This is a genomic window from Streptomyces sp. PH10-H1, from assembly GCF_030063355.1.
In the GTDB taxonomy this organism is placed as follows: domain Bacteria; phylum Actinomycetota; class Actinomycetes; order Streptomycetales; family Streptomycetaceae; genus Actinacidiphila.
In genome coordinates, this window is record NZ_JASISZ010000066.1 from 1 (window position 1) to 46,278 (window position 46,278).

The following is a 46,278-nucleotide window of genomic DNA, read 5'->3' on the forward strand; positions in this document are numbered from 1 at the left end:
CTCATCAAGCTCGAAGCCCGCAACGCCTTCGGCTTCCGCAACCGAGAGAACCAACGCCTCCGCTCACGCTGCGCAACCACTCGACGCAGCCGACGACAGGCGTTGCCCGGATAAATTCGAAGACCCGCATACATGAGGGCAGGGGCGGCCAGTGAACCGTCACGGATGAGCTCGCCGCCGTCGACCTGCTCGTGCGTCAGAAGCTCTTCCCATTACGTCAGTTGGAGATACCTTGGTACGCGCGGTGACCTACACCGCCGTGGTGGCCAAGCACCATGCGAGTAACGATCTCCACTGTTGAGGAGACGACTTGGCGCGAGGACCCCCGGTAGTGGCGGGTGGCTACTGATCTCGCTCCTTGCCCGGGAGTGACAGCCACCTACTGACAGCCAATCCGGAGACCTGATGAGACAACTGAATACCGATAACTAAATATCGAGTATGAGGGCCAGGTCTCCCAAGTCCTCCAGGAAAGGAGGTTTCGAGCTAGCTAGGGAGATTCCCGAATGAGCACCAGCACCAGCACCAGCACCAGCACCAGCACCAGCACCAATGCATACCCTCACAAGTGGTGGGCCATTGCAATCTGTTTCGTCCTGTCGGTAGTGGCCGGTCTTGGCGCTGTGGCACTACTTCTTGGACTGCATTCGGCGGCAAATGTCGTGATTGTCGGCGCCTTCACTGCTTTCGCTGCTGGGCTCCATGGCACCCTCGCGGTTGCGAAGGCTGCCGGGCTAGTCCACTGACGAAGGGGCCCCGGAGCAACCAGCTCCGGGGTCGACTTTTGGCCGCTTCCGTTGTCGCCGGCGTCGACCGAGGTAGCTGAGCTGCAGTGGCGATGGGTCGGTGATAGTTGGCACTGATTGCCGGTGAGGGGTGGCACCGTACGCAGGTTTCAGGCTTGATGGCACCTCTTTGATCAATTTTCTCCGTCCCCTCTGCTTGCACTTGTGTGCTGGGCTCATGGAACAGAGCAGTGTGGAGAGCTCAGTCGGCTCGCGTGTGCTTGAGGGCAGGGTGGCCAGTCCGCTCTGGTCGGATGCGTGCGGCTGGGAGGACCTGGCTCTCATCTGCGGTGAGACGGATTTGGCCGTGGGCCGGGGGATGCTGAACCTCGATCCGGGCTGGTCAGCGAGATGGTCGGCGACGTGGAAGTTCGGCAAGGTGAAGCGGGCCGGCCCGGTCGACGGGTTGAACTCGGTGCCGCTGGCCGGCTGCGTTCCCTGGCGGGGTTTCACCTGGCGCACACGACAGTTCCACCGCCCAGGGCTGGAACCGATGGTGTCGACCGGGCGCCAGCATGCCTTCGAGTCCCATCGTGAGGACCAGTTCGTCGTGATGGCGGACTTCGCCGGCGAAACGCAGGAAACGCTGTCACAGCCGTTCCTGCTGAACTTCGAGGGAGAAGGCGGCCGGCGGGAACACATCCCCGATTTCCTTCTGCTCTCCGATCGCGGGCGGTGGCTGGTGGATATCCGTCCCGCGGGGCGGATGGACGACGATGACCTGATGAAGTTCGCGGCCACGTCCGAGGTCGCGCTCATGCTGGGGTGGGGCTACGCCGTGGTCACGGGCTGGAGGCCGTTGACCTGGAGAAACGTCGACCTGCTCTACTCCCGGCGCCGTCCGATGCAGGACCGGCTGGGTCTGAAGCCGATGCTGTTGCAGGCGGCCCGGGCCGCCCAGGCCGTTTCGGAGCCGATCACGTTCCGCGAGCTGGCGGACACCTTCGAGTTCCCGGCCCTGGCACGGCCGGTGATCCTGCATCTGCTCTGGCACCGGCAGTTCGGCGTCGACCTGACGGCCCCCTTCCGGGACAGCAGTGTCCTTCGCGTCGCGAAGGGGGCGGTTCGATGAGCGGGCAGGCGGCAGGGCTGCTGGAACTGGCGGTCGGCGAGAGCCTGATCCTGGACGACGAGCAGTGGCAAGTGGATCTCGTCGAACCGCAGTACGGCCGGGTGCTGTTGACGTCCCCGACGGGGACGCGGCAGACGGTGTCGTTCCGGATGCTCGCCCACCACCCTCGGTGCCGGCGCTCGACGGTGGCGACGGCGTCCGGACAGCATCTGCAGCCGAAGACCGAAGACGACCTCACCGACCAGCAGCGGACGTTGCTGAAGATCCGGCGAGGCCACCTGCTGGAGGTCGAGACGGGATACCGCGGCGGTGATCCGCTTCACCCCGGGCCGGGTGAGCCGCGGCCTGAGTACGACCCGGACCGCACCAACGTGACCCAGCGGCGCCGGGCGAAGGTCGCCGAACTTCAGGCCCTTGATCCCGAACACGCGAAGGTGCTGGGCCTGTCGCAGGTGAGCTACCGGACGCTGACCCGGTGGGAGTCCAAGCGGCGGATCGACGTCGCTATGGGAGGCGCCGACGACCGCTGGACCCCGGCTTCGCGCGGGCACCCGAGCATCACCGACGAGGTCCGCAAGGCGATCCTCGCCGTCCGGCAGGAGACGCTGCACCGGTCGAAGATCAACATGCGGACCCGGGTCGGGCTCATCCACCAGTACGTCTCGGAGACGTTCGGCGAGGAGGCCGCCGAGAAGATCCCGAGCTACGGGACCCTGCGGGTGGTCTGGCAGGAGTGGTTCGGCACGGGCCGCGCACGTCAGCGCTATGCCCGCTCCGCACTGCTGGAGACCACGGGCGAGCACGTGATCGTCGAACGGCCGGGACAGGTCGTCGCTCTGGACACCACGGTGCTGCCGGTGATGCTGCGCGAGACGGTGTTCGACGACCCGGTCACCGTCTATCTCACCTTGGCCATCTGTGTTTACACGCACTCACTGGTCGGGTTCCGCCTCACGCTGGTCTCGGACACCTCGACCGACGTCGCGATGCTGCTGCGGGACGTGACGATGCCGTTGCCCATGCGGGCCGACTGGGGCGAGGACATGGAATGGCCCTACCCCGGCGTCCCCGCGGCCCTGGTCGCGGAGTTCGCCGGGCACCCGGTGGCCGGGCTGCCGTTCTTCCCCCCGGAGACGGTCACCACCGATCACGGCAGCGTCTACCGCAACCATCACCTCGTCCAGGCCCAGCACATTCTGGGAGTGAAGGTGCTGCCGGCCCGGGTCCTGCGGCCGACCGACAAACAGGCCGTCGAGCGGGCCTTCGGGGCCGCCCGATCGATGCTGTTCGAGTACCTCCCCGGCTACACCGGCGTCGACACCGCCGACCGCGGCGCCGACGTCGAGGGCGACGCGGTCCTCACCATCGATCAGATGGAGCACCTGCTGGCGACCTGGATCGTCAAAGTGTGGCAAAACCGGCGAATGGGCGAATACGCCCCCTGCTGGGACCCGGTCGGCGATCACAGCCCGAACACGCTGTTCGCCGCTTCCATGGCCCAGGGGGGATGGGCCCTGGAGATCCCCTCGCCGAGCCTCTACTACCAGCTGCTGCCCCGGCACCAGGCCCTGATCCAGGGCAAGCGCGGAGTGAAGATCCGCGGACTTTGGTACGACGGCAGGGCCTTGGACCCCTACCGCGACGAGCAGGGATCCGGGCGGGGCGGACGGCACAAGGACCGCTGGACCGTGCACCGCGATCCGCGGGATGCCCGGTTCACGTTCTTCCAGGACCCGCGCACGCACGACTGGCACGAGCTGCGGTGGACGGGCATGCTGCCCGAGGGCGAGATCCCCGCGTTCACCGACGCACGAGTACGCGAACTGCTGACCGCGGCCAGACAGGCTGGCCTCAAGCCCCGCACGGACAGCGAACTGCTGCCGCTGCTGCTGGAGTTGATCGCCGCCCATGCCACGGCCGAACAGTGGCCGGGGCAGCTGACCAAGGCCCAGCGCAGCGAACGGGCCCGCGAGGCCGCCCAGGTGAAAGCGGCAGCGGCCGACCGGCCCGCCGCCGGCACGGTCGGCGCCGCCATCGGCAGCCGGCCCCTCCGGCCGGTCCCGGTGGACGAGGCCGTGGACACCGAGCGCCGCACCCGCCGCGAGGCCGCCGTCGCTCAGCCGCCCCGCGCACCGCGCCGGCTGGGCGACGGCTCCCGCCGCAGGGCCCACGCTCTGCTGGCCGCCGGCGATCCCGCCGAGGCGGCCGCAGATTCGGTACGCGATGACGACGCAGATCACGAGGGAGCCCAGTGAGTGTCGAGACCAGGCTGTCGCAGACGAGGTTCATCCTGCCGGGCGAGGTCCCGGACCGGGAGAGCGCCGAGGGATGGACGACTTGGAGGCTGACGCGGCACTCCTTCGTCCCCGCCCCCCGCATCTCCCGCGCCGTCTATGCCAGCAAGAGCAAGCGGGACCAGGCCATCCACGATCTGCACCGCCGGGCCACCCACGCCAACCTGCCGCTGCTGGACACCCCGATGAGCCTGGCCGTCTCCGATCTGATGCAGTCCCGGCTGCTGAACAACGCGCTGAAGAAGAAGCCGACGACCCGGCCCGGAATCATGATCAACGGCGGTGGAAACCAGGGCAAGACGGAGACTGCCGCCGAGGCGGCAGCCGCCTTCGAGGACCTGTGGCTGGGGCTTGAGGCGTTCGTGGACGTCCCCGAACTGCCCGGGGCCCGCGACCTGCGTGCCACCATCGCCTACGTCCAGACCCCGGTCACCGCGACACCGAAGTCGACCTGCCAGGCCATCCTCGACTTCTTCGGCACCAGCGGCCACAACATGACCCTGACCCAGCTCGTCCGGCAGGTCCGCGCTTCCTTGCGTGATCACCGCACCCGCGTCCTGATCCTGGACGACATCACCCGGCTCCGCATGCACCGCAAGGACGACCAGGACACCCTCGACCTCATCAGGGCCCTGATGAGCATGCGCGTCACCCTGGTCCTGATCGGTGTTGGCATCCCCGACTCTGGCCTGCTCAGCGGAGGCTGGCAGAACCCCAAGACCGGTCAGTGGGAGTTTCCCGAACCCGGACACCAGGACTGGAAGGACGAAGCCGCCACCCAGACCGCCCGGCGGTTCGACCTCGTCGACCTGCGGCCGTTCAGCTACGACACAGCCGACAACATCGCCTCCTTCGTCGACCACCTCACCGGGCTGGAGAACGAGCTCAGGCTCTTCAACGCCCGCGACGGCATGCTCACCGGAGGCGGCATGCCCGAGTACATCTATCGCCGCACCGGCGGCGTCGTCGGACTGATCGAGCGGCTGATCGAGGACGGCGCCTCCCTGGCCATGGACACCGGCATCGAAGAGATCACCGAGGAACTGCTGGACAGCGTGATCATCCGCACCCAGCACCCCAAGCGCGACCGGGCCGCCGGCGAAGAGGGCGACGTCCCGCCCGCCCTCCCGGCGAAGAAGGCGGTGCAGGCCCGACGGGCACGCAACACCGTCTTCGACGACAAGGGCATCCCCGAGATCACCGCCGCCCGGAAGTGAGCCGACCGCATGCCCGCGCTGCGTCCCTTGGCCCGAAGCCTTCCACCTCTGCCGGACGAGTCCCTGCCCGGATTCCTTCTCCGGCTCGCCTTCCGGCTGGACACCTCACCAGCAGAACTGGCCGTCCGCACCGGCCTCGCCGACCGCGCACATCTCGCCGTGCTGCCGGCGCCGCTTCTGATCCGACTCCCCGACACACAACGGCACACCTTCGCCCGGATGATCAAGGCCACAGATGCCGAAATGGACGCCATGCTGCTGGACACCTACAGCAGCCGCTACCCACCCGCGCAGTCCTTTCCGAACGGCCGCAACGGCATGGTGACCCACCAGCACCGCTGGCTGTTCCTGCACGCCACCCGATACTGCCCCCAATGCCTGGCTGGCCGCGGAAATCCGATGGAAAAAGCCTTCGGAGGAGCCTGGAAGAACTCCTGGCGCCTGCCACCGGTATTCGCCTGCCTTGAGCACCGCCGCTTCCTGGAACACCTCTGCCCGGCATGCAATTCGCTCGTCCTCCACACCGCGACCCGCAACACCGCCCGTCACATGCCCCGCTGGCGCGTGAACACTCTCCACCCCACGCAATGCCGAGAGTTCATCGGCGGGAAGTGCGGACACCGCCTTGATGGAGACACAGCCACCGCTCAGCAACTACCCTCCGAATACCGGAAATTCCAGAGATTCCTGCTGGAGCTCTTGAATCCAAGCGGGCCGGGGGCCGTTGACGTCCTCGGACACCCAACGTCCCCAGCTCACTACTTCACCGACCTCAGAACGACCTGCCATATCCTGCGCACGTCGTGGCCCAACTCCCGCCACCTCCTGCGCGGCCGGCAACTGATCTCCCTCCTCGCCCAGGGCACAGACGACAGCGAAACTCTCACCCGGTCAACGTTCGTCCGCGCCGTCAGCGACATGCCCTACCTTGCAGCACAGCCACACGCAGCCCTCCTCCTGGCAGCAGACCGCCTGCTGCGGACGGACACCCCGGACACCCTCGCCGGCCACCTGCGAACCCTGATCAACGAGCCAGAACTCCGGCCATCCAAGGTCAGCTGGGCCCGCGCCTTCCTGGACACGCGCCCCGAGTGCTCGGAAGGATTTCTCCAAGCAGTCTCGTCAGTCGTGCACACCTATGCCAGGCCAAACCTTGCACGCAACCTGAAGCAACCGGTCCGCAAGACCCGTTTCCGCCCGGAACACATCCCTCAGTTCCTCGAAGATGACTGGTATCAAAAATACTTCGCCCACATGGAAGGCATCGCGACAGTCCATCTCCGACGCACTGTCGCACTCCGGCTCTGCCAAGCGGCCTCCGGCGGCTCGATCCAGAAAGCCGCGGACCGATTGAGTGTCTTCCTGAGCAATCCAGCCGTCACCGCCCGGATCGCAGACAGCCCCAAGCGCGTTCACCGATGGGCCCGAAACCGCCCTGACCCGCTGGAGCTTGAAACCGCAATTCGTGACCTCGCAGCCGAACTCGACGCCCGGAACAACCTCATCGACTACGAACAGCGCCGAAGAGTCCTGTCATCGTGGTGCATCGGTCCGAGGCCATGGAAAGAGATCGCCAGCCGCATTGCTGTCCCTGCCGGTGGCTACGCTCCGGGCGGAGGCTTCGCAATCGACCTCAGCGACCGGAAGCGGAACATCGCATCCGTCATCCTCTGGACCCTCATCACGCAAGGCGAGCACATCTTCGCGCCGACACCCATCTGCGACCAGCAAGACCCCGAAACCCAGAGGAAATGGCGGATGAGCGTCGACGCGGTCTGGGCGCGCATGCAGCACCGCACCACAAGGCCCACCGACACGCAGATGATCACGGCGCTCGAAGAGTACGCTGCCTACCTACTTCCGATCGTCGACCGCGGTGACACACCGCTCCTCGACGCCAGCCCCTGGACCTGAACGCACGGCACGGAACCAGTGCCAAGTCCCGCTGAAAAGTGCCAGGTCTCGCTGAAATTCTCAGTTGCTGGCAGCGGTTCCCGAGCTGCCCCGGGTAGATGTCCTGAAGGTCGCCCACCATGGGTCGGCGTATCAGGACCCGGCGCTGCTCGCACGGCTCCGGCCGCGCCTCGCGCTCATCTCCGTGGGTGCCGACAACCCCTATGGCCACCCGGCCCCGCGCACGGTCTCGGCCCTGCGCGCACAGGGTGCGACGGTGCTGTGCACGGCCTCCGACGGACCGGTCGCGGTGGTGGGCGACCGCCCGGAAGAACTCCGGGCCGCGCTGGTGGGGAGGCTCTTGTAAAGACTTCCTTGTAATGAGTTCTGTCAGGTTGCTGCCCTCACCGGTGCCCCGGATATGCGAACTCCCGGACCAGGAGGAGATCCCGGCCCGGGAGGCCACAGCGATGGAGACGGCGTAGCGCGGCTCAGCCGCCCGGTTCAGACGCCGGAGACGAACGGAGCAGCGGCGGGCACGGAAGCGGGCTCGTCCAGGCCGTGCTGGTCCTCCGGCACCGAGATCACCCAGCGGGTGTCCTGGTGGGGCCGCAGGTAGAACAGCCAGTACAGACAGGCGACGGCCACGATGGCGCCGGTGATCAGCAGGTCCTTGACCTGCTGCACGTACAGGACGTAGGCCATCACCGCGATCAGGACCGCGGGGACCACGGGCCACAGTGGCATCCGCCACGCGGGCCGCGACTTGTGGCTGCCGCGCCGGGAGGCGAGCGCGCCGACCGCCACCACCAGGTACATCCCGGCGACCGAGACCCCGGTGACGTTGGTGAGCGTGTCCAGCGGCGCGAAGCACAGCGCCGCGCCCGGCACACCGACCGCGAGGGTGGCCACCCACGGGGCGCCGAACCGGCCGCTCAGAGTCCCGAACGCCTTGTTGACCGGTCGCGGCCAGGCCCGGTCGCGGGCCGAGGCGTAGAGGACCCGGGAGTTCTGGATGACCATGACGATGCCCGCGTTGATGATCGCCAGCGCGATGCACAGGCTGACGAACGTGCCGACGGCGGAGTTGCTCCAGGCCGTCACCATCGCCGAGATGTTGCCCTCGGTCAGGGTGTGCATGTCCGGCGCGCCCAGCGTGATCGCGATGGTGGGGACGATGACGACCACGGCACCGATGCCCAGCGTCCACAGCACGGTCCGCGAGACGTTGCGGCGCGGGTTCTCCATCTCCTCCGACAGGTACACCGCCGTACTGAAGCCCTGCAGCACGAAGAGCGCGACGGCCAGTCCCGCGACGATCGCGCCCCCGGTGAGGGCGGCGGTCGCCGGGCTCCCGGCGGCGCCGCCGGTCGCCTCGACGACCGGGTGGATGAGTGTGGACACCGGGCGGGAGGAGTGCGAGAAGCCGAGGACGGCGACGACTCCGGCCGCGATGACCTCCAGGACCAGGAAGATGCCGGTGATCCAGGCGTTGGCCCGCAGATCGAGCAGCCCCATGACGGTGGCGAGCAGCATGACGCCCGCGCCCGCCAGCTGACCGTTGATGTGCATGATCGGTTCGAGGTATTCACCGGTGCCGAGCGCGATGATCGGCGGCACGATCATCACCACGATCAGCGACAGGATGAAGACGATCCAGCCGGCCAGCCGTCCGATCAGCGTTCCGACCATGGCGTACTCGCCGCCCGCGCTGGGGATGAGCGTTCCCAGCTCCGAGTAGCAGAAGGCCACCGCGATGCAGAGGACCGCCGCGATCACGATGGTCAGCGCCGTCCCGGTGCCCAGATCCCCGAAGAGGCCCGGCACGATGACGAAGAGCGACGAGGCGGGCGTCAGGCAGGAGAGCGTCAGCAGGGTGCCGCCCACCACTCCGATGGACCGGGTGAGGGCCTTCGGGGGGGTGACGGGCGGCGCGATGGGGGAGTGCGGAGGACGCAGCGTGTCAGTCATGCGGGGTCCGATCGGATCGTGCTGAGGGGGGCTTATCGCCTCCGGTCCAGGGAAATCGAAGCGGACCTGCCGCTTCATCCCCGGCATCAAACCCCGGGTGCCAAGAACGCGTCAATAGATTCAGAACAACGAAATCCGTCGTCAGTTTCGACGTTTCATGGTGTATGCGAAGCAATGATTCGCCTGAGCTATCGACCTCGGCAGATTCTCCCTAGAGAATCCACTGCCCCTCACGCATCAGGTCGCGCTCCTTCAACTCGGCCACGGTGCCCCACGCCTGGATCGTGTGCGGCTGGATCCGGAACCACAGATAGGACGGGCCGTCCTCGCGCGGATCCCAGCCGCCCTTCGCGGCGAAGGCGTCACCGATCGCGGTCGGCAGCTCCTGCGCGGTCAGTGTCCGCGCGGTGCCGTCGATCTGGACGACGTCACGGGTGTGCCCCAGACAGGCCCGCAGCAGGCCGGTGGCGCGCAGATTGCGTCCGGTGGGATTCGTGCCGCGCGTGGACAGCCACAGGGCCTCGCCGTCCCACAGGAAGAACAGCGGCACCAGGCAGGGCGTCCCCTGCGCGTCGGCTGTGGCGACCCATACGTCCCCGTCGTGTTCGAGCCGGTGCAGGGCCTCGTCCTTGCGCTGCCGCAGGGACCGCGGCCCGGCCGGAGCGGGTGATGCGGGCGTGGGCGATGCGGGCGCGGGCGCCGAGGGTGCGGCCTGTGCGGGTGCCGGTGCGGGTGGTGTGGCTGGTGTCGTCATGCCACGTGACGCTACCCAGCGGCCGCGAGCGCCGCCTCGGTCCGTGGGACTAATTCTCCGGGCCTAGGCCGGCCTGGGCCCCGGTATCCCCCCGGTCCCACCGCGTTTCTGCTCGTCTACTCGCGGGTCTGCTCGCGCCAGCCGTCGAACTCCTCCGCGAGGGCGTGCAGGGCCGCGCTTTCGAGCCTGCCCTCCTCGTCCTCCACCACGACCAGCCACTGGGCGTCCTCCGCGTCGTCCTCGCCGGCCAGGGCGTCGCGGACGAGCTGCGGCTCGAAGGCGAGGCCGAACCGCTCCATGGCCTCCTCGGCGGCCTCCTCGGCGGCATCGCGGTCGGGCAGCACCAGGACATGTCGTACGTCGCTCACGGGACCATTCTCCGCCATGGCCGCCGCTGGACAGCCCAGCAGGGCGTCAGTCAGTGCCCGAGCCACAACCACCGGAACCCGGCTACGAGTATCAATGTCAGTGCCCCATGGGATGCTGGTCCGCGATGGCCAGGAAGAGTTCCCCAGACGATCTGCTCGCTCCGCTCACGCTCGCCGTGGGCCAGGAGGACCTGCTGCTCGACCGCGCCGTGCGGGAGGTGATCGTGGCGGCACGCGCCGCCGACGCCGACACCGATGTGCGCGACCTCGCCTCCGAAGCGCTGCAGCCCGGCACGCTCGCCGAGCTGACCAGCCCCTCGCTCTTCGCCGAGCGCAAGGTCGTCATCGTGCGCGACTCGCAGGACCTCTCCGCGGACACGGTCAAGGACGTCAAGGCGTATCTGGACTCGCCCGCCGAGGAGATCACCCTGGTGCTGCTGCACGCCGGCGGCGCCAAGGGCAAGGCTCTGCTGGACGCGGCCCGCAAGGCGGGGGCCCGCGAGGTGGCCTGCCCGAAGATGACCAAGCCGGCCGACCGGCTGGCGTTCGTGAGGGGCGAATTCCGCGCCCTGGGCCGCTCCGCGACCTCCGACGCCACCCAGGCGCTGGTCGATGCCATCGGCAGCGACCTGCGCGAGCTGGCCAGCGCCGCCGCCCAGCTCGTCGCCGATGTCGAGGGCACGATCGACGAGGCCGTCGTCGCCCGGTACTACACCGGCCGTGCCGAGGCCACCGGCTTCGAGGTCGCCGACTTCGCCGTCACCGGCCGCACCGCGGAGGCGCTGGAGCGGCTGCGCTGGGCCCTTTCGGTGGGCCAGCCGCTGCCCGGTATCACCTTCGCCCTCGCCTCCGGCGTCCGCGCCATCGGCAAGCTCGCCTCCGCCCCGCGCGGGGCCAATCCCGGCCAGCTCGCCCGTGAGCTGGGCATGCCGCCGTGGAAGATCGACAGGGTGCGCCAGCAGATGCGCGGCTGGACCGGCGACGGGGTCTCCGCCGCGCTGCGCGCCGTCGCCGAGGCGGACGCCGCGGTCAAGGGCGGCAGCGCGGACCCCGCGTACGCCCTGGAGAAGGCCGTCGTGGCGGTGGCGCGCGCCGCCCGCGACCGGTCCTGACCGCCGGCCGGACAGCCCCGGGGCCCCGAGAGCCCCATAGACCCCTCAGCCCCCGAGCCCCGAGCTAAGCCTTCAGCTTCGGCAGGCTCGCGGTCGTGGAGCTCTTCACCCAGCCGGTGACCTCGCTCACCGAAGGCGGGTTCTTGTCCTTGTCCAGCGAGGACAGATACATGCTCCAGCGCATCTGGTAGGTCATCCAGCCGTCCCGCACCGCCAGCGTCACCGAACGTGATCCGCTGGTGTCCGAGCCGCCGATCGTGTCCTCGGTGATCAGATAGGCCGCGTCGCCGAAGCCGGTGACCTTCTCGACCTTGTAGTTGCCCTTGCGCTGCGAGTAGCCCTCCCACTGCGCCGCGAACTCGGCCGTCGGGTCGGACTTCTTGTGCAGCTCCATCGAGGTGGACAGATAGGCGTCCGAGTACGTCGACCCGGTCATCTTCAGACCCTGGTCGCAGTACATGTCGTCGAGCGCCTCGTGCTTGATCGTGTACGTCGTCGGGGAGCTGTCGCTCTGCGGGTATTTGGTCTTGAACGCCGAGATGTCGGACGAGGTGCACAGATCGGTCTGGGCCGTGTAGCCCTTGAGGTCGGCGGCAGCGCTGTCCGCCTTCCCGCCGAGCAGGAGCACCCCGCCGCCCCAGAACGCGGACGCGACCACCGCACCGACGGCCGCCCACAGCACGGCCCGCCCCGCGCCGCCGCCACCGGGAGGCGGCGGCATCTGCGGTATCGGCGGGCCCTGCGGCCCGTAGTACTGCCCCGGCTGACCTATCGGCTGACCCATCGGCCGGCCCGGCTGTTGCGGTACGGGCTGCGGCAGCGGCTGGGCGTACGGGTTCTGCTGGGCCGGGACGGGCGGCCCGAACCCGGGAGGGGACCCGGCGGGGGACTGGGGGTTCGGATACGGATAGGCGCTCGGGTCAGGCGGCGGCGTCGACATGCCCGTGAGGATAGTGGGTACGCCAAAGGCCCCGCAGCCGTCCCGTGAGGACGGCTGCGGGGCCTTCGGATCATGAGGTGCGCCGCACCCGCGTGGCGAACGCAGGCCGTGTGCGGCGCGATGTCATCGGTTGCCGGTCCGGGCGGTAGAGGGGCCGCTGGTTCCGTGCCGGCGAGATGGGGCCGGGGCCCCGGTCAAGCGGTTCAGGCCTTGATGGAGGCGACCTTCTGAGCCAGCGCGGACTTCTTGTTCGCGGCCTGGTTCTTGTGGATAACGCCCTTGCTGACGGCCTTGTCGAGCTTCTGCGCGGCCTCGCGGTTGGCGATGGTGGCCTTCTCGAGGTCACCGGTCGCCGCGGCCTCACGGGCCTTGCGGACCGCGGTCTTGAGCGAGGACTTGACCGCCTTGTTGCGCAGGCGCGCCTTCTCGTTGGTCTTGTTCCGCTTGATCTGGGACTTGATGTTCGCCACGAAAGAGCCTTCTCAGGTTCGGGTACTTTTCATTGAGCGCCTCGGGTCAGAGGGCACGAGGCACAGTGCTCCAGGCTACCAGCCGCCCCCACGACCTCCCAAACCGGTCCCAGGCCTCAAGCCATGGGACGATGGGAGTCAACGTATCGATCCGCCTACAGACGTCAGACGTCAAGCGTCGAGAAACAGGACCCTGCGTGCCCGCGACCCCGACCAATGTTCCGCAGCCGAGCCGTACCGACCCGGCGCTGATCCGTAACTTCTGCATCATCGCGCACATCGACCATGGCAAGTCGACGCTCGCCGACCGGATGCTCCAGCTGACCGGCGTGGTCGATCAGCGGCAGATGCGCGCCCAGTACCTCGACCGCATGGACATCGAGCGTGAGCGTGGCATCACGATCAAGTCTCAGGCGGTCCGGTTGCCCTGGGCGCCCACCGACGGCGACGCCACGGCCCCGACCCACATCCTGAACATGATCGACACCCCGGGCCACGTGGACTTCACGTACGAGGTCTCGCGGTCGCTCGCCGCCTGCGAGGGCACGGTCCTCCTCGTCGACGCGGCCCAGGGCATCGAGGCCCAGACCCTCGCCAACCTCTACCTGGCGCTGGAGAACGACCTCACGATCATCCCGGTGCTCAACAAGATCGACCTGCCGGCCGCCCAGCCCGAGAAGTTCGCCAAGGAACTGGCGCACATCATCGGCTGCGAACCGGAAGAGGTCCTCAGGGTCTCCGCGAAGACCGGCGTGGGCGTGGCCGAGCTGCTCAACGAGGTCGTCCAGAAGGTACCGGCCCCGGTCGGCGCCGACATCTCGGTGGCCCCGGCCCGCGCGATGATCTTCGACTCGGTCTATGACTCCTACCGTGGCGTGGTCACGTATGTGCGAGTCGTGGACGGTGAGCTCAAGAAGCGCGAGCGCATCCAGATGATGTCCACCGGCGCGACCCACGAGCTGCTGGAGATCGGGATCTCGGGGCCGGAGATGACGCCGTCCGACGGCCTCGGCGTCGGTGAGGTCGGCTACATCATCACCGGCGTGAAGGACGTCCGGCAGTCCAGGGTCGGTGACACGATCACGTCGCAGTCCAAGGGCGCCACCGTGGCCCTGGGTGGCTACAAGGATCCCAAGCCGATGGTGTTCTCCGGCCTGTACCCGCTGGACGGCTCGGACTATCCGGAGCTGCGCGAGGCGCTGGACAAGCTCCAGCTCAACGATGCCGCGCTGGTCTACGAGCCCGAGACCTCGGCCGCGCTCGGCTTCGGCTTCCGCGTCGGCTTCCTCGGCCTGCTGCACCTGGACGTGGTCCGTGAGCGGCTCGAGCGCGAATTCGGCCTCGAGCTGATCGCCACCGCACCCAACGTGGTCTACCGCGTGGTGATGGAGGACCGCTCCGAGCACATCGTCACCAACCCGAGTGAGTTCCCCGAGGGCAAGATCACCGCGGTGTACGAGCCGATGGTGAAGTCCACGATTCTGGCGCCCAACGAGTTCGTCGGCGCGATCATGGAGCTGTGCCAGTCCCGCCGCGGTTCGCTGCTCGGCATGGACTACCTCTCCGAGGACCGCGTCGAGCTGCGCTACGACCTGCCGATGGCCGAGATCGTCTTCGACTTCTTCGACAACCTGAAGTCCAAGACCCGCGGCTACGCGTCGCTGGACTACGAGCCCAAGGGCGAGCAGACCGCCGACCTCGTCAAGGTCGACATCCTGCTGCACCACGACAAGGTGGACGCGTTCTCCGCCATCCTGCACAAGGACAAGGCGTACGCGTACGGCGTGCGGATGGTCGACAAGCTGCGCAAGCTCATCCCGCGGCAGAACTTCGAGATCCCGATCCAGGCCGCTGTCGGCAGCCGCGTCATCGCCCGTGAGACGGTCCGCGCGATCCGCAAGGACGTGCTCGCCAAGTGCTACGGCGGCGACATCTCCCGTAAGCGCAAGCTGCTGGAGAAGCAGAAGGAAGGCAAGAAGCGGATGAAGATGGTCGGCAGCGTGGAGGTCCCGCAGGAGGCCTTCATCGCGGTGCTGTCCACCGACTCCGACGGCGGCGGCAGCGAGAGCAAGGGCAAGAAGTAGTTTCCGGCTCCCGCTCGGTCCGGCACCGGTCCCGCCCCGGTCCGGCACCGGGCGAGCCAGCCGGTGCCGCCCGCCGCACCAGCGCCCAGGGCGCCCGTCCGGAAACGGACGGGCGCCCTCCGCACATCCGGCAAGGATCCGGCTTGAATCGGGAGCACCGGCTGGACGCGAACCCCCACCTGCGGCGGGCCCGACGCATGTACCGGGCATCTACCTCATTGGTTACGGTTGCAACGAGCGACCCGAAGCCCCTTACGCGGCGGGCGATGGCCCTCTACTCTGATCGCGACACAGAGGTTACTGGTGAGTTAACAGCACAGGCGCGGGCCCGGAGGATGTCGTGACCGACACACAGACGCTGATCGAAACCCGACCGCCCTCCGTGGCGACGCTCTTCCTCGAAAGAGTGGAAGCCACCCCCGACGCGGAGGCGTACCGCTACCCGGTGATCGACGCGGGCGGGGGTCCCGACACCTGGCGTTCGCTGACCTGGGGCCAGGCGTCGAGCCGGGTCTTCGCCATCGCGGCCGGCCTGATGGATCTGGGGATCCGTCCCGAGGAGCGGGTCGCCATCGCCTCCGCGACGCGGGTCGAGTGGATCCTCGCCGACCTCGGCGTGCTGTGCGCGGGTGCGGCCACCACCACGATCTACCCCAGCACCAACACCGACGAGACGGCGTTCGTCCTCGCGGACTCCGGCAGCCGGCTGCTGATCGCGGAGGATGCCGTACAGCTCGCCAAGGCCCGCGAGCGGCGGGCGGAGCTGCCGGAGCTGGCTCATGTGATCGTCATCGACGGCACCGGTATCGACGGCACCGGCGGCGCGGACGACGACGGCTGGGCGCTGTCGCTCGACGAGCTGGAGCGGCGCGGCGCGGCGTATCTGGAGAAGCACCCCGCGGTGGTCAAGGACGCCGTCGGCGCCATCACCAGGGACCAGCTCGCGACCCTCATCTACACCTCCGGCACCACCGGCCGCCCCAAGGGCGTACGGCTGCCGCACGACTGCTGGGCCTATATGGCCCGCGCGATCCAGGCGGTCGGCCTGCTCGACAAGGACGACGTCCAGTACCTGTGGCTGCCGCTGGCGCACGTCTTCGGCAAGGTGCTGACCGCCGGGCACATCACGGTGGGACATGTCACAGCCGTCGACGGCCGGGTCGACAAGATCATCACGAATCTGCCGGTGGTCCAGCCGACGTACATGGCGGCAGTACCGCGCATCTTCGAGAAGGTCTACAACGGTGTGGCGGCCAAGGCCCGGGCGGGCGGCGGCGCCAAGTACAAGATCTTCAAGTGGGCGTCGGAAGTGGCCCGCGAGTACGCCAAGGTCACCCAGAACAATCTGCGCCTCACCGGCAAGGCGACCGCCCCCTTCGGGCTCGCCACCCAGCACGCCGTGGCCGACAAGCTCGTCTACGCCAAGATCCGCGAGGCGTTCGGCGGCCGGCTGCGGGCCTGTGTCTCCGGCTCCGCCGCGCTGTCGCCCGAGATCGGCTACTTCTTCTCCGGCGTCGGCATCCACATCCTGGAGGGCTACGGGCTCACCGAGTCCAGCGCTGCCAGCTTCATCAACCCCGGTGAGTCGTACCGCACCGGCACCGTCGGCAAGCCGCTGCCCGGACTCGAGGTCCGGATCGCGGAGGACGGCGAGATCATGCTGCGCGGCCCCGGCATCATGGAGGGCTACCACGGGCTGCCGGAGAAGACAGCCGAAGTCCTGGAGCCGGACGGCTGGTTCCACACCGGCGACATCGGTGAGCTGTCCGCCGACGGCTTCCTCAAGATCACCGACCGCAAGAAGGACCTGATCAAGACCTCCGGCGGCAAGTACATCTCGCCGGCCGAGGTCGAGGGCGAGTTCAAGGCGGTCTGTCCGTTCGTCAGCAACGTCCTGGTGATCGGCGCGGACCGGAACTTCTGCACCGCGCTGCTCGCCCTCGACGAGCCGACGATCCTCAACTGGGCCGCCGAGCAAGGGATCGAAGCCAAGGGATACGCCGACATCGTCGCCTCCCCGCAGGCCCGCGAGCTGATCGACGGCTATGTCACCCGGGTCAACGAGGGGCTGCAGCGCTGGCAGCAGATCAAGCAGTTCCGGCTGCTGCCCCGGGACCTCGACGTCGAGCACGGCGATCTGACCCCCAGCCTCAAGCTCAAGCGGCCGGTGGTCGAGCGGGAGTTCCAGTCGCTGATCGACGACATGTACGCCGGGTCGCGCGAGGCCTGAGAAACCGGGCCCTGAGAAACCGGGACCCGGGAAACCGAGCCCTGAGAAACCGGGCGGGGGCCGTCAGGCCGGTCCCCGCCCGATGACGACCTGGCGATGCTCGTCCTGCAGGTCCGCTGACGACCCCCCGCGGGCGGGTGGCCTAACGACCTGCCCCGCGGGAGGGAGCGGGCTCGCGACGCCCTGCGACTCCGCTTGCGGCGTTGTCGTCGGTCGCCGATGCTCCGCATTGACTCCCTCCTCCGCCTTGCAATCGAAGCCCCATGCCGCCGCTCCCTGATCCGCCCCCTACCGCGGGGCAGGTCGTAACCACCGCCGTCGGGGGCGGACAATGGGGGGTATGCCTTCCGTACTGCCTGATGGTGAGCCGATGCCCGAGGACGGGGCGCTGCCTGCGAGCGCGCTCGCAGGGGCGGCGGACCGGCCGCTGGGGTTCTATCTGCATGTGCCGTACTGCGCGACGCGCTGCGGCTACTGCGATTTCAACACCTACACCGCCAGCGAGCTGCGCGGTTCCGGCGGGGCGCTCGCCTCGCGGGAGAACTACGCGGACTATCTGATCGATGAGGTCCGGCTCGCCCGCAAGGTGCTCGGGGACGATCCGCGCCAGGTCGAGACCGTCTTCGTGGGCGGCGGGACACCGACCCTGCTCCCGGCGGCCGACCTGGTACGGATGCTGGCCGCGATCGGCGATGAGTTCGGCCTCGCGTCGGGCGCGGAGATCTCCACGGAGGCCAATCCGGAGTCGGTCGACCCGGCGTATCTGGCGGAACTGCGCGCGGGCGGCTTCAACCGGGTCTCGTTCGGCATGCAGAGCGCGAAGCAGCACGTTCTGCGGATCCTGGACCGTAAACACACCCCGGGCCGGCCGGAGGCCTGCGTCGCGGAGGCGCGCGACGCCGGGTTCGAGCACGTCAACCTGGATCTGATCTACGGGACGCCGGGGGAGTCGGACGACGACTGGCGGGCCTCACTCGACGCGGCGATCGGCGCCGGACCCGACCATGTGTCCGCGTACGCCCTGATCGTCGAGGAGGGTACGCAGCTGGCGCGGCGGATCCGCCGCGGCGAGGTGCCGATGACCGACGACGACGTGCACGCCGACCGGTATCTGATCGCCGACGAGCGGTTCGCCGCGGCCGGTTTCGACTGGTATGAGGTGTCGAACTGGGCGACGACCGAGGCGGGGCGCTGCCGCCACAACGAGCTGTACTGGACCGGCGCCGACTGGTGGGGCGCGGGACCGGGCGCGCACAGTCACGTCGGCGGTGTGCGCTGGTGGAACGTCAAGCATCCGGGCGCGTACGCGCAGGCGCTGGCGGAGGGCCACAGCCCTGGTGCGGGACGGGAACGTCTCGCCGACGAGGACCGGCGCGTCGAGCGGATCCTGCTGGAGCTGCGGCTCTCCGCGGGGTGTCCGCTGAGCCTTCTCGCCCCTGCCGGGGCCGGCGCCGCGGCGAAGGCGGTAACGGACGGCCTCCTGGAGGCCGGTCCTTACGCCGAGGGGCGTGCGGTCCTGACGCTGCGCGGCCGGCTGCTGGCCGACGCGGTCGTGCGGGACCTGGTGGACTGACGGCCCGCCTGCGGCGGGCCGGGCTTCTCTCACCCGCCCAGCCGTGCGGATTGGTGGGCACGTGCACGTCTTCGTGCGGGGGTCCCCGCCATCGGCGGCCGCGGGTGCGTGGTGGGTGTCCGCCGACGGGCTATTCCGGCGCCGTCACGAAGTCGATCAGTTCCTCGACGCGTCCCAGCAGCTCGGGCTGGAGGTCCTTGTAGCTGTGGACCGAGGACAGGATCCGCTGCCAGGCGGCGCCCGTGTTGTCGTCCCAGCCCAGCTCCCGGCAGACGCCCGTCTTCCAGTCCTGGCCGCGCGGAATCACCGGCCAGGCGCGGATGCCGACCGAGGACGGCTTCACGGCCTCCCACACGTCGATGTAGGGATGGCCGACGACCAGGACGTCATCGCCCGTGACCTGGCCCGCGATCCTCGACTCCTTGGAACCCGGCACCAGGTGGTCGACGAGGACCCCGAGCCGGGCGTCCGGGCCGGGGGAGAACGCGTCGACGATCGCCGGAAGGTCGTCGACACCCTCCAGGTATTCGACGACAACGCCCTCGATGCGCAGGTCATGGCCCCACACCCGTTCAACCAGCTCCGCGTCGTGCCGGCCCTCCACGTAGATCCGGCCGGCCCGCGCCACCCGGGCGCGGGCGCCCCGCACGGCGATCGAGCCCGACGCGGACAGCAGCGGTCCGCGCGGCGCCCCCGGCCCGCCGGACGCGCTCCCGCGCGGGCGGACGAGAGTGACGGTCCTGCCGTCGAGCAGGAAGCCGCGCGGCTCCATCGGGAAGACCCGGTGCTTGCCGAAGCGGTCCTCCAGCGTGACGGTCAGCCCTTCCGCCGTCTTCTCGCAGCGGACCACCGCCCCGCAGAACCCGGTCGCGACCTCCTCCACCACCAGATCCGGCTCCGCCGCCACTTCGGGGGCGGGCACGCTCTTCTTCCAGGGAGGGGTGAGATCCGGGCCGTACTCTCTGCTGCGCATAGCGCGGATCGTATCTAGGACGGGGCGAACCGGGCCGTCAGGGCGTCGCGTTGGGCCCGGACGAAACGGGCGTCCACCACGGCGCCGTGGCCGGGGACGTAGAGGGCGGTCTCGCCGCCCAGGGCGAGCAGCCGGTCCAGGGTGGCGGGCCAGGCGGCCGGGGCGGCGTCGGTGCCCGCGAGGGGCTCTCCCGACTCCTCGACGAGGTCGCCGCAGAAGAGGACACCGGGGGTGCCCGGCACGAATACGGCCAGGTCATGGGTGGTGTGGCCCGCACCGGGGTGGAAGAGCAGCGCGGTACGGCCGCCGCCGAGGTCGAGCTCGCACGCGTCGTCGACGAGCTGATCCGGGCGGACCAGGACGTCGGCGGCCTCGGAGGCGGGTCCAGGATCGACGCCCTGCTTCACCGCGTCCTCCCCGAGCGCGTGCTGTTCGCGCTCCAGATAGCCGTCCAGCGATCTCTCGCCGTACACCCGCACCCCGGCGAAGGCGGCGGTGCCGAAGACATGGTCGAAGTGCCCGTGGGTGAGCGCGATGTGTGTGACGGGGCGCCCGGTGAGCTCCAGCACCTGCAGCCGCAATTGAGCGCCCTCGGCGATGGTGGAGCCGGTGTCGATGAGCAGGACGCCATCGTCGCCCACGACGAGGCCGATGGTGACGTCGAGAAAGGGGAGACGGCGGCGGGCCACGCCGGGAGCCAGCTGCTCCCATCCGTCGGCATTGAACTGTGCGGTATCCACACAGTGACGCTATCGCCGCGAGGGGTCCTCCCGCGCGCTACCGTTACGACCCTTGCCGGGGCCTTGCTACTGCGCCGTACACTGACTGCGGGGAGAGCTGGCACTCGTATCTGATGAGTGCCAGGCCAGGGCAGTGCTGGTCCGGGATCTACGGCTGGAGGTGTGCGCGATGCTCAGCGAACGCAGACTCGAAGTACTGCGCGCCATCGTCCAGGACTATGTGGGCACGGAGGAGCCGGTCGGCTCCAAGGCGCTCACCGAGCGCCATGGCCTCGGCGTCTCGCCGGCCACGGTGCGCAACGACATGGCGGCGCTGGAGGACGAGGGCTATATCCACCAGCCCCACACCAGCGCGGGCCGGATTCCCACCGACAAGGGCTACCGGCTCTTCGTCGACAAGCTGGCGGGAGTGAAGCCGCTCACGTCCGCCGAGCGGCGGGCGATCCAGAACTTCCTGGACGGCGCGGTGGATCTCGATGACGTGGTCGGCCGTACCGTGCGGCTGCTCGCGCAGCTCACCCGGCAGGTCGCCGTCGTCCAGTACCCGTCGCTGACCCGCTCCTCGGTGCGGCACGTCGAGGTGCTGGCCCTGGCGCCGGCCCGGATCATGCTGGTGCTGATCACCGACACCGGACGCGTCGAGCAGCGGCTCATCGACTGCCCGGCGCCGGTGAGTGAGACGCTGCTCGCGGATCTGCGCGCCCGGTTGAACGCCCGGGTGGTGGGCCGTCGGTTCGCGGATGTCCCGCCGCTGCTGCAGGACCTGCCGGACAGCTTCGAGTACGACGACCGTCCGTCGGTCTCGATCGTGCTGGCCTCGCTGCTGGAGACGCTCGTCGAGGAGACCGAGGAGCGGATCATGCTCGGCGGCGCGGCGAACCTGACCCGCTTCAACCACGACTTCCCGTTGACGATCCGGCCGGTGATGGAGGCCCTCGAGGAGCAGATGGTGCTCCTCAAACTCCTCGGCGAGGCCAACGACTCGGGTATGACGGTGCGAATCGGGCATGAGAATTTTCACGAGGGCCTGAATTCCACATCCGTTGTGGCGGTCGGCTACGGTTCGGGCGACGAGGCAGTCGCAAAACTCGGCGTGGTCGGACCGACCCGCATGGACTACCCCGGAACGATGGGAGCGGTACGCGCAGTGGCACGTTACGTCGGACAGATCCTCGCGGAGTCGTAAGTGGCCACGGACTATTACGCGGTCCTTGGCGTGCGCCGTGACGCCGGACAGGACGAGATCAAGAAGGCCTTCCGCCGCCTCGCGCGCGAGCTGCATCCGGATGTGAATCCGGATCCGAAGACCCAGGAGCGGTTCAAGGAGATCAACGCCGCTTACGAGGTGCTCTCGGACCCGGCGAAGAAGCAGGTCTACGACCTGGGCGGCGACCCGCTGTCGTCCTCGGGCGGAGCCGGCGCGGGCGGTTTCGGGGCCGGCTTCGGCAACTTCAGCGACATCATGGACGCCTTCTTCGGGCAGTCGCAGCAGCGCGGACCGCGCTCGCGGACCCGGCGCGGCCAGGACGCGATGATACGGCTGGAGATCGAGCTGGACGAGGCCGCCTTCGGCACCACGAAGGACCTCCAGGTCGACACCGCGGTGACCTGTGGCACCTGCTCCGGGGAGGGCGCGGCGCCCGGTACCTCGGCGCAGACCTGCGACATGTGCCGCGGTCGCGGCGAGGTCTCGCAGGTCACCCGGTCCTTCCTGGGCCAGGTCATGACCTCGCGGCCGTGCCCGCAGTGCCAGGGCTTCGGCACCGTGGTGCCGACCCCGTGCCCCGAGTGCGCGGGCGACGGCCGGGTCAGGTCCCGCCGTACGCTCACGGTCAAGATCCCGGCCGGTGTCGACAACGGCACCCGCATCCAGCTGGCGGGCGAGGGTGAGGTCGGCCCCGGCGGCGGCCCCGCCGGTGACCTGTACGTGGAGATCCGGGAGCTGCCGCACCCGACCTTCCAGCGGCGCGGCGACGATCTGCACTGCACGGTCACGATTCCGATGACGGCGGCCTCACTGGGCACCAAGTGCCCGCTGGAGACGCTCGACGGACTCGAGGAGATCGACGTACGGCCCGGCACCCAGTCCGGCCAGTCGATCCCGCTGCACCAGCGCGGCGTGACGCATCTGCGCGGCGGCGGGCGCGGTGACCTGATCGTGCACGTCGAGGTCATCACGCCCAACAAGCTGGACGCCGCGCAGGAGGATCTGCTGCGGCAGCTCGCCATGCTGCGTGGCGAGGAGCGGCCGACCGGTCACTTCCAGCCGGGCCAGCAGGGGCTGTTCTCACGGCTGAAGGACGCCTTCAACGGTCGCTGACCGAGTCACTGACCGCGTCGACCGAGCCGTCGACCGAGCCGTCGACCGAGTCACTGACCGAGCCGTCGGCCGAGTCACCGACCGAGCCGTGGGGGGCCCCCACTTTTTCGGCCCCCCCCGCCGTGAAACGATGGGCGCATGTCCGCGTTGACCGATCTCTCCTCGTTCTCGGCGTTCCCGATCATTCAGGCTCCGATGGCCGGCGGTGCGTCCAATCCGCGGCTCGCCGCCGCCGTCAGCGATGCCGGGGGCCTGGGCTTCCTCGCCGCCGGGTACAAGACGCCCGAGGCGATGTACGAGGAGATCCGGCAGCTCCGCGGCCTCACATCGAATCCCTTCGGTGTGAATCTCTTCACTCCGCAGCCCGACACCTCCGACCGGTCCGCCGTCGAGGTCTACGCCGAGCAGCTCGCGGGCGAGGCCGCCTGGTACTCCACCCCGCTCGGTGACCCCGAGGCGGGTCTGGACGACGCGTACGACGCCAAGGTCGCGATACTGCTGGACAATCCGGTCCCCGTCGTCAGCTTCACGTTCGGCTGCCCGGACCGGCCCGTGTTCGACGCGTTCGCCAAGGCCGGCACCTACACCATCGTCACCGTCACCACGCCAGGTGAAGCGCTCGCCGCCCAGTGGGCCGGCGCCGACGCGGTGTGTGTGCAGGGGACGGAGGCCGGCGGCCACCAGAGCACCCACCGGGACGATCCGCAGCTGGACCACGCGGGGTTCGGGCTGCTGTCGCTCGTCCCGCTGGTCCGCGAGGCCGTCCAGCTGCCGGTCATCGCGGCGGGCGGGCTGATGCGCGGCAACCAGATCGCCGCCGTCCTGGCGATGGGCGCGGACGCCGCGCAGCTCGGCACCGCCTTCCTCGTCTGTCCGGAGTCCGGGGCCAACGCGCTGCACAAGCACGCCATCACCGACCCCGTCTTCGCCCGCACCGAACTCACCCGGGCGTTCTCCGGGCGGCCCGCGCGCGGGCTGGTCAACCGCTTCATGCGCGAGCACGGGCCGTACGCCCCCGCCGGGTACCCGCAGATCCACCACCTCACCTCCGGGCTCCGCAAGGCCGCGGCGGCGGCCGGTGACCCGCAGGCGATGGCCCTGTGGGCGGGGCAGGGACACCGGCTGGCGCGGGATGTACCGGCGGCGGAACTCGTCGCACTGCTCATGGACGAACTCAAGGCCGCGCGGGAGGCCCTGGTATGACGGCGCCGGTGTTCATCGTCGAAGCAGGGCAGTTGCGCGGTGGGTCGCAGGCCGGCGGCCGGATCGTGCTCTCCGGCGCCGAGGGGCGGCACGCGGTGTCCGTGCGGCGGCTCGCGGTCGGCGAGGAGATCGTCCTGACGGACGGCGAAGGCACCGGCGCGTACGGCGTGGTGGCCTCCGTCGAGGGCAAGGACCGGCTGGAGGTCGCGGTCTCGGAACTGCGCACCGAGCCGGCGCCGAGCCCGCGGATCACCGTCGTCCAGGCGCTGCCGAAGGGCGACCGCGGCGAGCTGGCCGTCGAGACGATGACGGAGACGGGCGTCGATGTGATCGTGCCGTGGGCGGCGTCCCGGTGCATCACGCAGTGGCGCGGCGAGCGGGGCGCAAAGGCGCTCGGCAAGTGGCGGTCCACGGCGCGGGAGGCCGCGAAGCAGTCGCGGCGGCTGCGGTTCCCCGACGTCACCGAGCAGATGACGACCCGTCAGCTGGCGGGACTGCTCGGCGCGGCCGCCTTCGCAGCGGTCCTCCATGAGGAGGGCTCCGCGCCGCTGGCCGACGCCGCCCTGCCACCGGAGGGCGACATCGTGCTCATCGTCGGTCCCGAGGGCGGGGTCTCGCCCGACGAGCTCGCCGCCTTCGCCGCCGCCGGGGCCAAGCCGTACCGGCTGGGCGCGACCGTACTGCGGACCTCCACCGCCGGAGTCGCCGCCACCGCCCTGCTCCTCGGCCGCACCGGCCGCTGGTCCTGAGCGCGCGCCGCGGGTCCCAGCTGCGGGTCCTGCGCCGAAACGCCTGCGCCGTAACGCCTGAGCCGTATCGCCTGGGTCCGAACGACCGACAAGCAGAAGATCGCCATCACCGGCCGGGTGACCGAGCAGATGGACGGCCGCTGTGTGCGCGGGCACCTCACCGCGCAGGTCGGCAAGCGCACGGTCTTCGACGTGAAGGGTCTCGGCGACTGCTCGGCGACCCCCACCCCATCCGGCAAACGGCCACCACCTCCGCCGGAACGTGAGATCAAAAGCGCTCGTTCGCGTCCCCGATCATGGCTAATGTGGCGGAGTGACACAGCCTTCGTATCTCAGGTATCCGCACGTTCACGGCGAGTTGATTGCATTTGTCGCCGAGGACGACGTCTGGGTGGCGCCGCTCGACGGCGGACGGGCCTGGCGCGTCAGCGCCGACAACATGCCCGTCGACCATCCGCGCATCTCCCCGGACGGGACGACGGTCGCCTGGTCGTCGACCCGCGACGGAGCGCCCGAGGTGCATGTGGCGCCGATCGACGGCGGACCGTCGAAGCGGCTGACGCACTGGGGCAGCGCGAAGACCTCGGTGCGGGGCTGGACGCCGGACGGCGAGGTCGTCGCGATCAGCACGCAGGGGCAGCCCTCGCTGCGCCGCACCTGGGCGCGCGCGGTACCGCTGGACGGCGGCCCGGCGCGGACACTGCCGTACGGGCCGGTCGGCGACCTGGCGTACGGGCCGGCGGGCGCGGTGCTGCTGCTGTCGGCCACGATGGGCCGGGAGGCCGCGGCCTGGAAGCGCTACCGGGGCGGCACCGCGGGCAAGCTGTGGATCGACCTGACGGGCGGCGGCGACTTCGAGCGGCCGCATGCCGACCTCGACGGGAACCTCGAATCCCCGCTGTGGGTCGGTGACCGCATCGCGTTCCTCTCCGACCACGAGGGCACCGGTGCGCTGTATTCCAGCCTGCCGGACGGCTCGGAGCTGCGCCGTCACACCCCTCTCGACGGGTTCTACGCCCGGCAGGCAGCGACCGACGGCGTCCGCGTCGTGTACAGCGCCGCCGGTGAACTCCACCTGCTCGACAACCTGCTCGGCGACCTGAGCGCCGACCTGAGCGACGACCCGCTCGTCGACCCGGAGGCGGCCGCGCCGCGCCGCATCGCCGTCCGCCTCGGCGGCCAGCGCACCGACCTCCAGCCGCACCCGGTCCGCGCCGCGCACCACCTCGGGGACGCCCGCCCCGACCACACCGGCCGCGGCAGCGCCGTCGAGGTGCGCGGCACCACCCACTGGGTCACCCATCGCAGCGGCCCGGCGCGCGCGCTCGCCGCCGAGCCGGGCGTACGGACGCGGCTGCCGCGTACCTTCGGCGGCGAGGGCGACCAGCAGGTCGTCTGGGTCACCGACGCGGAGGGCGAGGACGCCCTCGAAATGGCCCCGGCAGCGGGACTGGCGCCGGGCACCGCGCCGCGCCGGCTCGCGGCGGGCCGCCTCGGCCGCGTCCTGGAGCTCGAGGTGTCGCCGGACGGACACCGGATCGCCGTCGCCTCGCACGACGGCCGGGTGCTGCTCGTCGAGACCCAGACCGGCGAAGTGCGGGAGGTCGCGGTCAGCGACTCGGGCGACGTGACCGGCCTGGCCTTCTCGCCGGACTCGGCCTGGCTCGCCTGGTCGCACCCCGGACCCGATCCGCTGCGCCAGCTCAAGATCGCCGGCACGGCGGACCTGACCGTCTCCGACGCGACCCCGCTGCGCTTCAACGACTACGCGCCCGCCTTCACCCCCGACGGCAAGCACCTGGCCTTCCTGTCCGAGCGGGCCTTCGACCCGGTCTACGACGCCCATGTCTTCGACCTGTCCTTCCCCAACGCCTGCCGCCCGCACCTGATCACGCTGGCCGCCACCACCCCGTCGCCCTTCGGCCCGCAGCGCCACGGCCGCCCGGTCGAGGACCCCGACGACGACAAGGACGACAAGTCCGAGGGCCAGGGCGCCGCAGAAGCGGGGCAGAGCGACGGCGAGGACCGCCCCCGCACCCCGGCCACCCGTGTCGACCTCGACGGGATCGCCGACCGGATCGTCGCGTTCCCGGTCGAGGCCGGCCGCTACACCGGTCTGAGCGCCGCCAAGAACGGCGTGCTGTGGATGCGCCACCCGCTGCTCGGCACCCTCGGCACCGCCCTGGCCACGCCCGAGGCGCAGCCGCCCGGCAGCGTCCTGGAGCGCTACGACCTCAAGCAGCTGCGCGTCGAGGAACTCGCCTCCGACGCGGACGACTTCGCGGTCACCGGGGACGGCACCAAGGTCCTGCTGTCCGCGAGCGGCCGGCTGCGCGTCGTGCCCGCCGACAGCAAGGCGTCGGATGACGACGACTCCGACGCGAACGTCTCCGTCGACCTGTCACGGATCCGCGTCACCGTGCGGCCGCAGGACGAGTGGCGGCAGATGTACGCCGAAGCGCACCGTCTCATGCGGGACAACTTCTGGCGCGCCGACATGAGCGGCGTCGACTGGAACGCGGTCGGCGAGCGCTACCGGCCCGTCCTGGAGCGCGCCGCCACCCATGACGACCTCATCGACCTGCTGTGGGAGGTGCAGGGCGAACTCGGCACCTCCCACGCCTATGTCACCCCGCCCGGCGGCCACCGCGACGCGCTGCTGCGGCAGGGCCTGCTCGGCGCGGACATCGCGCGCGCGGACGACGGCCGCTGGCAGGTCGTCCGGGTGCTGCCCGGCGAGTCCTCCGACCCGCAAGCCCGTTCCCCGCTCGCCGCTCCCGGCGTCGCGGTCCGCGCCGGGGACAGCCTGCTGGCCGTCGACGGCCACCCCGTCGACCCGGTCGCCGGGCCTGGTCCGCTGCTGACCGGCACGGCGGGCAAGCCCGTGGAGCTCACCATCGCGCCGGCGGACGGCGGCAGCCTCCGCTATGTCGTCGTCGTACCGCTCGCCGACGAGGAGCCGCTGCGCTACCACGACTGGGTCGCGGACCGCAGGGCCCACGTCCACGAGCGCTCCGGAGGCCGGCTCGGCTACCTCCACGTCCCCGACATGGTCGGCTTCGGATGGGCCCAGCTCCACCGCGATCTGCGCGTCGAGGTCGCCCGCGAGGGCCTCGTCGTCGACGTCCGCGAGAACCGGGGCGGGCACACGTCGCAGCTTGTCATCGAGAAGCTGGCCCGCCGCATCGTCGGCTGGGACCTCCCGCGCGGCCTGCGCCCGCAGAGCTACCCGCTGGACGCGCCGCGCGGCCCGGTCGTCGCCGTGGCCAACGAGTTCTCCGGCTCGGACGGCGACATCGTCAACGCCGCCATCAAGGCCCTGAACATCGGCCCGGTCGTCGGCACCCGCACCTGGGGCGGTGTCGTCGGCATCGACAGCCGGTACGACCTGGTCGACGGCACGGCCGTCACCCAGCCGAAGTACGCCTTCTGGTTCGAGGGCTACGGCTGGAACGTCGAGAACCACGGCGTCGACCCCGACGTCGAGGTCCTGCAGCGCCCCCAGGACTGGGCCGCGGGCCTCGACCCCCAGCTCGACACCGCCATCGACCTCGCCCTGGCCTCCCTCGCGGAACACCCGGCCAAAACCCCACCACCGCTGCCGTAGCGCGGCGGGGAGCCGCCCGGCCGATACGATTGCGGCCTTCAACGACCGAAGAGCGACCGAAGAGCGACCGAAGAGCTCGAAGCGACCGCACAGTTCGAAGCGACCGCACAGTTCGAAGAGATCGACGAGACCGAAGAGGGAGGCGTACCCGTGGCGGGAGAACCCCAGGCGGACTGCCTGTTCTGCAAGATCGCGGCGGGGGACATCCCGGCGACGATCGTCCGCGAGACCGACACCACGGTCGCGTTCCGCGACATCAATCCGCAGGCCCCCACGCATGTGCTGGTCATCCCCAAGGTGCACTACCGGGACGTGGCCGCGCTCGCGGCGGCCGACCCGCAGGCCGCCGTGGATGTGCTGCGGGAGGCGGGTGAGGTGGCCGCGGAGGAGAAGACCGACGCCAGCGGCTACCGGATCGTGTTCAACACCGGCGCGGGCGCCGGCCAGACCGTCTTCCACGCGCATGCCCACGTCCTCGGCGGACGCGGCCTTGAGTGGCCCCCCGGATAACGGCCTTGTCCATCCGCGAGTTCGTGGTGCTCGGCACCGCCAGCCAGGTCCCGACCCGGCTCCGCAACCACAACGGCTATCTGCTGCGCTGGGACAGGGACGGCATCCTCTTCGACCCCGGAGAGGGCACCCAGCGCCAGATGCTGCACGCGGGCGTCGCCGCGCACGACCTGACCCGGATCTGCGTCACGCATTTCCACGGGGACCACTCGCTCGGCCTGGCCGGGGTGATCCAGCGGATCAACCTCGACCGCGTCCCGCATCCGATCGTGGCGCACTACCCGGCGAGCGGGCAGCACTTCTTCGAGCGGCTGCGTCACTCGACGGCCTATCGCGAGACGGCCAAGATCCTCGAGGAACCGGTCAGCGCGGACGGGGTGCTGGCCACCACCGAGGCCTTCACCCTCTCCGCCGCGAAGCTCTCCCACCCCGTCGAGTCCTACGGCTACCGCCTCGTCGAACCCGACGGCCGCCGGCTCCTCCCCGACCGCCTCGTCGCGCACGGCATCACGGGCCCGGACGTGGGCCGCCTCCAACGGGACGGCGTACTCGACGGGGTGACCCTCGACGAGGTGAGCGAGGTCCGCAGGGGCCAGCGCTTCGCGTTCATCATGGACACCCGGCTCTGCGACGGCGTCCACGCCCTCGCCGAGGGCTGCGACCTCCTCGTCATCGAATCCACCTTCCTCGACGAGGACGAACACCTCGCCCGCGACCACGGCCACCTGACCGCGGGCCAGGCCGCCCGCGCCGCCGCCGAAGCGGGCGTCCGCCACCTGGTCCTCACCCACTTCTCCCAGCGCTACACCGACCTCACCCTCTTCGCCCACCAGGCCCGCGAGGCCGGCTTCGAGGGCGAACTGACGGTAGCCGAGGACCTGATGCGCATCCCGGTCCCGAGACGCCGCTGAACTTCGCCCCTGACACACCTCGGTGGACAACAACCTGAAGGTCACGGCCTGACGGTCGGAAGCAGCAACGGTCAGAGGGAGTACGGCCCGAAGCGGCCCCACGCGACCACGGCGGCCAGCACCAGCAGCACGACCGACGGCAGGATCTCGTTGACGATGTCCTTCTTTCGGATGTGGTAGCTCGCGGCGCCGGCCATCGTCAGGGCGAGGCCGGTGGCCGCCACCGGGGTGAGCACCGGCGCGATGCCGGTCGCGGCGGGCAGGATCAGGCCTATCGCGCCGAGGACCTCCACCGCGCCGATGAACTTGACCATCCCGTCCGAGTAGTCGTTCACGAACTTCATCCTGTCGGCGAGCTTCTCCTTGGGCTGGGTGACCTTCATCAGCCCGGCCATGAGGAAGGCGGCGGCGAGAACGCCCTGCAGGATCCAGAGGACGACGTTCATGGTGGGGGGCTCATTTCGAGACGTCGGGACGAAGGTGAGGTTGCCCTCATGTTGAATACCGTACCACTGAACCTGAGGTATGCCTCATGTTCGGTAGACTGGTAGACATGTCCGACTCCGACCGCTCGCTCTGCCCGAAGAAGCGCGTGCTGCGGCGCGATGCGCAGCGCAACCGTGACGCGCTGATCGCGGTCGCCCGCAGCGCCTTCGCGCAGGACGGGATCGACGCGCCGCTGGAGTCGATCGCCAAGCGCGCGGGGGTCGCCATCGGCACCCTGTACCGGCACTTCCCGACCCGTATCGACGTCATCGAGGCGATCTTCGCCGAGAAGCTGGCCGAGTGGCTGGCGGCGGCGGAGCGCGGGGCCGCCGCCGAGGACGCGTGGGAGGGGTTCGCCGGGTATCTGGAGGACATGTGCGCGCTGCAGGCCGGTGACCGGGGGTTCAACGACCTCGCGTCGATGCGGCTGCCGTCGTCACCCGAGGTGGAACGGATGCGGCTGCGGATCTCCGTGCTGAGCTGCGCCATCCTCGACCGGGCCCAGCGGGCCGGGGTCGTACGCCCCGACCTCACCCCCGAGGACCTGGCCTTCCTCATCTGGTCGCAGGCCCGGATCACCCAGGCCACCCGGGAGATCGCGCCGCGCGCCTGGCGGCGCCATCTCGCGCTCCTGCTGGACGGGTTCCGCGCGGAGCGCGCCCACCCGCTGCCCGAGCCCGCCATGACCCCCGGGCAGGTCGCCCAGGCCATGGGCGCCCTGGGCGGCAGCAGCGGCTGCCCCGGCTGACGCGGTCGGACCCTCGGATCCCCGGGCCCCCAGGTCCCGGGCCTACCCCGGCCCACCCGGACTCGCCTGCGGCTCGCACCGCGCTGACCTGTACCGTTGTGCGAACCCCTCCCGCCGTACCGATCGTGAAGTGAATCCCTCGTGCCCCTTCCCAAGGCTGAACTGCACCTCCACATCGAAGGCACCCTGGAGCCGGAACTGGCCTTCGCGCTCGCCGCGCGCGGCGGCGTCACGCTGCCGTACGCCGACGCCGACGAGCTGCGCCGGGCCTACTCCTTCACGGACCTGCAGTCCTTCCTGGACCTGTACTACGCGCTGATGGCCGTCCTCCGCACCGAGGAGGACTTCGCCGACCTCGCCGACGCCTACCTCGCGCGCGCCGCCGAGCAGGGCGTACGGCACGCCGAGATCTTCTTCGACCCGCAGGCGCACACTGCGCGCGGAGTCGGCATCGGCACCGTCATCGAGGGCCTGGCCCGTGCGCTCGACCGCAGCCTGGAGCGGCACGGCATCAGCACCCAGCTGATCATGTGCTTCCTGCGGGACGAGTCCGCCGAGTCCGCGCTGGACACCTTCGAGGCCGCCAAGCCGTATCTGCACCGGATCTCCGCCGTCGGCCTCGACTCCGCCGAGGTCGGCAACCCGCCGTCGAAGTTCCGCGAGGTCTACGAGCGGGCCGCCGCCGATGGGCTGCGCCGTGTCGCCCACGCGGGCGAGGAGGGCCCGCCCTCCTACATCTGGGAGGCCCTCGACCTGCTCGGCGTCGAGCGCGTCGACCACGGGCTGCGCGCCCTGGAGGACCCGGCCCTGGTCGAGCGCCTGGTCCGGGACCGCATCCCGCTCACGCTGTGCCCGCTGTCCAACGTCCGGCTGCGCTGCATCGACCGCATCGAGGACCACCCGCTGCGGGCGATGCTCGACGCCGGTCTGCTGGCCACGGTCAACTCCGACGACCCCGCGTATTTCGGCGGCTACGCGGGCGACAACTACGACGCGGTGCGAGCCGCCCTCGGTCTGGACGACGAGACGGTGCGGACGCTGGCCCGCAACTCCTTCGAGGCCGCGTTCCTGACCCACGACGAGCAGCGCCGGTCCGCATACCTCGCCGAGGTGGAGGCGTACGACTTCGGCTGAGCCCGGCCCCGGACCGTCCGGCCGGCCCAGCCTGCCCGACAAGCCCCGAGAACCGCCGAACCCCGCGAACCGGCCAACCCGGTTAAGAACTGACGGTCCGGCATGTCGCCACGGGCCGACCGGCCGGATGGGTGTCACCCTCCCCAGGAAGGTATCGGCCGAGGGATGGGTGGCACGTCATGGGAACGCTCTCGCGCAGGAACGTCCTGGCCGGACTGGTCGCAGCGGCCGGCCCGGGGCTGGCCGCCCCCGCCCAGGCCGCGGACTCGGCGCACGCCTCGGACCGTGCGCAAGCCATGGACAGAGCGGCTGCCGTGCCCGCGGCGCAGAGGGCCGCCGCGGCGATCCCGTCGCCCGCGGGTCTTCCGCTGACCGGCGGTCCTGAGTTCCCGATCGGGGTGTTCTGGCCGCCGCATCCGTTCGCCAGCACTCCCGAGCGCTTCAAGGAGATCGCCGATGCCGGCTTCGGCTTCCTGATCACCGGGAACTACGCGGAGGACCGCAACATCGTCACGTACCAGCTCGGCCTCGCGGAGACGGCCGGGCTGAAGGTGCTCGTTTCCGATGATCACCAAGTGGCCGACATGGCACGGCAGTTCACCATCTCCGAGGACCGCGCGACGCGCCTCTCGATCACGCGCGCTGAGGCGGTGGACCTCTACACCCACGCGAAGAACGCCTACAGCGGCTACTCCTCGTTCGCCGGCTTCAACCTCTACGACGAGCCGTCCAAGTCTTGGTTCCCCTCGCTGGCCCGCACGTTCGACGTCGCACGTGAGGTCACTCCCGGCCTGCTGCCGTACGTCAACCTCAACGGCTCGGACCTGTCGTACTTCCAGGCCTTCGTGGACACCGTGAAGCCCTCGCTGCTCTCCTTCGACCGCTACCCCTTGTACTCGACGGGGGAGGAGGACGCCAAGTACTTCCTCCTCTGGTCCACCGTCCGCAAGGCGGCCCTCAGCGCCGGCATCCCCTCCTGGATCTTCATCCAGTCCGTGTCGTACGACGGCCACCGGACGCCCACGGCGGCGGAAGTGCTCTGGCAGATCAACGTGAGCCTCGCCTACGGCGCCAAGGGCATCCAGTACTTCACCTACTGGACGCCGGACCCGGCGCGCCTCCAGAATTACGGACCCGCGCTGATCACGGTCGACGGGCAGCGGACGCCGCTCTACGACGCGGCACGCACCATCAACACCACCTGGCTGAGTCCTGTCGGCCGCCAGCTCAAACCCCTGGTGAGCGAGTCCGTCGTCCACGCGAACGAGACTCCGCTGCCGAAGGGAGCCGTCGGTTTCGCCCCCAACACCTACCTGCGCGACGTCACCGGCCAAGCCGTCATCCTCGGAACCTTCAAGGGCACCGAGGGCGGCGACCGCCTGCTGCTGGTCACCAATCGCTCCCTCGGCGCCAGTGCCTCGGCGACCGTGACCGTGCGGGCGGCCGCCGTCTCCTCCATCGAACTCTTCGACCCGGCTTCCAACGCCTACGTGCCGACCGGCAGCACGACGAAGCTCCAGGTGAACCTGGCACCCGGCGCCGCGACCCTCGCCCGCCTGCGGGCCAAGTAACGCTCCGGGCCGGACCGCCGACCGCCCAGGGCCGACCGCCCAGGTCCGACCGCCCCGTGATGACTGCGGGGCGCGGCGGCCCGGGCGTACGGTGAATCCATGACTCAGCACGTACGCGGGGTAATCGCGCCCGGTAGGAACGAGCCCGTTCGCGTCGAGACGATCCTGGTGCCGGATCCGGGGCCCGGGGAAGCCGTGGTGCAGGTGCAGGCCTGCGGGGTGTGCCACACCGATCTGCACTACAAGCAGGGCGGAATCAACGACGAGTTCCCGTTCCTGCTCGGCCATGAGGCCTCCGGCATCGTGGAGTCGGTCGGCGAGGGCGTGACCGAGGTCGCGCCCGGCGACTTCGTCGTCCTCAACTGGCGGGCGGTGTGCGGCCAGTGCCGGGCATGTCTGCGCGGACGCCCCCAGTACTGCTTCAACACCCACAACGCGCGGCAGAAGATGACCCTCGAGGACGGCACCGAGCTGTCCCCTGCCCTCGGCATCGGCGCGTTCGCCGAGAAGACCCTGGTCGCGGCCGGGCAGTGTACGAAGGTCGACCCGGCGGTCTCCCCGGCGGTGGCCGGCCTGCTCGGCTGCGGTGTGATGGCGGGGATCGGCGCAGCGATCAACACGGGATCGGTCGGACGTGGCGACTCCGTCGCCGTCATCGGCTGCGGTGGCGTCGGCGACGCGGCCATCGCCGGATCGCGGCTGGCCGGCGCGGGCCGGATCATCGGCGTCGACATCGACGACCGGAAGCTGGAGACGGCGCGGCGGATGGGCGCGACCCACACCGTCAACTCCCGCTCCACCGACCCCGTCGAGGCGATCCGCGAGCTGACCGGCGGATTCGGCGCGGATGTCGTGATCGAGGCGGTCGGCCGCCCCGAGACCTACAAGCAGGCGTTCTACGCTCGCGATCTGGCGGGCACGGTCGTGCTCGTCGGTGTGCCCACCCCCGAGATGACGCTGGAGCTGCCCCTGCTGGACGTCTTCGGCCGCGGCGGCGCGCTCAAGTCGTCCTGGTACGGGGACTGCCTGCCGTCCCGTGACTTCCCGATGCTCATCGATCTCCATCTGCAGGGACGCCTGGACCTGGGCGCCTTCGTCACGGAGACGATCGGGCTCGGCGACATCGAGAAGGCGTTCGCGCGGATGCACGAGGGCGACGTGCTGCGTTCCGTGGTGGTCTTCTGACGGCCGCGCACCTCCAGGGCCACTGACGTTCTGTGTCCTCGGCCGGGCGGGCTCGGCGGCTCAGGCCTGCCCGGCAGGGCTTTCGTGCATGGCCGTCAGGCCGAGGAGCAGCGCCTCCAGCCCGTGCTCGAAGGTGTCCGGGCCGCTGGTGTACTGGCCGACGGCCGACAGCACTCCGGCAAGGGCGGGATAGTCCGGCGCGTACGCCTCGGGCGGCTCGGGGAAGCCCCGGCTGACGACGTACTGGCGCTGCGCGGCGCGAAGGGCGCGGTCGCGCTCGGCTACGCCGGGGACGACGAGGCCGGGCCCGGCGCGGGGCCTGCCGCCGGGGCAGCGCCGGTGCCCGCCGCAGCGGTCCCCGGTACCTCCGCGCCTACAGCACCTGGCCGGCCGTATCCGGCGAAGCCGTCCGAAAGCCGCCCGCCTTTTCTGGAAGGACCCGCCCACCATGGACCAGCGCATCTCCGCCGACCTCGTCCTCGTCAACGCCGATGTCATCACCCTCACCCCGGCAGGCGCCGGCGGATCCGCGGTCCCCACCGCCGTAGCGGTGAAGGGCGGCACGATCGCCGCCGTCGGCACCGACCACGACATCCGCGACCTGTGCGACGCCCGCACCACTGTGCTCGACCTGCACGGCGCCACGGTGCTGCCCGGTCTCACCGACGGACATCTGCACCCCGTCCTGGGCGCCGCCGAGATCGCGATCGGCGTCGATCTCTCCGGCTGTACGGACCTGCCCGCCGTACGGGCCGCGCTCGCGGGGGCCGTCGCGGAGCTGCGCGGCGGAGAGTGGCTGCGCGGCTGGGGCCTCGACCCGAATGCCTTCGGCGCACAGCCGATCGACGCCGACGCACTCGGCCCGGTCCTCGACGGCAATCCCGCGTACCTGACCCTCTTCGACGGTCATTCGGCGGTGGCCAGCGACCGCGCCCTGGAACTGGCCGGCGTTCACGGCCCGCGCGGCTTCGAGGACACCTCCGAGACCGTCTGCGATGCCGACGGACGGCCCACCGGACTGCTGCTGGAGCTCTCCGCCTGCCGGCTGGTGCAACAGGCCGCGCCGCAGCCCGCCCCGGGAGAGCTGCGCGGCCGGGTGCGCGAGGTGCTGCGCGGGATGGCCGCCGCGGGCCTGACCGGCGCGCATGTGATGGACGGCGACGGCCTGGAGCTCTACGCCGAGTTGGAGGCGGCCGGCGAACTGGACCTGCGGATGAGAATCGCGCCCTGGTGCCAACCCGGGTTCACAGGGGGGAGTTGAACGGACTGCTGGAGCTGCAGAAGGAGGGTGGCCGGCTCTGGTCCGTCGAGGCGGTCAAGTTCTTCATCGACGGCACGATCGACAACGGCACCGCCTGGCTCGAAGCACCCGACTGCCATGGCGCCTCCACCCACGGCATGTGGCCCGACCCCGCCGCCTACACCGAGGCCGTCGGGTTCCTCGCCCGGGCGGGCGTGCAGACCGCCACCCACGCCATCGGTGACGCCGGAATCCGGCACGTCCTGGACACCCTGGAGCGGACCGTACCGGCCGGCTCCCCGGTAAGGCACCGGGTCGAGCACATCGAGACCGTGCCCACCGACACCTTGCGCCGCTTCGCCGCGCTCGGCGTGGTGGCATCCATGCAGCCCACCCACTGCTGCGACATACCCGGGCCGACCACACCGACAACTGGTCGGCCAGACTCGGCGAGGAACGCGCCTCCCGCGCCTGGCGCTGCCGTGACCTGCTCGACAGCGGAGCTCCGGTAGTCCTCGGCTCCGACTGGCCCATCGCGCCGTACGCCCCCCTCACCGTCATGGCCGGTGCCCGCCACCGCCGGCCCACCCGCGACCTCACCCGGCCCCCGCACGCACCCGAACAGGCCCTCACCCCGCTCCAGGCGCTCCAGGGGTACACCACGCAGGCCGCTTACGCCGCCGGCGAGGAAGCGGTCGCCGGCCGGGTCGCGCCCGGCCACCGGGCCGACCTCACCGTCCTCGCCGCGAATCCGCTCCGTGTGGGCGACACCGAGCTGGCCGATGTCCCGGTGACCCTGACGATCGTGGGCGGGAAGATCACCCACCGGGCGGACGTATAGGACATATAGGACGCATAGGACTGATGAGTCGAGCCTGTCCGGCAATGCGGACGTATGAGTTGAGCCTGTCCGGCACGCCGGAACACATCAGACCTGCGCCGCGGCCAGGATGCGGCCGGCGACCGCGGCCGAGTCCACCAGCGGGTGGAGGGCCAGCGCCCGCAGGGCCGCCGTCCGCGAGCCCGTGGCGGCGGCCTCGATCGCCGCGCGTTCGACGGCCTTGAGGGTGAGCATCAGCCCGGCCTGGTGCTCGGTGGGTGCCGCCACGGGCAGCGGCCGGGCACCGAAGGCGCCCACCTCGCAGGCCACTTCGATGATCGCTTCCGCGTCGAGCGAGGGCACCGTCGTCCCGTTCGGCACGTTCAGGATCAGGGTGGTCCGCTCGTCGCGTGCGATGGCCCGCATCAGGGCGAGCGCGACCCGGTCGTAGCCGCCGCCGTCCAAGTCGTGGGGGTCGCGCTGCCAGCCGCCGGTGGCGGCGCGATTCTCCGCCATGTACGTCTCCTCGCGTTCCAGGCGGGTGCGGTCCCAGAGGGGGTACGCGTCGGCGGGCCGCCCGGCGGCCGAGCTGAAGAAGGCCCCCTGCTGCCGGTCCAGGAACTCCCCGCGCGTCGTGGCGGACGCCCGCACCGCCGCCAGGGCCTCGCGCTCGAAGTAGTAGTAGTGCAGGTATTCGTTGGGCAGCGAGCCCAGCGCGGCCAGCCACTGCGCCCCGAAGAGCTTGCCCTCCTCGAAGGTGCTCAGCGCCTCGGCATTCGCGAGAAGTCCGGGCAGCAGGTCCTCGCCGCCAGAAGCGCCAGAAGCGCCAGAATCACCGGCACCGACCGCACCACCGTCCGACATCCGGCGAAGCCACCCCAGATGGTTGAGCCCCACATAGTCGTAGCTGAACGTGGGGGAGTCCGGGTCGGTGCCCGCCGCCCGCGCGGCGCGGCGTACGAGCCCCACCGGGGAGTCGCAGATGCCGATCACGCGCTCGCCCAGGACTCGTGACATGGCCTCGGTGACCATCCCGGCCGGGTTGGTGAAGTTGATGACCCAGGCGTCGGGCGCAAGGGCCTTCACCCGTTCGGCGATCGCGACCGCGACCGGCAGCGTCCGCAGCCCGTAGAGCACCCCGCCCGCGCCGACGGTCTCCTGCCCGAGCACCCCCTCCGCGAGTGGCACCCGCTCGTCGCGGACCCGGCCCGCCGTGCCGCCGACCCGGATCGCGGAGAACACGAAATCGGCGCCACGCAGCGCGTCGTCCAGATCCCGGGCGATCCGCACGGCCGGCGCGTCCGGCACCCCGGCCGCCTGCGCGGCCAGCACGGACGCGATGACCCGCAGCCGTACCGGATCGGTGTCGTGCAGCACCAGCTCGTGGCAGGCGCCGGGCGCGCCCGCGTCCGCCAGCAGTGCCCGGTACACCAGCGGCACGCGGAAACCGCCGCCACCGAGAATCGCGAGTCTCATGCGTCCCAGCCCTCCACTGTCACTGTCATCGTGCACAGTGTTGTTCATGGACGACCAGCCCGTATTCGACCCGCTGGCCGAGGTCCGCTCTCCCGCCGACCCGGCATCCGATGTGTACCTGACCGGGAGTGTCTTTCTGGACATCATCTTCACCGGCCTGGACAGCGCGCCGGTGCGCGGCACCGAGTCGTGGGCGCGCGGTATGGGGTCCAGCCCCGGCGGCATCGCCAACATGGCCACGGCCCTGGCCCGGCTCGGCCTGCGCACCTCCCTGGCCGCCGCTTTCGGCGACGACATGTACGGCGACTACTGCTGGGACAGCCTGGCCGCGGGAGAGGGCATCGATCTCAGCCTGTCCCGCCGGATCCCCGGCTGGCATTCGCCGGTCACGGTCTCGATGGCCTACGAGGGGGAGCGCACGATGGTCTCCCACGGCCATGAGGCCCCGCCCCCCGAGGAGCCCGCCCCCGAGTGCCCGCCCCCGGCCCTCGCCTGCGTGGCCTCGCTGGAGCCGGGCGGCCCCGGCCAGGAGTGGATCGCGCACGCGGCCCGGCACGGCAGCCGGATCTTCGCCGACGTGGGGTGGGACGACAGCGGCCGCTGGGATCCGGCCGACCTCGCAGACCTGGAGCACTGCGCGGCCTTCCTCCCGAATGCCACCGAGGCCATGCACTACACCCGGAGCGACTGCCCGCGCGCCGCTGCCCGCAAGCTCGCCGAGCTGGTGCCGCTGGTCGTCGTCACCCTGGGCGCCAAGGGCGCCTATGCCGTCGAATCCTCGACCGGCGAGACCGCCGAGGTCCCGGCACTGATGATCGAGGCCCTGGATCCTACGGGCGCGGGCGATGTCTTCGTCGCCGGCTTCGTCACCGGCTCCCTCGCCGGCTGGCCGCTCGCCGACCGGCTCGCCTTCGCCTGCCTGTCGGCGGCCATGTCCGTCCAGGAATTCGGCGGCTCGCTGTCGGCTCCCGGCTGGACCGAGATCGCCGCCTGGTGGCAGCAGGCCAAGTCCCTCGAGGGCCAGGACCGGGACGCGCTGCGTCGGTACGCCTTCCTCGACGCTCTGCTGCCGGCCGGCGGCAGAGCGGGGCCGCTGCGCCGAGCGGTGCCGACGATCGGCTTCCGGCGCCAGTAGGGAACGACGACCGGCTTCCGGCACCTCCAGGGAACAACGACCGGCTTCCGGCACCTCCGGGGAACACGGCGTAAAACCCCTCGGGCCAGCCGCGCCTCCGACGTACCCTTGGTATCCCAAGGCCCTCACCGGCCATGTCGTCCTCCGAAGGTGGGATTCTCAGGCCTCCGAGCCGGCCCATGACTCAGACACCGACACAGCAGCCGCAGGCAAGCGCCCACTTCGTCGTTCCGGCCAAGCACCCCATGGTGACGGTCCTGGGATCGAGAGACGCCCTCCTCCGTGTGATCGAAACGGCCTTCCCGGCCGTCAACATCCATGTACGGGGCAATGAGATCAGCGCTACAGGAACCCCCGCAGACGTCGCCCTCGTCCAGCGGCTCTTCGACGAGATGATGCTGGTGCTCCGCACCGGCCAGCCGATGACGGAAGACGGAGTGGAGAGGTCGATCGCGATGCTGCGCACGAACGGAAGCGCGGCCGATCCCGCGACGGAGACCCCGGCACAGGTGCTCACCCAGAACATCCTGTCCAACCGGGGCCGCACCATCCGCCCCATGACGCTCAACCAGAAGCGCTATGTCGACGCGATCGACAAGCACACCATCGTCTTCGGCATCGGTCCGGCCGGCACCGGCAAGACCTATCTGGCCATGGCCAAGGCCATCCAGGCCCTGCAGGCCAAGCAGGTCAGCCGCATCATCCTCACCCGCCCGGCCGTCGAGGCCGGTGAGCGGCTCGGCTTCCTGCCCGGCACGCTCTTCGAGAAGATCGACCCGTATCTGCGCCCGCTGTACGACGCGTTGCACGACATGATCGACCCCGACTCCATCCCGCGGCTGATGGCCGCCGGCACGATCGAGGTCGCCCCGCTGGCGTACATGCGCGGCCGTACCCTCAATGACGCGTTCATCATTCTCGACGAGGCGCAGAACACCAGCGCCGAGCAGATGAAGATGTTCCTGACCCGGCTCGGCTTCGAATCGAAGATGGTCATCACGGGCGACGTCACCCAGGTCGACCTGCCGAACGGCACCAAGAGCGGGCTGCGACAGGTGCAGGAGATCCTGGACGGCGTCGAGGACGTCCATTTCTCGCGCCTTACCAGCACCGACGTCGTGCGCCATAAGCTGGTGGGGCGCATCGTGGATGCGTACGAGCGTTTCGACGACCGGAACGCCGCAAACGGCGTCAAAGGCCGTACCCCCTAACCGAGAGTAGCCGCACCGCACCATGGCGATCGACGTCAACAACGAGTCAGGCTGGGAGATCGACGAGCAGGCGGTTCTCGACATCGCCCGCTACGCCCTCCAGCGCATGCGTATCCACCCGCTCGCCGAGCTGTCGGTGATCGTCGTGGACGCGGCCGCCATGGAGCAGCTGCACATCCAGTGGATGGACCTCCCCGGTCCGACCGACGTCATGTCCTTCCCGATGGACGAACTGCGCCCCGGGAAGGACGACGAGGAGCCCCCGCAGGGACTGCTCGGCGACATCGTGCTCTGCCCGGAGGTGGCGAAGAAGCAGGGCGAGGAAGCGTCCACCCAGCACTCCATGGACGAGGAACTGCAGCTTCTCACCGTCCATGGAGTGCTGCACCTGCTCGGTTACGACCATGAGGAAGCCGACCAGAAGGCCGAGATGTTCGGCCTCCAGAAGGCCATTCTCGACGGCTGGCGCACCGAACACGGCGTCGAGGGCCCCTCGCCCGCTCCGACCACCACGCACTGACGGCGATGGTCCTCTCCGCCGTTCTGCTGGTCGTCATCGCCTGGCTCGCCGCCTGCGCCGAAGCCGCCATCGCCCGCACCTCGCGTTTCCGCGCCGAGGAATCCGTACGCACCAACCGGCGCGGCGCCGCCAAACTGATGGCCGTCGCCTCCGACCCCACGCGCTATCTCAACGTCGCGCTCCTGCTCCGCGTCGGCTGCGAGATGGCGGCGGCCGTGCTGGTGACGGTCGTCTGCGACCGGCACTTCGAGCAGACCTGGCAGGTCCTCGCCGTCGCCATCGGCATCATGGTGCTCGTCTCGTACGTCGCCGTCGGCGTCTCCCCGCGCACCATCGGCCGCCAGCACCCGCTCAACACGGCCACGGCGGCGTCCTACGTCCTGCTGCCGCTGGCCCGCATCATGGGCCCGATCCCCGGCCTGCTGATTCTCCTCGGCAACGCCCTTACCCCCGGCAAGGGCTTCAAACGCGGCCCGTTCGCGAGCGAGGCCGAACTGCGCGCGATGGTCGACCTCGCCGAATCCGAGTCCCTCATCGAGGACGACGAGCGCCGCATGGTGCACTCCGTCTTCGAACTCGGCGACACCATCGTGCGCGAGGTGATGGTCCCCCGCACCGACCTGGTGATGATCGAGCGCTTCAAGACCATCCGCCAGGCCATGACCCTCGCGCTGCGCAGCGGCTTCTCCCGCATCCCGGTCACCGGCGAGAGCGAGGACGACATCGTCGGCATGGTCTACCTCAAGGACCTCGCCCGCCGGGTGCACATCAACCGCGACTCCGAGAACGACCTCGTCTCGTCCGTCATGCGGCCCGCCACCTTCGTCCCCGACACCAAGAACGCCGGCGACCTGCTGCGCGAGATGCAGCGGGAGCGCAACCACGTCGCCGTTGCCGTCGACGAATACGGCGGCACGGCGGGCATCGTCACCATCGAGGACATCCTGGAGGAGATCGTCGGCGAGATCACCGACGAGTACGACAGCGAGGTCCCGCCCGTCGAAGACCTCGGCTCCGGCTCCTACCGCGTCACCGCCCGCCTCGACATCGGCGACCTCGGTGACCTCTACGGCGTCGAACTCGACGACGACGACGTCGAGACCGTCGGCGGCCTCCTCGCCAAATCCCTCGGCCGCGTCCCGATCCCCGGCGCCTCCGCCTTCGTCGAACTCCCGCAGGACGGCTCCTACACCCGCGACCAGCCCACCGCGCTGCGCCTCACCGCCGAAACCCAGGCCGGCCGCCGCAACCGCATCGGCACGGTCCTGGTGGAACCGATCGGCTCAGCGCAGCCGAACGGCAGCGGAGAACGGTCATAGCCGGTAACCGCCACAGCCGGTAACCGCCACAGCCGGTAACCGCCACAGCCGGTAACCGTCATAGCCGGACCCCGCCGGCCGCACCGCTTCCGGTTCGTACGGTTACCGCCGCGTCGTTGTCCGCGATGGAGCACGACCGTCCACCGCTGACGATCTAGCGTCTCCGGAACCACCCGAGGCGAGGAGCGGCGCGTGAACTGGCTCATCCATGACTACCGCGAGGACGATCTGGCGGCGGTCGTCCATCTCATCGACACGACGGCGGATCTCGGCCAGGAATCCGTCTTCTCCCTCGCCGAGTGCATCAGCGCCCTGACCTCCCGCCAGCCCGCGGTGGTCGCCGTCCACCGCGGCGAGCCCATCGGCGCTGCGCTCGCCCATGTCTCCGGCGGCCGGGCCTGGGTGATGCGGATCGCCATCGCACCGGCCTGGCGCGGCCGGGGCCTGGCCAGCGCACTGCTGATGGAGCTCGAACGCCGGCTGATCGAGGCCCGGGTGCGCCGCATCGCCTACGTACTGGCGGAGGAGGAGCTGCTCGGCGAGGGGCTGCGGAAGGCCGGCTACACACGGCGGCCCGCCGTCGCCTACTTCGAGAAGGCCGAACCGGCCACCGGCACCGCCGCGAACCTCCTGGAGGAGCTGGGCGGCCGGGTGCTCTCCGGTGATCTGTGGGGCAAGGTCGCCGGCATGGAGGCGGAGAAAGACCTGATCGAGCGCCGTATCGTCCTGCCGCTGGCCGAGCCCGAACGCGCCGCCCGGCACGGGGTCACCCCACCGCGCGCCATCACCCTGTTCGGCCCGCCCGGAACCGGCAAGACCACCTTCGCCCGCGCCATCGCCTCCCGCCTCGGCTGGCCCTTCGTCGAACTGCTGCCCTCCCGCCTCGCGGACGAGGGCAACCTCGCCGCCGCACTGCGCACGGCCTTCGCCCGGATCGCGGAACTGGAACGGGTGCTGGTCTTCATCGATGAAGTCGAGGAGATCGCCCCCGTGCGCGGCGAACGCGCGGAGCCGGGCATGCACGGCGTCACTAATGAACTCCTCAAGCTCATCCCCGGCTTCCGCGAGCGCGACGAGCGGCTGCTGGTCTGCGCCACCAACTCCATCCGCTCCCTCGACCCCGCCTTCCTGCGCCCGGGCCGGTTCGACTACCTGGTCCCCATCGGCACCCCGGACGCGGCCGCCCGTGCGGCAATCTGGTCGCGCTACTCAGCCCAGCGCGCCGACATCGACCTGGACGCGCTGGTCGCGGCAAGCGAGCTGTTCACCCCGGCCGACATCGAGCACGCGGCCCGGAGCGCCGCCCAGGCGGCCTTCGAACGCGACCACGCCGAAGCGGGCGCGAGCACCGACGACTACATCGCCGCCCTCCGCCAGTGCCGCCCGACCGTGACCCCAGCCGTCATCGCCGAGTTCACCGCCGACATCACCACCCACGCCCGGGTCTGAAACCCGGGCTTCCGGTTCCTCAGCTGCGCTGAGCGGCAGCGAAGGCGACGAACGCGGCCCAGGAGGCGGCAGGCACGGCGAGAGCCGGGCCCTGCGGGTCCTTGGAGTCACGGATGTGGACGGTGGTGGGGTGGATCGCCACCTCGACGCAGTCGCCGCCGCTGCCGCCACTGTGGGTGGACTTGCGCCAGTCGCAGGCGACCTCAACGCACTCGCCGCCATTGGAACCGCTGTAACTGGACTTGAACCAGACCAGGTCGTTCATAGCTGTGACGCCAACTCCTTGATCAGGGCCACGGATTCCTCAAGTCCCAGGGCCTGAGTCCGGATCATCGCAATAACGCTGGGCATACCGGGCGACGTCGTCCGGGTCGGAAACCAGGTGGCTGGTCTCCTGGATTTCCAAGTAGGCAAGATGCTTGGGCCCAGGTGTCTCGATCAGTGTCATGGGGCCGTTGAGCCCAGCGTGAGCGCCCCTGTCCGTGGGCATGACCTGCAGGGAGACGTTTCGCATCTGCGAGCAACGCTGTAGGTGGTCGTACTGATCGAGCATGACTTCCGAGCCGCCCACTCGTTGGCGCAGCACCGTCTCTTCGATCTCGAAGTGCAGCAAACAAGTGGGCTTCCGTACGAACAGTGGCTGTCGGGCCAGGCGGGCCTCTACCAGCCGGTCGATCTCTTCTTCATCCAATGGAGGATATTCACAGTCGATCACTGCCCGCGCATACGCTTCCGTCTGCAGCAGCCCATTGAGCATGTGTGTGCTGTACGACGAGACGCTCAGCGCCTCCGCCTCCAACTTCGCGAAGTCCTTGAAGAACGCCGGGTACCGGTCGTGGGCCAAGTGCTCGGTGGCGATCGCCAGCAGGCCGCCCGCGTCCAGCGCCTCATCCGCAGCCGCGATGAACTCGGGGGAGGGGATCCGTTCGCAGGTCTCCACGGCGCTGACGTAGGAGCCGGAAACGTGAACGAGGTCACCCAACTGGGCTTGCGTCAGCCCCCGTGACTTGCGGAACGAGCGCAACAGCTCGCCGAAGTACCGCGCTGCTCCCGCGCTTTGGCCTATTCCCGCCACCCCACACCGTTCGGCTCGATTCCACACGTCACCTGGGCAGTTCAACCTGAATCCCCACCCACTCGCTGTCGAGGTTCCGGCCCTGTTCAGGCTAGCCGCGCCTGCTGACAGTGGAGCTATGAACACAGAAGGTAACCGCGTAAACGTCGTGCATCCCTGGCTGCCGGTTTCTGGTCATCGGCTCCGTATGGCGGGCGTCTACTTCGACGCGGCCCGGGTCGCCGAAGGGGTCGGCGAGGAGTTGGCGACGCGTCTCGAAGCCCTGACGAACGGCAAACCCGGCCCGGTGGTGGGGGAGTCGGCGGGCTGTCGCTGGATGTATTTCCTCGTTCCCACCGGGAGTACCGCAGGCCGCAGTTGGCCACCGGGCACCACCCGTCTCGGATCCGGCGGCCGCGACGCCTACGTCGGCATCCCCGCGCTCACCGGCGTCACCTGGCCCCTGAACTGGCGCTGCGCGCCTCAACCGGACCGCCGCCTCGTCGATCCCGACCTCCTCCACGGCACGCTGTGCTCCCAACTCGGCTGGGAGCCAAGGCCGTTGGAGGGTGGCTGAGGTTCAGGCGGTGCGATGTGCGGGGCGGGTCCGTGGCCGGCGTTCAGGCAATGCGAAGTGCGTTTCTGCGTCACTCCGCCCTGGACCGGGCGGAGGGGAGGGGGCCTGCCGCTGCGCGCCACCCAGGGGTACCGACCCGCTCGCCGCTTGTCCATATGCTGTGAGGCTCGCCCCTTGCGGCGAGGACCGTTGGCCGCAAGGGGCGAGCATGTGTCGGCGTCGAGCCACATCGGCCTGGTGATCAGAACGACAAGAGCTGTGTAACGAGAGATCGTTACGCACGGATCTGTGAGAGCCGAGGGGTGGGATTCCCCTCGGCTACCGGCGGTTGCTCTTCAACCGGGTCCGGTCGATCAGCCCATCAACTGATCGACCGGACAGGCCCCTAGTGCAGCGCGTCGCAGGTCCTTTGCCGGTTGGGCGGGCTGGGCGCGGTCACGCCTCGTGGTCGGCGAGGTGGACGATGGCGGCGGTGTCGAAGGCGTCGTTGGGGTGGCCGACGTCGGCGCCGGTGTGCAGGAGAGCGTCGGTGTAGGAGTCGGTGGCGGCTGAGTAGTGGGCGAAGCCCCACTCCTGG

At 70.0% G+C, this 46,278-nt stretch carries 38 protein-coding genes and 2 pseudogenes; 28 read left to right on the forward strand and 12 right to left on the reverse strand.

What is annotated here, in order from left to right; translation table 11 throughout:
- The first annotated feature begins 506 nt into the window (after positions 1 to 506).
- From QMK24_RS30880 to QMK24_RS30905, 6 genes and pseudogenes are all read left to right on the forward strand, one after another.
- Entirely contained in the window at positions 507 to 746 is a 240-nt protein-coding gene (locus tag QMK24_RS30880) for a hypothetical protein (RefSeq protein ID WP_283470132.1), read from the forward strand.
- Between the two features lie 271 nt (positions 747 to 1,017).
- Positions 1,018 to 1,857: a TnsA-like heteromeric transposase endonuclease subunit gene (locus QMK24_RS30885; protein ID WP_283470133.1), complete on the forward strand. Its 840-nt coding sequence runs from the start codon at positions 1,018 to 1,020 to the stop codon at positions 1,855 to 1,857.
- Positions 1,854 to 4,112: a transposase gene (locus QMK24_RS30890; RefSeq protein ID WP_283470134.1), complete on the forward strand. Its 2,259-nt coding sequence runs from the start codon at positions 1,854 to 1,856 to the stop codon at positions 4,110 to 4,112. The genes QMK24_RS30885 and QMK24_RS30890 overlap by 4 nt, the downstream gene beginning before the upstream one ends.
- Positions 4,109 to 5,368 carry an AAA family ATPase gene (locus QMK24_RS30895; protein WP_283470135.1) on the forward strand — a complete coding sequence of 420 codons (1,260 nt, stop codon included), beginning with the start codon at positions 4,109 to 4,111 and terminating at the stop codon, positions 5,366 to 5,368. Before QMK24_RS30890 ends, QMK24_RS30895 begins: the two co-directional genes overlap by 4 nt.
- Before the next feature lie 9 nt (positions 5,369 to 5,377).
- Complete coding sequence (locus tag QMK24_RS30900) at positions 5,378 to 7,282, forward strand: TniQ family protein (protein ID WP_283470136.1); 1,905 nt, start codon at positions 5,378 to 5,380, stop codon at positions 7,280 to 7,282.
- 64 nt (positions 7,283 to 7,346) lie between these two features.
- Positions 7,347 to 7,628: pseudogene (locus QMK24_RS30905) on the forward strand (ComEC/Rec2 family competence protein); the annotation flags it as partial.
- Between the two features lie 137 nt (positions 7,629 to 7,765).
- Here QMK24_RS30905 and QMK24_RS30910 read toward each other — a convergent pair.
- The 3 genes from QMK24_RS30910 to QMK24_RS30920 all read right to left on the reverse strand — a co-directional run bounded on the left by QMK24_RS30910 (position 7,766) and on the right by QMK24_RS30920 (position 10,354).
- Positions 7,766 to 9,232 (reverse strand): APC family permease, encoded by a 1,467-nt coding sequence (locus QMK24_RS30910; RefSeq protein ID WP_283470138.1) that lies wholly within the window; start codon positions 9,230 to 9,232, stop codon positions 7,766 to 7,768.
- 211 nt (positions 9,233 to 9,443) lie between these two features.
- The gene (locus QMK24_RS30915) at positions 9,444 to 9,986 is read right to left on the reverse strand and encodes a pyridoxamine 5'-phosphate oxidase family protein (protein WP_283470139.1); all 543 of its coding nucleotides are present in this window, start codon (positions 9,984 to 9,986) and stop codon (positions 9,444 to 9,446) included.
- Between the two features lie 116 nt (positions 9,987 to 10,102).
- Positions 10,103 to 10,354, reverse strand: a complete 252-nt coding sequence (locus tag QMK24_RS30920) for a hypothetical protein (protein WP_283470141.1) — start codon at positions 10,352 to 10,354, stop codon at positions 10,103 to 10,105.
- Between the two features lie 125 nt (positions 10,355 to 10,479).
- On the opposite strand from QMK24_RS30920, the gene holA reads away from it, so the two are divergent.
- On the forward strand, positions 10,480 to 11,466 hold the full coding sequence (gene holA / locus QMK24_RS30925; RefSeq protein WP_283470142.1) for a DNA polymerase III subunit delta: 987 nt from the start codon (positions 10,480 to 10,482) through the stop codon (positions 11,464 to 11,466).
- A gap of 64 nt (positions 11,467 to 11,530) precedes the next feature.
- Here the strand turns inward: holA and QMK24_RS30930 are convergent, their stop codons facing one another.
- Together QMK24_RS30930 and rpsT are read right to left on the reverse strand one after the other, a co-directional pair.
- A complete protein-coding gene (locus QMK24_RS30930) occupies positions 11,531 to 12,406 on the reverse strand; it encodes a hypothetical protein (protein ID WP_283470143.1) in 876 nt (291 codons plus the stop codon).
- Between the two features lie 203 nt (positions 12,407 to 12,609).
- Positions 12,610 to 12,876: a 30S ribosomal protein S20 gene (gene rpsT / locus QMK24_RS30935; RefSeq protein ID WP_283470144.1), complete on the reverse strand. Its 267-nt coding sequence runs from the start codon at positions 12,874 to 12,876 to the stop codon at positions 12,610 to 12,612.
- Between the two features lie 197 nt (positions 12,877 to 13,073).
- On the opposite strand from rpsT, the gene lepA reads away from it, so the two are divergent.
- The 3 genes from lepA to hemW all read left to right on the forward strand — a co-directional run bounded on the left by lepA (position 13,074) and on the right by hemW (position 18,763).
- Positions 13,074 to 14,960, forward strand: a complete 1,887-nt coding sequence (gene lepA / locus QMK24_RS30940) for a translation elongation factor 4 (RefSeq protein ID WP_283470145.1) — start codon at positions 13,074 to 13,076, stop codon at positions 14,958 to 14,960.
- Positions 14,961 to 15,300: 340 nt separating this feature from the next.
- Complete coding sequence (locus tag QMK24_RS30945; RefSeq protein WP_283470146.1) at positions 15,301 to 17,190, forward strand: AMP-dependent synthetase/ligase; 1,890 nt, start codon at positions 15,301 to 15,303, stop codon at positions 17,188 to 17,190.
- Positions 17,191 to 17,530: 340 nt separating this feature from the next.
- A complete protein-coding gene (gene hemW / locus QMK24_RS30950) occupies positions 17,531 to 18,763 on the forward strand; it encodes a radical SAM family heme chaperone HemW (RefSeq protein WP_283470147.1) in 1,233 nt (410 codons plus the stop codon).
- 130 nt (positions 18,764 to 18,893) lie between these two features.
- On the opposite strand, the gene QMK24_RS30955 is transcribed toward hemW, so the two are convergent.
- Both QMK24_RS30955 and QMK24_RS30960 read right to left on the reverse strand, forming a co-directional pair.
- The gene (locus QMK24_RS30955) at positions 18,894 to 19,736 is read right to left on the reverse strand and encodes a DUF3097 domain-containing protein (protein WP_283470148.1); all 843 of its coding nucleotides are present in this window, start codon (positions 19,734 to 19,736) and stop codon (positions 18,894 to 18,896) included.
- 14 nt (positions 19,737 to 19,750) lie between these two features.
- Entirely contained in the window at positions 19,751 to 20,476 is a 726-nt protein-coding gene (locus QMK24_RS30960) for an MBL fold metallo-hydrolase (RefSeq protein WP_283470149.1), read from the reverse strand.
- A gap of 169 nt (positions 20,477 to 20,645) precedes the next feature.
- On the opposite strand from QMK24_RS30960, the gene hrcA reads away from it, so the two are divergent.
- From hrcA to QMK24_RS30995, 7 genes are all read left to right on the forward strand, one after another.
- Positions 20,646 to 21,662, forward strand: a complete 1,017-nt coding sequence (hrcA, locus tag QMK24_RS30965; RefSeq protein WP_283470150.1) for a heat-inducible transcriptional repressor HrcA — start codon at positions 20,646 to 20,648, stop codon at positions 21,660 to 21,662.
- Positions 21,663 to 22,796 (forward strand): molecular chaperone DnaJ, encoded by a 1,134-nt coding sequence (dnaJ, locus tag QMK24_RS30970; protein WP_283470151.1) that lies wholly within the window; start codon positions 21,663 to 21,665, stop codon positions 22,794 to 22,796.
- Between the two features lie 138 nt (positions 22,797 to 22,934).
- Positions 22,935 to 23,999: a nitronate monooxygenase gene (locus tag QMK24_RS30975; protein ID WP_283470152.1), complete on the forward strand. Its 1,065-nt coding sequence runs from the start codon at positions 22,935 to 22,937 to the stop codon at positions 23,997 to 23,999.
- A complete protein-coding gene (locus tag QMK24_RS30980) occupies positions 23,996 to 24,748 on the forward strand; it encodes a 16S rRNA (uracil(1498)-N(3))-methyltransferase (RefSeq protein WP_283470153.1) in 753 nt (250 codons plus the stop codon). The genes QMK24_RS30975 and QMK24_RS30980 overlap by 4 nt, the downstream gene beginning before the upstream one ends.
- 313 nt (positions 24,749 to 25,061) lie before the next feature.
- The gene (locus QMK24_RS30985) at positions 25,062 to 28,355 is read left to right on the forward strand and encodes a S41 family peptidase (RefSeq protein WP_283470154.1); all 3,294 of its coding nucleotides are present in this window, start codon (positions 25,062 to 25,064) and stop codon (positions 28,353 to 28,355) included.
- Positions 28,356 to 28,505: 150 nt separating this feature from the next.
- Entirely contained in the window at positions 28,506 to 28,865 is a 360-nt protein-coding gene (locus QMK24_RS30990; RefSeq protein ID WP_283470155.1) for a histidine triad nucleotide-binding protein, read from the forward strand.
- Positions 28,866 to 28,870: 5 nt separating this feature from the next.
- On the forward strand, positions 28,871 to 29,776 hold the full coding sequence (locus tag QMK24_RS30995; protein ID WP_283470156.1) for a ribonuclease Z: 906 nt from the start codon (positions 28,871 to 28,873) through the stop codon (positions 29,774 to 29,776).
- 71 nt (positions 29,777 to 29,847) lie between these two features.
- On the opposite strand, the gene QMK24_RS31000 is transcribed toward QMK24_RS30995, so the two are convergent.
- Positions 29,848 to 30,222: a DoxX family protein gene (locus QMK24_RS31000; RefSeq protein ID WP_283470157.1), complete on the reverse strand. Its 375-nt coding sequence runs from the start codon at positions 30,220 to 30,222 to the stop codon at positions 29,848 to 29,850.
- Positions 30,223 to 30,329: 107 nt separating this feature from the next.
- On the opposite strand from QMK24_RS31000, the gene QMK24_RS31005 reads away from it, so the two are divergent.
- The 4 genes from QMK24_RS31005 (at position 30,330) to QMK24_RS31020 (ending at position 34,900) form a co-directional block, all read left to right on the forward strand.
- Positions 30,330 to 31,010, forward strand: a complete 681-nt coding sequence (locus QMK24_RS31005; protein ID WP_283470158.1) for a TetR/AcrR family transcriptional regulator — start codon at positions 30,330 to 30,332, stop codon at positions 31,008 to 31,010.
- Positions 31,011 to 31,151: 141 nt separating this feature from the next.
- Positions 31,152 to 32,144, forward strand: coding sequence for an adenosine deaminase (locus QMK24_RS31010; protein ID WP_283470159.1), 993 nt, complete (start codon positions 31,152 to 31,154; stop codon positions 32,142 to 32,144).
- Positions 32,145 to 32,323: 179 nt separating this feature from the next.
- Positions 32,324 to 33,715 carry a hypothetical protein gene (locus QMK24_RS31015; RefSeq protein WP_283470160.1) on the forward strand — a complete coding sequence of 464 codons (1,392 nt, stop codon included), beginning with the start codon at positions 32,324 to 32,326 and terminating at the stop codon, positions 33,713 to 33,715.
- A 99-nt stretch (positions 33,716 to 33,814) separates the two neighbouring features.
- Positions 33,815 to 34,900, forward strand: coding sequence for an S-(hydroxymethyl)mycothiol dehydrogenase (locus QMK24_RS31020; protein ID WP_283470161.1), 1,086 nt, complete (start codon positions 33,815 to 33,817; stop codon positions 34,898 to 34,900).
- A 60-nt stretch (positions 34,901 to 34,960) separates the two neighbouring features.
- Here QMK24_RS31020 and QMK24_RS31025 read toward each other — a convergent pair whose 3' ends face one another.
- Positions 34,961 to 35,362: a hypothetical protein gene (locus QMK24_RS31025; protein ID WP_283470162.1), complete on the reverse strand. Its 402-nt coding sequence runs from the start codon at positions 35,360 to 35,362 to the stop codon at positions 34,961 to 34,963.
- On the opposite strand from QMK24_RS31025, the pseudogene QMK24_RS31030 reads away from it, so the two are divergent.
- Positions 35,349 to 36,981 (forward strand): annotated as a pseudogene (locus tag QMK24_RS31030) (amidohydrolase). The gene QMK24_RS31025 and the pseudogene QMK24_RS31030 overlap by 14 nt on opposite strands.
- An 87-nt stretch (positions 36,982 to 37,068) precedes the next feature.
- Here QMK24_RS31030 and QMK24_RS31035 read toward each other — a convergent pair.
- Positions 37,069 to 38,436 carry a 6-phospho-beta-glucosidase gene (locus tag QMK24_RS31035; protein WP_283470163.1) on the reverse strand — a complete coding sequence of 456 codons (1,368 nt, stop codon included), beginning with the start codon at positions 38,434 to 38,436 and terminating at the stop codon, positions 37,069 to 37,071.
- A 46-nt stretch (positions 38,437 to 38,482) separates the two neighbouring features.
- On the opposite strand from QMK24_RS31035, the gene QMK24_RS31040 reads away from it, so the two are divergent.
- From QMK24_RS31040 to QMK24_RS31060, 5 genes are all read left to right on the forward strand, one after another.
- Positions 38,483 to 39,571, forward strand: a complete 1,089-nt coding sequence (locus QMK24_RS31040; RefSeq protein WP_283470164.1) for a carbohydrate kinase family protein — start codon at positions 38,483 to 38,485, stop codon at positions 39,569 to 39,571.
- Between the two features lie 179 nt (positions 39,572 to 39,750).
- On the forward strand, positions 39,751 to 40,782 hold the full coding sequence (locus tag QMK24_RS31045; RefSeq protein WP_283470165.1) for a PhoH family protein: 1,032 nt from the start codon (positions 39,751 to 39,753) through the stop codon (positions 40,780 to 40,782).
- Positions 40,783 to 40,804: 22 nt separating this feature from the next.
- Positions 40,805 to 41,302, forward strand: coding sequence for an rRNA maturation RNase YbeY (ybeY, locus tag QMK24_RS31050; RefSeq protein ID WP_283470166.1), 498 nt, complete (start codon positions 40,805 to 40,807; stop codon positions 41,300 to 41,302).
- Between the two features lie 5 nt (positions 41,303 to 41,307).
- Positions 41,308 to 42,621, forward strand: coding sequence for a hemolysin family protein (locus QMK24_RS31055; protein WP_283470167.1), 1,314 nt, complete (start codon positions 41,308 to 41,310; stop codon positions 42,619 to 42,621).
- Positions 42,622 to 42,813: 192 nt separating this feature from the next.
- On the forward strand, positions 42,814 to 44,070 hold the full coding sequence (locus QMK24_RS31060; RefSeq protein ID WP_283470168.1) for an ATP-binding protein: 1,257 nt from the start codon (positions 42,814 to 42,816) through the stop codon (positions 44,068 to 44,070).
- Between the two features lie 19 nt (positions 44,071 to 44,089).
- Here QMK24_RS31060 and QMK24_RS31065 read toward each other — a convergent pair whose 3' ends face one another.
- Both QMK24_RS31065 and QMK24_RS31070 read right to left on the reverse strand, forming a co-directional pair.
- A complete protein-coding gene (locus QMK24_RS31065; RefSeq protein ID WP_283470169.1) occupies positions 44,090 to 44,335 on the reverse strand; it encodes a DUF397 domain-containing protein in 246 nt (81 codons plus the stop codon).
- Between the two features lie 39 nt (positions 44,336 to 44,374).
- The gene (locus QMK24_RS31070) at positions 44,375 to 45,271 is read right to left on the reverse strand and encodes a helix-turn-helix domain-containing protein (RefSeq protein ID WP_349307941.1); all 897 of its coding nucleotides are present in this window, start codon (positions 45,269 to 45,271) and stop codon (positions 44,375 to 44,377) included.
- On the opposite strand from QMK24_RS31070, the gene QMK24_RS31075 reads away from it, so the two are divergent.
- A complete protein-coding gene (locus tag QMK24_RS31075; protein WP_283470171.1) occupies positions 45,264 to 45,701 on the forward strand; it encodes a hypothetical protein in 438 nt (145 codons plus the stop codon). The genes QMK24_RS31070 and QMK24_RS31075 overlap by 8 nt on opposite strands.
- Positions 45,702 to 46,278 lie beyond the last annotated feature (577 nt).

What these genes read in the sequence shown, in the direction of transcription:
- QMK24_RS30880 (WP_283470132.1), top strand. Translation starts at nt 507, where the DNA reads ATGAGCACCAGCACCAGCACCAGCACCAGCACCAGCACCAGCACCAAT.
- QMK24_RS30890 (WP_283470134.1), top strand. Translation starts at nt 1,854, where the DNA reads ATGAGCGGGCAGGCGGCAGGGCTGCTGGAACTGGCGGTCGGCGAGAGC.
- QMK24_RS30900 (WP_283470136.1), top strand. Translation starts at nt 5,378, where the DNA reads ATGCCCGCGCTGCGTCCCTTGGCCCGAAGCCTTCCACCTCTGCCGGAC.
- QMK24_RS30910 (WP_283470138.1), bottom strand. Translation starts at nt 9,232, where the DNA reads ATGACTGACACGCTGCGTCCTCCGCACTCCCCCATCGCGCCGCCCGTC.
- QMK24_RS30915 (WP_283470139.1), bottom strand. Translation starts at nt 9,986, where the DNA reads ATGACGACACCAGCCACACCACCCGCACCGGCACCCGCACAGGCCGCA.
- holA (WP_283470142.1), top strand. Translation starts at nt 10,480, where the DNA reads ATGGCCAGGAAGAGTTCCCCAGACGATCTGCTCGCTCCGCTCACGCTC.
- QMK24_RS30930 (WP_283470143.1), bottom strand. Translation starts at nt 12,406, where the DNA reads ATGTCGACGCCGCCGCCTGACCCGAGCGCCTATCCGTATCCGAACCCC.
- hemW (WP_283470147.1), top strand. Translation starts at nt 17,531, where the DNA reads ATGCCTTCCGTACTGCCTGATGGTGAGCCGATGCCCGAGGACGGGGCG.
- QMK24_RS30955 (WP_283470148.1), bottom strand. Translation starts at nt 19,736, where the DNA reads ATGCGCAGCAGAGAGTACGGCCCGGATCTCACCCCTCCCTGGAAGAAG.
- hrcA (WP_283470150.1), top strand. Translation starts at nt 20,646, where the DNA reads ATGCTCAGCGAACGCAGACTCGAAGTACTGCGCGCCATCGTCCAGGAC.
- QMK24_RS30975 (WP_283470152.1), top strand. Translation starts at nt 22,935, where the DNA reads ATGTCCGCGTTGACCGATCTCTCCTCGTTCTCGGCGTTCCCGATCATT.
- QMK24_RS30980 (WP_283470153.1), top strand. Translation starts at nt 23,996, where the DNA reads ATGACGGCGCCGGTGTTCATCGTCGAAGCAGGGCAGTTGCGCGGTGGG.
- QMK24_RS31000 (WP_283470157.1), bottom strand. Translation starts at nt 30,222, where the DNA reads ATGAACGTCGTCCTCTGGATCCTGCAGGGCGTTCTCGCCGCCGCCTTC.
- QMK24_RS31005 (WP_283470158.1), top strand. Translation starts at nt 30,330, where the DNA reads ATGTCCGACTCCGACCGCTCGCTCTGCCCGAAGAAGCGCGTGCTGCGG.
- QMK24_RS31015 (WP_283470160.1), top strand. Translation starts at nt 32,324, where the DNA reads ATGGGAACGCTCTCGCGCAGGAACGTCCTGGCCGGACTGGTCGCAGCG.
- QMK24_RS31020 (WP_283470161.1), top strand. Translation starts at nt 33,815, where the DNA reads ATGACTCAGCACGTACGCGGGGTAATCGCGCCCGGTAGGAACGAGCCC.
- QMK24_RS31025 (WP_283470162.1), bottom strand. Translation starts at nt 35,362, where the DNA reads ATGCGCTGGTCCATGGTGGGCGGGTCCTTCCAGAAAAGGCGGGCGGCT.
- QMK24_RS31035 (WP_283470163.1), bottom strand. Translation starts at nt 38,436, where the DNA reads ATGAGACTCGCGATTCTCGGTGGCGGCGGTTTCCGCGTGCCGCTGGTG.
- QMK24_RS31040 (WP_283470164.1), top strand. Translation starts at nt 38,483, where the DNA reads ATGGACGACCAGCCCGTATTCGACCCGCTGGCCGAGGTCCGCTCTCCC.
- QMK24_RS31045 (WP_283470165.1), top strand. Translation starts at nt 39,751, where the DNA reads ATGACTCAGACACCGACACAGCAGCCGCAGGCAAGCGCCCACTTCGTC.
- ybeY (WP_283470166.1), top strand. Translation starts at nt 40,805, where the DNA reads ATGGCGATCGACGTCAACAACGAGTCAGGCTGGGAGATCGACGAGCAG.
- QMK24_RS31055 (WP_283470167.1), top strand. Translation starts at nt 41,308, where the DNA reads ATGGTCCTCTCCGCCGTTCTGCTGGTCGTCATCGCCTGGCTCGCCGCC.
- QMK24_RS31065 (WP_283470169.1), bottom strand. Translation starts at nt 44,335, where the DNA reads ATGAACGACCTGGTCTGGTTCAAGTCCAGTTACAGCGGTTCCAATGGC.
- QMK24_RS31075 (WP_283470171.1), top strand. Translation starts at nt 45,264, where the DNA reads ATGAACACAGAAGGTAACCGCGTAAACGTCGTGCATCCCTGGCTGCCG.